Origin of the sequence: Pantoea piersonii (assembly GCF_003612015.1) — a bacterium.
Taxonomy (GTDB): domain Bacteria; phylum Pseudomonadota; class Gammaproteobacteria; order Enterobacterales; family Enterobacteriaceae; genus Pantoea; species Pantoea piersonii.
This window is the reverse complement of sequence record NZ_RARB01000009.1, coordinates 57,672-114,884: the sequence shown is the minus strand read 5'-3', so window position 1 is coordinate 114,884 and position 57,213 is coordinate 57,672. Positions and strand designations below refer to the sequence as shown.

The window sequence follows — 57,213 nt, the reverse complement described above, 5'->3', positions numbered from 1 at the left end:
CAGCGTTGAAGTGCAGCCCGTGCCAGGCACGCGCCATAAATTCAATATGCTGGCGCGCACCGGCAGCGGCGCGGGTGGCCTGCTGCTGGCGGGACATACCGACACGGTGCCTTTCGACGACGGGCGCTGGACGCGCGATCCCTTTACCCTGACGGAGCACGACAACAAGCTCTACGGGCTGGGCACCGCCGATATGAAAGGCTTCTTCGCCTTTATTCTCGACACGCTGCGCGATGTCGACGTCAGCAAACTCAGCAAGCCGCTCTATATTCTTGCCACTGCTGATGAAGAAACCACTATGGCGGGTGCGAAATATTTTTCTGAAACGGCGAACATTCGCCCCGACTGCGCGATTATCGGCGAGCCGACCTCGCTGAAGCCGGTGCGCGCGCACAAAGGCCATCTGTCGCACGTTATCCGCGTACAGGGCCAGTCGGGCCACTCCAGCGATCCGGCGCGCGGCGTCAACGCCATCGAGCTGATGCACGATGCTATCGGTCATCTGATGCAGCTGCGCAATACCCTGAAAGAGCGCTATCACCACGACGGTTTCGCGATCCCTTATCCCACCATGAACTTCGGCCATATTCACGGCGGCGACGCGGCGAACCGCATCTGCGCATGCTGCGAGCTGCACATGGATATTCGTCCGCTGCCGGGCCTGACGCTAAGCGATCTGGAAGGGCTGCTGAACGAGTCACTGGCACCGGTTAGCGCACGCTGGCCAGGACGCCTCACCGTCGGCGAGCTGCACCCGCCGATTCCGGGCTACGAATGTCCGGCCAATCACGAACTGGTCGCCGTGGTGGAAAAACTGCTCGGCACGCCGACCGAGGTCGTCAACTACTGCACCGAAGCGCCTTTTATCCAGGAGCTGTGTCCGACGCTGGTTCTGGGACCGGGATCGATCAACCAGGCGCACCAGCCTGATGAATTTATCGATACCGCATTTATTAAGCCGACTCGATCGCTGATCGCGCAGGTTGTACAGCATTTTTGCCACTGATACGCAATAAACAGGGCAATTCACTGTTAAGAAAGTAAATTTCCTGGTCTAAACGCGGGATTTGTTGATAAGAATAACTTATCCCGCTCCCGTCAAATTAAAATCTTTGAATTTCCGCTAGTTAGATGCATGTTACCGGGCGTTCAAGCGCATTGACGCAGCCAGGTTTACGTGGCTAGATAAAAGCCGATGTTATGCCCGGTGGGTGATTACTCATGCAGTTCCGGCTTTGCCGCGCGCTGTGGGTGTAGAAGTTTAAAAAGACGATAAGGGTGTCAGGGTCACATGAACGAACAATATTCCGCAATGCGAAGTAATGTCAGTATGCTCGGCAAACTGCTCGGGGATACGATCAAGGATGCACTAGGAGAGAACATCCTCGACCGGGTGGAAACTATCCGCAAACTCTCAAAGTCATCCCGTGCGGGAAATGACACTCATCGCAAGGAACTGCTTAACACGCTGCAAAATCTGTCGAACGACGAACTGCTGCCTGTCGCGCGCGCTTTTAGCCAGTTTCTTAACCTGACCAACGTCGCCGAACAGTATCAGACCATTTCACGCAGCGGCGATGGCGCGAACCATCCCGAACTGCTGAAAACCACCTTCGATCGCCTTAAGCAGCAGCCTGACGTTAGCGAGAGCGATATTCGCGCAGCGATCGAGTCGCTGTCGCTGGAGCTGGTGCTGACTGCGCACCCGACAGAGATCACTCGCCGCACGCTGATCCATAAACTGGTCGAGGTAAACAGCTGCCTGAAGCAGCTCGATCACAGCGATATCTCAGACTATGAACGCAACCAGATTATGCGCCGCCTGCGTCAACTGGTGGCGCAGGCGTGGCACACCGATGAGATCCGTAAATACCGTCCGACGCCGATCGACGAAGCTAAATGGGGCTTCGCCGTGGTGGAGAACAGCCTGTGGGAAGGCGTGCCTGCTTTTCTGCGCGAGCTGAACGAACAGGTTGAAGAGGCGTTCGGCGTCAAACTGCCGGTAGATTTCGTGCCGGTAAAATTCACCTCCTGGATGGGTGGCGACCGCGACGGCAACCCGAACGTTACCGCCACAGTGACGCGCCACGCCATGCAGCTCAGCCGCTGGAAAGCCGCCGATCTCTTTTTACGCGATATCGGCGTGCTGATTTCTGAGCTTTCAATGTCTGAATGCAGCGAAGAGGTGCGCGAGCTGTGCGGCGATCCAGAGGCGATTGAGCCTTACCGCGTCATTCTGAAGCGTATGCGTAGCCAGCTGCTTACAACGCAATCCTGGCTTGAACGCCGCCTGAAAGGCGAGCGTCTGCCGCGCCCGGCCGATCTGCTGGTTTCCAACGATCAGCTGTGGGAGCCGCTTTATGCCATTTACCAGTCGCTGCAGCAGTGCGACATGGGCATTATCGCCAACGGTCAGCTGCTGGATACGCTGCGCCGCGTGAAGTGCTTCGGCGTGCCGCTGGTGCGCATCGATCTGCGTCAGGAGAGTACGCGTCATACCGAAGCGATTGCTGAAGTGACCCGCTATCTCGGCCTCGGCGACTATGAAAGCTGGTCGGAAGCGGATAAACAGGCTTTCCTGGTGCGCGAGCTGAATTCCAAACGGCCGCTGCTGCCACGTCACTGGGAGCCGAGCGACGAAACGCGCGAAGTGCTGGAGACCTGCCGCGTCGCTGCCGAGGCGCCGCAAGGCTCTATCGCGGCCTACGTAATTTCCATGGCGAAAACCCCGTCCGACGTGCTGGCTGTGCATCTGCTGCTGAAAGAAGCGGGCATCACCTTCGCCATGCCGGTCGCGCCGCTGTTTGAAACCCTCGACGACCTCAACAACGCCAACGACGTGATGAGCCAGCTGCTGAGCATCGACTGGTATCGCGGTTTTATCCAGGGCAAACAGATGGTGATGATTGGCTATTCCGACTCGGCGAAAGACGCCGGCGTAATGGCCGCCAGCTGGGCGCAGTATCAGGCGCAGGACGCGCTTATCAAAACCTGCGAGAAAGCCGGCATCGCGCTGACGCTGTTCCACGGACGCGGCGGCAGTATTGGTCGCGGCGGCGCGCCTGCCCATGCGGCGCTGCTGTCGCAGCCGCCAGGCAGCCTGAAAGGCGGCCTGCGCGTGACCGAACAGGGCGAAATGATCCGCTTTAAATATGGCCTGCCGGAAGTCACGATCGCCAGCCTGTCGCTCTACACCGCCGCGATTCTGGAAGCTAACCTGCTGCCACCGCCGGAGCCGAAGAAAGAGTGGCACAGCATTATGGACCAGCTTTCGGCGCACTCCTGCGCTATGTATCGCGGCTACGTACGCGAAAATCCCGACTTCGTGCCCTATTTCCGCTCTGCCACGCCGGAGCAGGAGCTGGGCAAACTGCCGCTCGGTTCACGTCCGGCCAAGCGTCGCCCGACCGGCGGCGTCGAGTCGCTGCGCGCCATTCCCTGGATCTTCGCCTGGACACAGAACCGCCTGATGCTACCCGCCTGGCTCGGCGCGGGCGCAGCGTTGCAAAAAGCGATGGAGGAGGGCCATCAGGATCAGCTGGAAGCGATGTGCCGCGACTGGCCATTTTTCTCTACGCGTCTGGGAATGCTGGAAATGGTGTTCGCCAAAGCTGACCTGTGGCTGGCGGAATATTACGATCAGCGTCTGGTGGACAAAACATTGTGGCCGCTGGGCAAACAGCTACGCGACCAGCTTGACGCCGACATTAAAGCAGTGCTGACCATCGCCAACGACGCGCATCTGATGGCGGATCAGCCGTGGATAGCCGAGTCGATCGCGCTGCGCAACGTCTACACCGATCCGCTCAACGTGTTGCAGGCGGAGCTGCTGCAGCGTTCACGCGCCCAGGAAGCGCGCGGCGAAGAGGTCGATCCGCGCGTCGAGCAGGCGCTGATGGTGACCATCGCGGGCGTAGCGGCGGGTATGCGCAACACCGGTTAATCTTCCTGACCACTCCCGGGCAGGCCCCCTGCCCGGAAACCTCTGTTCTGCTGCCTGTTTCGCGCTTGCGAGCGTTGTGCCTGGGCGCTACTTTGCTCTATTCTTTAGGACCATTCCTCAGTTATCCACATTCTCATTTACAGGAGTTGCCTTATGGCATCAGGAATTTCTCGCATCTGGATGCGTACCGGCATGTTGCTCGGCGCCGCGTTGCTGGTGCTTAACCTCACCGCGTGCGGCGACAAAGAGGGCGATCAGCGCAAAGCCTTTATCGACTTCCTGCAAAATACCGTCATGCGCAGCGGCGAACACCTGCCAAGCCTGAGCGAAAGTCAGAAGCAGAATTTTGGTAAATATGCAGGCGACTACGCCATTCTTTATGGTTTTTCCCAGCAGGTGAATAAAGCGATAGATCAGGGCATGCGCCCGGTCGTCGATGAGCTGTCGGCGATCCACGTTCCGCAGGATTACCTGACGCGCCGTGACGCGCTCCGCCAGGCGAACGGCGCGCTGGTCATTGTAACGCAGCAGCTGGAGAGCGCCAAAATGCAGGCGGACAGCAGCAAAGCCGCCCTTAAGCAGGAAGAGGATCTGAAAAAAGTTTACGACACCGTTTACGATAAAGTCGTGACGCAGCCAGCCAGTCAGCTGGTGCCGCTGCTGCCGAAGCTGCAGGCGCTGAGCCAGGGCGCGGCGCAGGCGGGCGACTTCCTGCAGCAGCAGGGACCGCGCGTGAGCTTCAACAACAATGCCGTGCAGTTCCCGACGCCGGATCAGGTAACGCAATATAACGCCCTGATGAGCACCATCTCCGCCAATGCGCAGGCATTAACGCAGGCACAGACCGCCGTTCAGAGCGGTTTGCAGTAACACCTCTTCCGGGGCGAGCCTCAGGCTTGCCCCGGCTTCTTCCGCGTCGCTTCCTTTCAGATTTTCGCCAGCCCGATAAGCACCTCGTCAGGAGTGTGATCTGGCGCATTTTCGACCAAAAATAGTTTGTGATCATAGTCACATAAATGAAACAAACCAACCACCCATAAACGTGATGTTCTTCACATTTAGGCCGGTTTTGCGGCGAAAAAACAGCCATTGTGTTTTTTTTACACGTTTATTCTGTGATCTGACTCACTAAAATGCCCCCTGCCCCCACCCAAATTAGGTGATCTGCATCACACTTAGGCCGACCGCTACGCAGCGTCATATTCACGTGATAGAGTCCGCGTGCATACAGTAATAGCGACGGCTTGCCGCCGTGCTGGCTTAACAAAAACAAACGCGCTCTCTTATTGCAGCGCGTCTCGATAAGGGGTGGCTTTATGTCCTCATCAGTCAAGGTCAAGGTTCAGAGCTTTGGTCGCTTTCTGAGTAATATGGTGATGCCTAACATCGGTGCGTTTATCGCATGGGGTATCATCACTGCGCTGTTCATCCCAACCGGATGGATTCCTAACGCGACGCTGGCGAAGCTGGTCGGCCCGATGATCACCTATCTGCTGCCGCTGCTGATCGGTTTCACCGGTGGTCGTCTGGTTGGTGGCGATCGCGGCGGCGTGGTCGGCGCGATCACGACGATGGGTGTGATCGTCGGCGCCGATATGCCGATGTTTCTTGGCTCAATGATTGCCGGTCCGCTGGGCGGCTGGGCGATCAAATCCTTCGACCGCGCCGTTGACGGTAAAATCAAAAGCGGCTTCGAAATGCTGGTCAACAACTTCTCTGCCGGCATTATCGGCATGTTGCTGGCGCTGCTGGCGTTTCTGGCTATCGGTCCGCTGGTAGAAGGCCTGTCGCATATTCTCGCCGCAGGCGTCAACCTGATGGTGCAGCACAACCTGCTGCCGCTGACCTCGATTTTTGTTGAGCCGGCGAAAATCCTGTTCCTCAATAACGCCATTAACCACGGCATCTTCTCGCCGCTGGGCATCCAGCAGGCAAGTGAAGCGGGCAAATCAATCTTCTTCCTGATTGAAGCAAACCCAGGCCCGGGTATGGGCGTGCTGGTCGCTTATATGCTCTTTGGCCGCGGCAGCGCTAAACAGTCTGCGGGCGGCGCGGCGATCATCCACTTCCTCGGCGGTATTCACGAAATCTACTTCCCGTACGTGCTGATGGCACCGCGTTTGCTGCTGGCGGTAATTCTGGGCGGCATGACCGGCGTCTTCACCCTGACGCTGCTTAATGGCGGTCTGGTCTCTCCGGCTTCTCCAGGCTCAATCCTGGCCGTGCTGGCGATGACGCCGAAAGGTGCCTACTTCGCCAACATCGCGGCGATTATCGCGGCCTTTGCCGTCTCCTTCGTCGTCTCCTCTATTCTGCTGAAAACCAGCAAAGTTAAAGAAGAAGACGATATCGAAGCGGCGACTAAACGCATGCAGGAGATGAAAGCGCAGTCTAAAGGCCAGGCTGTAGCGGGCGCGCCGGTCGTAGCTGACGCCAACAGTGTTGATGTCAGCCATGTGCGTAAAATCATCGTCGCCTGTGACGCCGGCATGGGTTCCAGCGCGATGGGCGCCGGCGTGCTGCGTAAGAAAGTGCAGGATGCGGGACTGACGAATGTCTCTGTCACCAACAGCGCGATTAACTCGCTGCCGGGCGATGTCGATCTGGTGATTACCCACCGCGACCTCACCGAACGCGCAATGCGTCAGGCACCGCAGGCGCAGCATATCTCGCTGAATAACTTCCTCGACAGTGCGCTCTACACCAACCTGACCGATCGCCTGATTGCGGCGAACCGTAGCGTAGCGCACCGCGAAACCGTACAGACCGCGCTGGCGGACAGCTACGACTCCAGCAACGCCCATCTGTTCAAACTGGGCGCGGACAACGTCTTCCTCGGCCTGAGCGCCAGCAATAAAGAGCAGGCGATCCGCTTCGCCGGCGAGCAGCTGGTAAAAGGCGGCTACGTTCAGCCGGAATATGTGGAGGCGATGCTGGCGCGTGAACAGCTCACCCCAACCTACCTGGGCGAGTCAATTGCGGTGCCGCACGGCACGGTGGAAGCGAAAGATCGCGTATTGAAAACGGGCGTGGTGTTCTGTCAGTATCCGCAGGGCGTGCTGTTCGGCGAGGATGCGGATGACGTGGCGCGTCTGGTCATTGGCATCGCGGCGCGTAACAATGAGCACATCCAGGTCATCACCAGCCTGACGAATGCGCTGGACGACGAAAGCGTCATCGAGAAGCTGGCGCACACCAACAGCGTGCAGGAAGTGCTGGATCTGCTGTCGGGCAGCCCGGCGACCGCCTAAACGTCCTGCGTGATTTTCCCTGGGGCGGGTAAGCCCGTCCCGATTTCCGGGGCGGGCATGCCCGCCCCATCGTCATTTGATATGGGTCAATATTATGAAAGCGTTACATTTTGGAGCAGGTAATATCGGTCGTGGTTTCATCGGCAAACTGCTGGCGGATGCAGGCATTGAGCTGGTGTTTGCCGATGTCAACCAGGTGGTGCTGGATGCACTGAACGCGCGTCATGAATATCCAGTACATGTGGTTGGCGAGCAGGCAAAAGTGGAAATCGTGAAGGGCGTCAGCGCCGTCAACAGTACCAGCGACGATATTATCGCACTGGTGGCGGACGTTGATCTGGTGACTACCGCAGTCGGCCCGCAGATCCTTGAGCGCATCGCGGGCAGCGTGGCGAAAGGCCTGGCGAAACGTCAGGAAGCAGGCAACGACCGGCCGCTCAATATTATCGCCTGTGAAAACATGGTGCGCGGCACCAGCCAGCTAAAACAGCATGTGCTGAAAGCGTTGCCGGAGCAGCACCACGCTTGGGTCGAGCAGCATGTCGGCTTCGTTGACTCTGCCGTAGACCGTATCGTGCCGCCGTCCGAAGCGGGCAGCAACGATCCGCTGGAAGTGACTGTTGAAACCTTCAGCGAGTGGATTGTCGATAAAACTCAGTTCAAAGGCGAGCTGCCCACTATCGCAGGTATGGAGCTTACCGATAACCTGATGGCTTTCGTCGAGCGCAAGCTCTTTACCCTGAACACCGGCCACGCGATTACCGCCTATCTTGGCCAGCTCGCCGGACATCAGACTATTCGCGACGCTATTCTGGATGAGAAAATCCGCGCGGTAGTCAAAGGCGCAATGGAAGAGAGCGGCGCAGTACTGATCAAGCGCTACGGCTTCGACGCCGACAAGCACGCCGCCTATATCGAGAAAATCCTTGGCCGCTTCGAAAATCCTTACCTGAAGGATGACGTGGAGCGCGTAGGCCGTCAGCCGCTGCGTAAGCTGAGCGCGGGCGATCGTCTGATTAAGCCCACGCTGGGCACGCTGGAGTATCAGCTGCCGAACGCGAATCTGGTGCAGGGTATCGCCGCTGCAATGCACTACCGCAGCGCACAGGATCCGCAGGCTCAGGAGCTGGAAGCGCTGATTAATGAGAAAGGCCCACAGGCGACGCTGGCGCAGGTATCGGGTCTGGATGCCGATAGCGACGTAGTGGCGGCGGCGGTCAGCGCGTACAACGCGATGGCATAACAGTCGCGTGTTGGTCACGCACAAGCGGTACGGGCGCAGCGACGCTGCGCCCGTTGAGGGTATCAGAATTCTGCAGGCGACAATGGAAGAGAAGCAAGCTTTTGAAAACCGGGTGCTTGAGCGCCTGAACGCCGGACGTTCGGTGAGAAGCTTCCTGATCGCTGCCGTCGAACTGTTGGCTGAAGCAGTCAATCTGCTGGTGCTGCAGGTATTTCGCAAGGACGACTACGCGGTGAAATATGCGGTTGAGCCGCTGCTGCTGGGCGATGGTCCGCTCGGCGAGCTGCCGGTGCGCCTCAAGCTTATCTACGGTCTGGGCGTTATCAACCGCCATGAGTATGAAGATTGTGAGCTGCTGCTGGCGCTGCGCGAAGAGCTGAATCACGATCAGGGCGACTACCGTTTTACTGACGATGAGATACTCGGCCCGTTCGGCGAACTGCACTGTGTGGTTGCGTGGCCGCCGAAACCGGACTTTCATCCCGACGACGCCGAGCTGCGTGCCATGCAGCAACAGCGCTATCTGCAGATGGTGCGCTCGACCATGGTGCTCTCTCTGACTGAACTCATCTCGCGCATCAGCCTGAAACAGGCGTTCAAACGTCCCGGCGCCTGAGATTCAGGCGCCCCGCTCCATCGACGCGCGCGAATCTGTGCCGCTTTTCGTGTATCCTTTGCCTGTTTTCCACAACGAGTTTTCGCCATGAAAGAGCAAGAAAAAGCCGAGATTAAACGTCTGAGCGATCAGCTGGACGCCCTGAACCGCAAAGAGCCGCAGCTGCTGGAGTCAGGCGACGCCGAGAAGCTGGGCGCGCTGCTGAAAGAGAAAGAGACGCTGGTTACGGAGATCGAGCGTCTGCGCGACAAGCGCGACGATAAGCTGAGCCAGGAGGCGCAGAAGCTGCAAAATCTGCCGTTCAGCCGCGAGATTACCAAAAAAGAGCAGGCCGACATGGGCACGCTGAAGAAGAGCGTACGCGGCCTGGTGGTCGTGCATCCGATGACCGCGCTGGGCCGCGAAATGGGTCTGAAGGTGATGACAGGCTTCGCGAAGAAGCCGTTCTGAGCCCGGGATCAGGCGGCCGCCTGATCCTCTCCGCGCTGGCCGACGGCAGCTGATACCTGCTGCGCCAGCGCATCAAGCAATTCGTAACGTCGACGATACTCTGCCCGTTTCTTGCTGGCGATCTCCTCCAGCCCTTTGCGCGGCATACTGAGTGGCAGCTTATAGAGCGCATCTTTGCGCGCTTCGCCGCCGAGCGATGTCCAGAACTCGCTGTAGCTGGCAAAGAAATAATCGCTCTTGCTGTGGCGATAGCGCAGGCTGCGGAACACATGCGTGGTATCGCCAACGGCGGCAATGTTCTCCGCCGCGCAGTGCTGCGCCAGCATACACACCACTTCCATAACGATGCGTTTGGGGAACAGCCCGTGCGCTGCTTTCGTCGCCTCGCGGATCACCTCGTTAGAGATATGTTTGCGCGGCCCCTGTAAACCGCCGATCAGCAAGGTGCGCTGGCCCGCTTCATTAATCAGCGAAAAAGAGAGCGAGGCGAGCGCCTCATGCTGGTAGCGCAGCACCAGCGTAATTTCGCCTTCGCGATCGAAACGTCCCGGGCAGGAGAAAAGCTCGAAGGTTTCATCATTTTTGCCGCGCAGCGTCGCCAGCAAATTATCACCGGGACTTTGCAACAGCTGCCGCAGCCGGGGATTCTGCAAAGCCGCGACCAGCTGATAGTGGTCAAGGATCGCCTGCGCACGTGCCGCCACGCTGATCCCGGCGCGTAGATAGGGACGATGCAGTTTAGCGGGCAGTAATCCCTGCACGCTCATGACCTGGTGCAAATCGGGCAGCTGCGACAGCTGATTCAGATAACGCAGCGTCGTCGCGGGAAACGCCAGGGTTCTCAGGGCGAACTTCAGGCGAAAACGTTTACTCAACCACAGTTTATTCGGAGTAAATTTTCCGCTGATTAACCGAAAAAACAGCGAAGCCGACGACTCAAGGGCCGGCGCAGGAGTAGTTATAATAGACATGATGTAACATTCTCTTGTGGAATGTTATTTAGCCTACCTGTGTGAAATTCAACGGAAGGTTAATATCGTGAAAGGTTAAAAAACAACTGCGCGCATGTTTAGCTTCGGTTTAATTATCGCTATTACAACCATAAAAAAACCGGCGAATCGCTTCACCGGTTTTTGCTGTTAAACGGACAAACTTATTTTGCAGAGGCGAAACGCGCAGCGGCTTCGTCCCAGTTCACCACGTTCCAGAACGCCTTGATGTAGTCAGGACGTTTGTTCTGATACTTCAGGTAGTAGGCGTGCTCCCACACGTCCAGGCCCAGAATCGGGTAGCCAGACGCGCCAGAAATTGCTTCGCCCATCAGCGGGTTGTCCTGGTTAGCGGTAGAAACCACAGCCAGTTTGTCGCCTTTTTTCACCAGCCACGCCCAGCCTGAACCAAAGCGGGTAGCAGCGGCTTTCTCAAACTCTTCCTGGAATTTCTCAAAGCTGCCGAAATCTTTTTCGATAGCCGCTTTCAGGTCGCCCTGCAGCGTGGTGCCGATTTTCAGGCCTTTCCAGAACAGGCTGTGGTTAGCGTGACCGCCGGCATTGTTGCGCAGCACGGTTTTTTTGTCTGCCGGAACCTGATCCAGTTTGGTGATCAGCTCGTCAACCGGCAGGTCAGCGAATTCAGTACCTTCCAGCGCGGCGTTAGCGTTGTTAACGTAGGTCTGGTGGTGTTTGGTGTGATGGATTTCCATCGTCTGCTTGTCGAAGTGCGGTTCCAGTGCGTCGTAGGCGTAAGGCAATGATGGCAGTGAATAACTCATGTTCTTCCTCTCCATTTCATATTTGGGCGGCGGCGCCCGATGGCGTGCCGCGTAAGCAGTCGAACCATTATAGTTAAATTCATGATCCGGAAAAGGGTAATCAATGCCCTATTAAACATAAGGTTTTGATAAATCTGTTATAAACAACCTGTTGTTTTTACAGACCGCCGGTACTGCTGCGCGGCTTCAGCGTCACCGGCAATGCATGGAAGAGCAGCGGTTCATCGCCGTAAAGCGCGGTCAGCAACCGCTTTCTCGCCAGCGTCCCCCTCTCCTCACAGGGCAGCGACACGGGCCGCTTTGTCCCGCTAACGCAGGCGCTGCGGATGGGTATAAACCGTGGCGCGCCCCGGCTTGCTAAAGCCCACCAGCGTAAGGTTGCAGCGTTCCGCTACTTCGACAGCAAGACGCGTCGCCGCCGAGACGGCGAACAGGATCTCGACGCCGCACATGGCGGACTTCTGCACCATCTCATAGCTGGCGCGGCTGGAAACCAGCACCGCGCCGTCGCCCCACTCCGCGCGGCTGCGATAGCCAAGCAGCTTATCCAGCGCGACGTGGCGGCCCACATCTTCGCAGCCACCCGCCAGTTCCCCGTCAGGGCGTAACCAGGCCGCCGCATGGGTGCAGCCGGTTTGCTGGCCCACCGGTTGATAATTTTTCAGCTGGCTCAGACCGCGGTCCAGCTGCGCCAGATCATACGTCTGGGTAAAAGACAGCGGCTGCACTGGCTTGCCAATCTGCTCCAGCTGCTCAACGCCGCATACGCCGCAGCCCGTCCGTCCCGCCAGCGCACGACGCTGCTCTTTCAGTGCCATAAAGCGACGACTGGAAAGCTCGATCTGCACCTCGATACCGTTACAGCCCGGCACCACGTCCAGGCCAAAAATATCGCCCGGTGCGTCAATAATGCCTTCCGAGAGGGAAAAGCCGATAGCGAACGCCTCTAAATCTTTCGGCGTGGTCATCATCACTACGTGGGAGATGCCGTTATAAACCAGGGCAACGGGCACTTCGTCTGCCAGCCAGTCGGGCTGCGCGACGGTGAGATCGGCGCGCTGCCACACCAGCCTTTCGCTGGCACCGGTCTGAGTTGTTAAATTTTCGCCGGTGGATTGCGGGATAACGTTCAAGGATTACGACCTGTTATTAACAATAAATTAAAGTGCGCACTGCCGCACTGGCAGCAGCCACGCGGCTAATTTTGCCCTGTTGTCTCCTGTAGCGCAAAAAAACCGCTATACAAATTATGCGGTGAAAAGATAGCCGATGCCGATGCGGCGCACCTTAGCTGCAGAAATGAGAATGATTTTCCGTTGCGCTTTAACAACCGTTTTAATTAAGGAACATATTTTTATCGCCGCCCGGAAAACAGGCGGATAAAGCGACTCATCCCTGAAAGTCTTTAAACAGAATTTAAAAAAAGCATTACTAAAGCCTAACTTATTGACCTCAGTCAAATAAGGCGCAGTCAGGATTGTTATTTTGCATAGCTTCGCAATGGAGCCAATAAAAGTAGAAAGATAAATGCAAATTACCAGACGGAGTTTTTTCAAAATCTGCGCTGGCGGCATGGCGGGAACCAGCGCGGCGTTGCTGGGTTTTGCCCCGGAAACCGCATTAGCCAGCGTCAGGGAATATAAGCTCATTCGCGCCAGAGAGACGCGTAATAACTGCACTTACTGTTCCGTCGGCTGCGGCATGCTGATCTACAGCCTCGGCGACGGCGCTAAAAATGCCAGCGCCGCTATCTACCATATTGAAGGCGATCCCGATCATCCGGTCAGCCGCGGCTCGCTCTGCCCAAAAGGCGCAGGCGTGCTCGACTACATTCACAGCGACCAGCGGCTGAAATATCCGGCGTATCGCGCGCCAGGCAGCGACAAATGGCAGCGCATCAGCTGGCAGGAGGCCTTTGAGCGCATCGCCCGCCTGATGAAGCAGGATCGTGACGCTCACTTCCAGCAGGCCAACGCCGCGGGCGTCACGGTCAACCGCTGGCCGACCACCGCCATGTTCTGCTCGTCGGCCGCCAGTAATGAAACTGGCCTGCTCGACCATAAGTTCGCCCGCGCGCTCGGCATCGTCGCGCTGGAGAACCAGGCCCGGCTGTGCCACGGCCCGACGGTCGCCGCGCTGGCGCCCAGCTTCGGCCGAGGCGCGATGACCAATAACTGGAACGACATCAAAAACGCCGACGTGGTGCTGATCATGGGCGGCAATCCAGCGGAAGCACACCCGGTCGGCTTTAAATGGGTAATCGAGGCGAAGAAAAGCAATAACGCGCAGGTGATTGTCGTGGATCCGCGCTTCAACCGCTCAGCGTCGGTGGCGGACCTCTATGCGCCGGTACGCGCAGGCAGCGACGTGGTGTTCCTGATGGGGGTCATCAACTATCTGTTGCAGCACAATCAGATCCAGCAGCAGTACGTGCGCGCCTTTACCAACGCCGCGTTGATCGTCAGCGACGGCTACAGCTTCGAAGAGGGCCTGTTCAGCGGTTATGACGCGGCGACGCGCCAGTACGATCGCGCTGGCTGGCACTATGAGCTGGATGAGAACGGCCACGCGCGCCGTGACGACAGCTTTAGCCACCCGCGCTGCGTGCTGAATCTGCTAAAGGCGCACGCCAGCCGCTACACCCCGGAGATGGTAACGCGCCTGTGCGGCACGCCGCATGAGACCTTCCTCGCCATATGTCGGCAGCTTGCTACCACCAGCGCGCCCAACCGCACCGCCACTATCCTCTATGCGCTGGGATGGACGCACCATACGAACGGCTCACAGATTATCCGCACCGCCGCGATGATCCAGCTGCTGCTGGGCAATATCGGCATGCCGGGCGGCGGCATTAACGCGCTGCGCGGCCACTCTAATGTGCAGGGCTATACCGATCTCGGCCTGCTGTCGCAAAGTCTGCCGGGCTATTTACCGCTGCCGTCGGAGAAGATGGCGACGCTGGCGGATTATCTGCAAAAAGCGACGCCCGTCGCGTCGCTGCCGGGCCAGGTTAACTACTGGCAGAACACCGATAAGTTCTTTATCAGCCTGATGAAGAGCTTTTACGGCGATAACGCCACGGCGGAGAATCAGTGGGGCTACGACTGGCTACCCAAGTGGGACAAGAGCTACGACTGCATGGCCCAGGCGGAGATGATGGAACAGGGCGCAATGAACGGCGCCCTTATTCAGGGCTTTAACCTGCTGGCCGCTTTCCCTGACAAAAATAAAGCGTGCCGCGCCCTCTCGCGCCTGAAGTATATGGTCGTGATCGATCCGCTCAGCACCGAAACCGCCAGCTTCTGGCAGCCACACGGTGAATTCAACGACGTCGATCCCGCGCAGATAGCGACGGAGGTGTTCCGCCTGCCCTCCTCCTGCTTCGCCGAAGAGGATGGCTCGGTCGCCAACTCGTCGCGCTGGCTGCAGTGGCACTGGGCCGCCGCCGAGCCACCGGGCGAAGCGCTGCACGACGGCAAAATTCTCGGCAATCTCTTTTTACGCCTGCGCGAACTCTATCGTCAGGAAGGCGGCGTCGCGCCGGAACCGCTGATGGCGATGCGCTGGGACTACAGCAATCCCGCCAATCCCTCGCCGGAAGAGGTGGCACAGGAGAGCAACGGCCGCGCCCTACAGGATGTTTACGACGCCAGCGGCAAGCTGCTGCTGAAAAAGGGTCAGCAGCTTAGCTCGTTCGCCGAACTGCGCAACGACGGCAGCACCGCCAGCGGCTGCTGGATCTATGCGGGCAGCTGGACACCGCAGGGCAACCAGATGGCGCGCCGCGATAACGCCGATCCCTCCGGCCTGGGCGCGGTTTCCGGCTGGGCCTGGGCCTGGCCGGCGAACCGCCGCATTCTCTACAACCGCGCCTCCGCCGACGAACAGGGCAAAGCCTGGGACCCGAATCGCCGTCTGATCGAGTGGGACGGCCAGCGCTGGCAGGGCATCGACGTGCCGGACTATCCGCTGACGATGGCGCCGCAGCAGCAGGCCGGGCCTTTTATCATGCAGCCGGACGGTCTGGGCCATCTCTTCGCGCTCGATAAAATGGCCGACGGGCCGTTTCCTGAGCACTATGAGCCGATGGAGAGCCCGCTGGCCGCCAATCCGCTCCATCCGCAGCAGAGCCATAGCCCGGTAGCGCGCCTCTTTACGCGCGATGCCGCACAGCTGGGCGAGGCGGCCGATTATCCCTGCGTCGCGACCACCTACTCCATCACCGAACTGTTCCGTCACTGGACGAAACATGCGTTGCTGAACGCCATCGCGCAGCCGGAGCAGTTTGTGGAGATTGGTACAGAACTGGCGGCGGAGAAAGGCATCAAGGCGGGCGACAGCGTTAAGGTCACCTCCCGCCGCGGCTATATCAAAGCCAAAGCGGTGGTAACGCGACGTCTCCAGCGTCTGCACATTGACGGCAAACCGGTCGATACCATCGGTATCCCCTGTCACTGGGGTTTTGAAGGCACGACGCGCAAAGGCTTCCTCGCCAATACGCTGACGCCGTCAGTGGGCGACGCTAACTCGCAAACGCCGGAATATAAAGGTTTTTTAGTGAAAGTGGAAAAGGCGTAACGGAGAACGAACATGGATTACTCCACACAGGACATTATTCGTCGCTCCGCGACCAGTTCCCTCACGCCAGCGCCGCAGGCGCGCGATCACAGGCAGCAGGTCGCCAAGCTGATCGACGTCACCACCTGTATCGGCTGTAAGGGCTGTCAGGTCGCCTGCTCGGAGTGGAACGATATCCGCGCCGAGGTTGGACACAATATCGGCATTTACGACAACCCGACCGATCTTGATGCCAAAGCCTGGACGGTTATGCGCTTCTCGGAAGTGGAAGAGAATGGCCGCCTGGAATGGCTGATCCGCAAAGATGGCTGTATGCACTGCGCCGATCCCGGCTGTCTGAAAGCCTGCCCGTCGGCCGGCGCCATCGTGCAGTACGCCAACGGCATCGTCGATTTTCAGTCCGATCACTGCATCGGCTGCGGCTACTGCATTGCGGGATGCCCGTTTAACGTCCCGCGCATCAGCCAGCAGGATAACCGCGCTTATAAGTGCACGCTCTGCGTCGATCGGGTCAACGTGGGTCAGGAACCGGCCTGCGTCAAAACCTGTCCGACCGGCGCGATCCACTTCGGCAGTAAAGAGGAGATGCAGCAGCTGGCAACGGAGCGCGTCGCCGACCTCAGGTCGCGCGGCTTTGAAAACGCCGGTCTGTACGATCCGGCAGGCGTTGGCGGCACCCACGTCATGTATGTGCTGCACCATGCCGACAAGCCGCAGCTCTATCATGGGCTGCCGGAGAACCCCGGCATCAGCCCGACCGTAACCTTCTGGAAAGGGATCTGGAAACCGCTGGCGGCGATAGGTTTTGCCGCCACCTTCGCCGCCTCGGTGTTTCACTATGTCGGTGTAGGTCCGAATCGGGTCGAAGAGGAGCAGCATAAGGAAGAGGAAGAATGAAAAAAAGCGATCGCATCATACGTTACCGCGCGCCGGAGCGTATCAACCACTGGATTGTCGCCTTCTGTTTTGTGCTTTTGGCCCTGAGCGGACTGGGTTTCCTCTTTCCCTCCTTCAACTGGCTGCTGAACGTGCTGGGCACGCCGCAACTGGCGCGTATCTTGCACCCCTTTATCGGCGTAACCATGTTCTTCGCCTTTATCCTGATGTTTTTCCGCTACTGGCATCACAATTTGCTGGATAAAGAGGATCTGCTGTGGGCGCGCAATATCCACAAAATTGCCCTTAATGAAGAGGTCGGCGACACTGGCCGCTATAATTTTGGCCAGAAGTGTGTGTTCTGGGCTGCTATCATCAGCTTAGTGCTGCTTCTGCTCAGCGGCGTAGCGATCTGGCGCCCCTGGTTTGCTGGCGCCTTCAGCATCCCGCTGATCCGCGCGGCGCTGCTGGTACATTCTCTCTCCGCCGTGGGCCTGATTCTTGTGATCATGGTGCACATTTATGCGGCGCTGTGGGTTAAAGGCACCATTACGGCGATGGTCGAAGGCTGGGTAAGCTCCGCATGGGCGAAGAAGCACCATCCCCGCTGGTACCGCGAGCAGCGTAACCGCTCACTACAACAGGAAAAACGCCCCTGATGAGTATTCGCATCATCCCCCAAGACCAGCTGGAGAAGAGCGAAAAAAACACGGCGGATACCATTCCGCCGTTACTTTTTCCACGGCTGAAGAATCTCTATAGCCGCCGCGCCGCGCGACTGCGCGAGCTGGCGGCGAAAAATCCCCTTGGCGACTATCTGCGTTTCGCCGCCAAGATCGCGCAGGCGCAGGAGATCGTGCTGTATGACCATCCGCTGCACCAGGATCTCTACGATCGTCTGGTGCAGAGCGCCGCCGAAGGCAAACCGCCGCTGGATATCCACACGCTGCCGCGCGATGGGCACTGGCAGCGCCTGCTGCACTCACTTATCGCCGAGCTGAAGCCGGAGATGACCGGCCAGGCGCTGGCGGTACTGGAGAATCTGGAAAAAACCGCCGCGGGCGAACTGGAAATCCTGGCCAGCGCGCTGCTGGCGGGCGAGTTCGCACTGGTCAGCAGCGATAAAGCGCCCTTTATCTGGGCCGCGCTGTCGGTTTACTGGGCGCAGATGGCGGCGCTGATCCCGGGCAAAGCGCGCGCCGAATATGGCGAACAGCGGCAGTTCTGCCCGGTATGCGCCAGCATGCCGGTCGCAAGCGTCGTGCATCTCGGCACGCAGCAAGGGCTACGCTATCTGCACTGCAACCTGTGCGAAAGCGAATGGTACGTGGCGCGCAGCAAGTGCAGCAACTGCGAACAGACGCGCGATCTGCACTACTGGTCGCTGGACAGCGAGAAGGCGTCGGTTAAAGCAGAGAGCTGCGGCGACTGCGGCACCTATCTGAAGATGCTCTATCAGGAAAAAGATCCGGCGCTGGAGCCGGTAGCGGACGATCTCGCCTCGCTGGTGCTGGATGCGCGCATGGAGCAGGAGGGGTTCTCCCGCAGTAGCCTGAACCCCTTTCTTTTTCCCGATGAGAGCTGACTAACCTTTGATGGCGGAGAAGAGTGATGAAACTGATCGGCAGCTATACCAGCCCATTTGTACGAAAAATATCGGTCATTCTGCTGGAAAAAGGCATTGTATTTGAATTCGTTAACGATGCGCCTTACAGCCCCGATAGCCACGTCTCGCGCCATAATCCGCTGGGCAAGGTGCCGACGTTGATTGACGATCAGCAGCACGCCTGGTTCGACTCCTCTGTCATCGCACAGTATCTGGAACTGCGCGGCGATGCGCCCGCGCTGCTGCCGGACGACGCCTGGCTGGCGCTGCATATTCACCAGATAGAGCGGCTGGCGGACGGCGTCAGCGACTGCGCCAGCATTATCGTGCGCGAAAAGCTGCGCGCGCCGGAGCAGCAGTCCACTGAGGTGCTGACGCGCCACCGGGAAAAGATCCTGCGCGGGCTGGATAAGCTGGAAACGCTTGCGGCGGAAGGGCGCTTGCTGAACAGCGGCACGCTTAATCTGGCCGATATCGCAACGGGCTGCATGATCGGTTACATCAACTTCCGTCATGTGGTGCCGAACTGGTGCGTGGATCGCCCGGCGCTGGTGAAGCTGGCGGAGAATCTGTTCCAGCGCGAGAGCTTTGCGCGCACCGCGCCGCCGGCTGCCTAGCGGTCTGTGGCGATGATGTTCGCCTAAAAACAAAAGGGACGATTTCTCGTCCCTTTTTTCATTACATAAATCGCTTACTGCAACAGCGAAATATCCGCCACCTGCAGGAACAGCTCGCGCAGCTTCGCCAGCAGCGTCAGGCGATTCACCCGCACCGCCTGATCGTCGGCGTTCACCATCACTTTGTCGAAGAAGTTATCGACGGCTTCGCGCAGCTGCGCCAGTTCGATCAGCGCATCCTGATAGCGGCCTTCAGCGAAGTACGGCTGCAGTTTATCGCCCAGCGCGGTAACAAAGGTCGCCAGCTGGATCTCTTCGTTCTCCTTCAGCAGCGACGCCTGCACGCTCTCATTCAGCGTTTCGGTCGATTTCGCCAGAATATTGGAGACGCGCTTGTTCGCCGCCGCCAGCGCCGCCGCTTCATCGAGCGTGCGGAAGTGCGACACCGCCTTCATACGCGCATCGAAATCAGCCGGGCGAGTCGGACGACGCGCCAGCACTGCCTGCAGCGTATCGACGCTGTGGCCCTCTTCCTGATACCAGGTGCGGAAACGGCCCAGCATAAAGTCGATGACGTCATCTACAACGTTGGCGTTGCTCAGCTTGCTGCCGTACAGACGCACCGCTTCTTCCGTCAGGGTTTGCAGATCGAGCGGCAGGTTCTTCTCTACGATGATGCGCAGCACGCCCAGCGCGGCGCGGCGCAGCGCAAACGGATCTTTGTCGCCTTTCGGATGCTGACCGATGCCGAAGATGCCCGCCAGGGTATCCATTTTGTCGGCGATCGCCAGCGCGCAGGCTACCGGATTAGAGGGCAGATCGTCGCCGGCGTAGCGCGGCTGATACTGCTCATTGAGCGCTACCGCCACATCTTCAGCTTCGCCGTCGTGACGCGCGTAGTGCATCCCCATCACGCCCTGGGTGTCGGTAAACTCAAACACCATATTGGTCATCAGGTCGCATTTGGAGAGCAGACCGGCGCGCGTCGCATGATTTACGTCCGCGCCGATTTGCGCGGCGATCCAGCCCGCCAGCGCCTGAATACGGTCGGTCTTGTCGCGCAGCGTACCCAGCTCTTTCTGGAACAGCACGGTTTCAAGACGCGGCAGATGATCTTCCAGACGCTTTTTACGGTCGGTATTAAAGAAGAATTCGGCATCCGCCAGACGCGGGCGTACGACCTTCTCGTTACCGGCGATAATCTGCTGCGGATCGCTCGATTCGATATTGGTGACGAAGATAAAGTTCGGCAGCAGCTTGCCCGCGTCGTCATAGACCGGGAAATATTTCTGATCGCCCTTCATGGTGTAGACCAGCGCTTCCGCCGGCACCTTGAGGAATTTCTCCTCAAAGGTAGCCGTCAGCACGACCGGCCACTCGACCAGCGAGGTCACCTCTTCCAGCAGGCTGTCGCTCAGGTCGGCATTGCCGCCCAGCTGACGCGCTGCCGCTTCCGCATCGGCTTTGATCTGCGCCTTGCGCACCGCGTAATCGGCGATGACTTTGCCGCGCGTTTCCAGAATCTCAGGATACTGGTCAGCGTGGTCGATGGTGAACTCAGGCTCGCCCATAAAGCGGTGGCCGCGAATAGTGCGTCCAGCTTCAATGCCGAGAATCGTGGCCGGGATCAGCTCGTCGCCCAGCAGCAGCGTCACGGTGTGCACCGGGCGCACAAACTGCACGTCGCTCGCGCCCCAGCGCATCAGTTTCGGGATCGGCAGCTTGCCGAGCGCGGTAGCAATCATGCCGGGCAGCAGCGACTGGGCGGATTCACCTTTTACCTGCGCGCGGTAAACCAGCCATTCGCCTTTGTCGGTGCTCAGGCGCTCAGCCTGCTCGACAGTGATGCCGTTGCCGCGCGCCCAGCCTTCCGCCGCTTTGGTCGGATTGCCGTCGGCGTCAAAGGCGGCAGACACGGCCGGGCCGCGTTTTTCGACTTCGCGATCGGGCTGCGCGGCGCTCAGCTTAGCCACTTTTAGCGCCAGACGGCGCGGCGCGGCATACCAGCGCACTTCACCGTGCGCCAGACCGGCGCTATCCAGCTCGGCGGTGACCTGTGCAGCAAAGGCTTCGGCCAGGCTGCGCAAAGCTTTCGGCGGCAGCTCTTCGGTGCCGATTTCCACCAGAAACGTTTTTTCAGTCATGGCTGCCTCTTACTTGTTGTTATTGCACATCGGGAAGCCCAGCGCCTCGCGAGAGGCGTAGTAGGCTTCAGCCACGGCTTTGGTCAGGGTGCGGATGCGCAGAATATAGCGCTGGCGCTCGGTCACGGAGATCGCCTTGCGCGCGTCCAGCAGGTTAAAACTGTGCGCGGCTTTCAGGATGCGCTCATAGGCCGGCAGCGGCAGCGGTTTTTCCAGCGCCAGCAGATGCTGCGCCTCTTTCTCGTACTGCTCGAAGCAGGTAAAGAGGAAATCGACGTCGGCATATTCGAAGTTGTAGGTGGACTGCTCCACTTCGTTCTGATGGAACACGTCGCCATAGGTGGTTTTACCCAGCGGGCCATCGCTCCAGACCAGATCGTAAACGCTGTCGACGCTCTGGATATACATCGCCAGACGCTCGAGGCCGTAGGTGATCTCGCCGGTCACCGGCTTACACTCCAGGCCGCCCACCTGCTGGAAGTAGGTGAACTGCGTCACTTCCATGCCGTTGAGCCACACTTCCCAGCCGAGGCCCCAGGCGCCCAGCGTTGGGTTTTCCCAGTTATCTTCCACGAAGCGAATATCATGCACGGTGGGATCGATGCCTAACTCTTTCAGCGATCCGAGATACAGCTCCTGAATGTTGTCCGGCGATGGCTTGATGATCACCTGGAACTGGTAGTAGTGCTGTAAGCGGTTCGGGTTTTCGCCGTAGCGGCCGTCGGTAGGTCGACGCGACGGTTGCACGTAGGCTGCGGCAATCGGCTCTGGTCCGAGTGCGCGCAGGCAGGTCATAGGGTGTGAAGTGCCAGCGCCCACTTCCATGTCCAGCGGCTGAACGATGGTGCAGCCCTGACGCGCCCAGTAATCCTGCAATGTCAGGATCAGGCCCTGAAAGGTTTTGGTATCAAACTTTTGCATGATGATTTCGCACGCGAGTCGGGTAGATGAAAAAAGAGTGCGACAGTATACCCTTTGACCGCGCGATGTGCAGCCGGAAATCCTGCCGGGCGTCGCGTCGCCAGACGGCTCCGAATCCTGACGCGAAAAGTTGTCGCGCGCATCGCGACTGTCTACCCTTCTTCGCATTAATGTGATGCGCAAGAGGACCCGATGTCGCAAAAGATTTGCTGGATCGACAATTTACGCGCGGTCGCCTGTTTGATGGTGATCGTGATCCATACCACCACCTGGTATATCACCGGCCCGATGGCGGTGACCGGACACTGGTGGGATATCGCCAACCTGCTTAATTCTGCGTCGCGCGTCTGCGTGCCGCTCTTTTTTATGATCTCCGGCTACCTGTTCTTCGGCGAACGCAGCGCGCAGCCACGCCATCTGCTGCGGCTGGTGCTCTGTCTGCTGTTCTACAGCGCGGTCGCGCTGGCCTATATCACCTGGCTGACGCCCATCAGCGAGGGGCGCTCGCTGCTGAAAATGCTGCAAAAGCCGGTGTTTTATCATTTGTGGTTTTTCTTTGCGCTGATTGGCATCTATCTGCTGTCGCCGCTGATTCAGGTGAAAGCGGTGCAGGCGCGCTATGTGACGCTGCTGGTTTTGGTGCTGGCGGTGCTGGCGAACCCGAACACGGTGGATCAGGCGGTCGGCCCCTTTCACTGGCTGCCGGTGAATCTCTACGTCAGTGGCGACAGTATCTATTATCTGCTCTACGCCCTGCTGGGACGCGCTATCGGCACCATGGAAACCGGAAAACGCGGCGTGACGCCGCTGGCGGCGGGGCTGTTCATCGCCTGCGTCATCGGCATTACGTTAGGAACAAAACAGGCGCTGATTGCCAACGGCGCGTTCAACGATCGCTGGTATCTCTACTGCGGCCCGCTGGTGTTTATTGCCGCTATCAGCCTGCTGGTGCTGTTCAAGAATGCGCTGAACGCCCGGACGCTGCCGGTGCTCGGCACGCTTTCTCGCTATTCGCTACCGATCTACGGCTTTCACGCGCTCTTTATCCACTTCCTGCGCACCCGCCACTATGACGATATGTCGCGGCCGCTGCTCGATCTCCCCTGGGTGTTCGGCGTGACGCTGGCGGGCAGTCTGCTGCTGGCGATGGGGCTTCAGCGTCTCGATAAGCGTCACTGGGTAAGCTGATCGCGCCAGCGGTCACGGGCGCGTCGCAACTGGCGCGCCGAAGAGAAACCCGCCGCCAGCGCCGCTTTTTCCGCGCCTTCGCCCTGCTGCTGGCGCTGGCGCGCGATGCCCAGCCGCAGCTGCTCGTGGTATTCACGCACGCTGATGCCCAGATGCTGCCGGAACAGGCGCGCCAGATGGCGGCCGCTGACGTGAACCCGCGCGGCGAGATCCTCCAGCGACCAGCCGCGCTCGGGATGCGCGATCATCACGTCCTGCGCCCGGTGTATCGCCGGATGCAGATGATTGCGATAGCGCAGCCAGGGCGACAGCTGCGGATCGTCGCCGGAGCGGCGGAACCACACCACCATGTCACGCGCGACCTCCAGCGCGATCTGCGCGCCGCACAGCCGGTTAATCAGGTGTAGGGAGAGGTCGATCCCGGCGGTGATACCTGCGCTGGTCCAGATATTGCCGTCATCGACAAAGACGCGATTCTCCTTTACCAGCGCGGCGGGCGCGGCAGATTTCAGGCGCGACAGCACATCGTGATGGGTCGTGCACTGCACGCCGTCGAGCAAACCGGCCTCTGCTGCCAGCAGCGCGCCGGAACAGACGCAGATAAGGGAAAACTGCTGCGCGCGCAGCAGCGGTTGCTGTCGTTGCAGCCAGCGCCGCGCCATCTCCGCCTGCGGCGTAGCGAACCAAATCGCAGAATCATAAACCCCCGGCACCACCAGCAGGCTGTCGGGCGGCAGGCTTTCCGGCAGCGGCTCGATGCCGGCGATGGTCATCTGCGTGGAGCTTAAAACGGCTTCCTGCGGACCGATATAGCGCAGCGTGAAGCGATCTCCCGCCAGCCGCAGCGTCTCCGCCGGTCCGGTCAGGTCGAGCGCCATCACGCCGGGCAGGGTAAGAAACAGGACGGTTTGCGGCATTACGGCATTCCTTGTTGTCAGACGCGCGCCAGGCACGCTTCCACACTCACGATCTCGGCAAAGCGGTTGACCAGCACGGTTTCGGTACGGTGAATAAGCTCGGCGCTGCTGAGCGTAATACCGTTATGCGTCATCGGGAAAGTCAGGGTCGCTTCGCTAACAAACAGTACCTTAAAACCGAGATCGGACGCCACGCGCGCGGTGGTTTCGCAGCACTGTTCGCTGCGAATGCCGCTGATAATCAACGTATCGATCGCCTGCTCGTTCAGCCAGGGCAGCAGACCCGATTCGGTCAGGGCGTTGTGAACCCGTTTCTGGACGCTCAGCGTCGCCTTGTGCTGCAAAAATTCCATTCGCTTCACCCAGCCGGACGCCAGCGAGAAGGGGCCTTCCGGCGCGACGTGAAACACGTCCACCACCGGGATCCCTTTCGCCTGGCAGCCTGCGATCAGCGTGCTGATATGGCGCCGAAACGCCGGAAAGTCATCTTCCTGCCAGAAATCACGGTGTAGAAAAGAGTGTTGAACATCAATCACCAACAGAGCTGCCTGCGCCATTTTGCGCCTCCTGAGATATGAACCCAGGCCCATCATGACGGGCCTGGAGCGCAGCAGGAAGGCCAAATCGGGACAGGATAGCGACAGCGCGGGACAGGCTTACTGCATCAGCGGCGCAAGCTGCGTATAGAGACGAGCAAAGGTGTCGCGCAGCGGCTGGTAGCGCTGATGGCTCGCCGCATCAGGCTGGTGGCGCTGCACCCGCGTTAAGGCGGGCAGCGTCGCCCGCGGTTCGATCGCCAGCTGCGCCAGACGCGCCGCGCCCAGCGCCGGACCGACTTCGCCGCCCTGACAGTAATCGAGCGTCTGACCACTGATATCGGCCAGCATCTGCCGCCACAGCGCGCTGCGTGCGCCGCCGCCAATCAACATAATGCTGGAGGGCGTGACGCCGCACTCGTGCACCGCATCCATGCCCTGCGCCAGCGCATAGCCGACCCCTTCCAGCACCGCCCGCGCCAGCTCCGGCCGACGGTGCTGATGCGTCAGGCCGAAAAAGACGCCTGTCGCCTGCGGGTTGTTGTGCGGCGTGCGCTCGCCGGAAAGATAGGGCAGAAACCACAGCGGCGGTGCGCTTTCATCGGCGCGCGCCGCTTCCGCCAGCAGCTGCGGCACGTCTGCGCAGCCGGTCAGCGCTGCGGCCCAGTCGAGGCAGGCGGCGGCGCTGAGTATGACCGACATCAGATGCCAGCGCTGCGGCAGCGCATGACAGAAGCTGTGCACCGCACGCTGCGGGTTGCTCAGGTAGCCGTCGCTTACCACGAAATAGACGCCGGAGGTGCCGAGCGACAGCATGCCCTGCCCAGGCTCGGTCATCCCGACGCCTACCGCACCCGCGGCGTTATCGCCGCCGCCCGCCACCAGCGGCACCGGCGGCAAGCCCCAGCGCGCCGCGATCTCGCGGCTTAGCGAACCGGTTACGGCGTTGCCTTCGAACAGCTGCGGCATCTGGTCGCGCGTCAGGCCGCAGGCGTCGAGCATAACGTCGCTCCAGTCGCGTCGCGCCACGTCCAGCCACATCGTGCCTGCCGCATCGGACATGTCGCTGGCGAAATCGCCGCTCAGCCGCCAGCGCAGATAATCTTTCGGCAGCAGCACCTTCGCCACCCGTTGAAAAATCTCCGGTTCATGCTGCCGCACCCACAGCAATTTGGGCGCGGTAAAGCCAGGCATCATCAGGTTGCCGGTGATCTGGCGCGATTCCGGCACGCGATGCTCCAGCTCGCGGCACTGTTCGCCGCTGCGTCCGTCATTCCATAAAATGGCCGGGCGCAGTACCTGATGCCCGGCGTCCAGCAGCGTCGCGCCGTGCATCTGACCGCTCAGGCCGATGGCTCTGACCTCGCTCAGGCTGTGCTGCTGCGCCAGCGCCTGCATCGCCCGATCGGTCGCCAGCCACCAGCTTTCGGGATCCTGCTCGCTCCAGAGCGCGTGCGGACGCGACACCTGCAGCGGCGCGCTGCTTACCGCCGCCACCTGCCCCTGCGCGTCCAGCAGCGCTACCTTGACCCCGGACGTGCCTAAATCGATCCCGATATACATGCCTTACTCCCGGTTATCTCAGAAATCATAAAGATAGTGGTTTACCAGGTTTTCCAGCTGCTCCTGGCGACCGCTGCGATGCTGCGGATTAAACTGCTGCTGTTGAGCATGCGCCGCCAGCGAAGCAAGCGAAAACTCCCCTTTCAGGATTTGCTGGCCGAACTCACCATTCCAGCCGCTGTAACGCTGCGCCACGCGCTTGTCCAGCTCGCCCGCTTCTACCATGCGCGCCGCTGCCTTCAGCGCCAGCGCCATCGTATCCATCGCGCCGATATGGCCGTAGAAGAGATCGTATTTGTCGGTGCTCTGGCGACGCACTTTGGCGTCGAAGTTCAGCCCGCCGGTAGTGAAGCCACCCGCTTTAATAATTTCGTACAGCACCAGCGCATTCTCTTCGACGCTGATCGGGAACTGGTCGGTATCCCAGCCGCACTGTATGTCGCCGCGGTTGGCATCCACCGAGCCGAAAATACCCAGCGCGATGGCGGTAGCGATCTCATGATGAAACGAGTGGCCCGCCAGCGTGGCGTGGTTCGCCTCGACGTTCACCTTGATCTCTTTTTCCAGGCCAAACTGCTTCAGAAAGCCGTAAACCGTCGCTACGTCATAATCATACTGATGTTTGGTCGGCTCCTGGGGTTTCGGCTCGATGAGCAGCGTGCCCTGGAAGCCGATTTTATGTTTGTGCTCCACCACCATCTGCATAAAGCGGCCAATCTGTTCGCGCTCCTGGCGCAGATCGGTATTGAGCAGGGTTTCATAGCCTTCGCGTCCGCCCCACAGCACGTAGTTTTCGCCGCCCAGCGTCTGCGTCGCCTGCATGGCGCTGCAAACCTGGCTCGCCGCCCAGGCGAAGATTTCCGGATCGGGACTGGTCGCCGCGCCTGCGCCGTAGCGCGGATGGGTAAAGCAGTTGGCGGTACCCCACAGCAGCTTCACGCCGCTCTCCTGCTGTTTTTCCAGCAGCTTGTCGGTCATCACCGCAAAATTTTCCTGATAGCTGCGCAGCGAGTCCCCTTCAGGCGCGACGTCGACGTCGTGAAAGCAGTAGTAAGGCACGTTCAGCTTGTGAAAGAACTCAAACGCCACGTCCGCCTTCAGCTTCGCCAGCTGCAGCGCGTCGCCGCTCTTTTGCCACGGGCGGTCAAAGGCGCCGACGCCGAACATATCCGCGCCGTTCCAGCAGAAGGTATGCCAGTAGCAGGCGGCGAAACGCAGGTGCTCGGCCATGGTTTTGCCAAGAATAACTTCGTCAGGATTGTAATGACGAAAAGCCAGTGGATTGGTGCTTTTTACCCCTTCAAAACGAACGCGTTCGATCTGGTCGAAATAGGCGTGCATGTTTCGCTCCTCAGCGTGAAAATCCGGACAGTCGGCCGTGAGCCTTTATATTGCTTGCGCCTTTTCCGCTGGCTCAATTACGATATTTCACACCCAGATTGAGATAATTATTATTTGTGCGTCTGCTCGCAAATTAATAACAACTTCCGCTAAATCTGCTCTCCGTTCCTCTTAAAAACGTTAAATCTCGATCCCGCTCATAAAAATGGAAATAAACCAAAAAACGTAATCGCCGGATAAAAATCAGTAATTGAAGTTGGCGGAAGCTCAGGTCAACAATTCATTCGCCTGGACCAATGCGATAACGACAACAGCCTCTACCTACAGGATAAAAATCATGAAAATGAAACTTACGCTGTTAGCCGCCTGCGCCGCGCTGGCGCTCTTCACTCATGCCGGCATAGCGAAAGAAGTAAAGATCGGTATGGCGATTGACGACCTGCGCCTTGAGCGCTGGCAAAAAGACCGCGACATCTTCGTCAGGCAGGCGGAGACGCAGGGCGCGAAAGTGTTCGTGCAGTCGGCCAACGGCAATGAAGAGACGCAAATGTCGCAAATTGAAAATATGATCAACCGCGGCGTCGATGTGCTGGTGATCATTCCTTATAACGGCCAGGTATTAAGCAACGTCGTCGCCGAGGCGAAACGCGAAGGGATTAAAGTGCTGGCCTATGACCGCATGATAAATAACGCGGATATCGATTTTTATATATCGTTTGATAATGAGAAAGTCGGCGAACTTCAGGCGGAAAGTATTGTTAAGCAGGTGCCGAAAGGAAACTATTTCCTGATGGGCGGCTCGCCGGTGGATAATAACGCGCACCTGTTCCGCGCCGGTCAGATGAAGGTGTTAAAACCCTACATCGACAACGGCAGCATTAAAATAGTGGGCGATCAGTGGGTCGACGCCTGGCTGCCGGAAAACGCGCTGAAAATAATGGAAAACGCCCTGACCGCCAACAGCAACCATATCGACGCCGTGGTCGCCTCCAACGACGCCACCGCAGGCGGCGCGATTCAGGCGCTGAGCGCTCAGGGACTGGCGGGCAAAGTCGCCATCTCCGGCCAGGACGCCGATCTCGCCGCCATCAAGCGCATTATTAACGGCACGCAAACCATGACCGTCTATAAACCCATCACCCAGCTCGCCACCGAAGCCGCCAATATCGCTATTGAGCTGGGCAACGGCAAAACGCCCGCCAGCAACGGCAAGCTGAACAACGGCCTGAAAGAGGTGCCCTCTCGCCTGCTGACGCCGATTCAGGTCAATAAAGAGAATATCGAAAGCACCGTGGTGAAAGACGGTTTCCATAAACAGAGCGAGCTCTGAGCGCGCGCGCCGCGAAGAGGAGAGATCGATGCTGCTGGAAATGAACAATATCACCAAGCGTTTCGGCGCGGTGAAGGCGCTGGATAACGTCAGCCTGCGGCTGGAGAGCGGCGAAGTGATGTCGCTGTGTGGCGAAAACGGCTCGGGTAAATCCACGCTGATGAAAATCCTGTGCGGGCTTTACCCACACGGCGAGTTCGATGGAGAGATCCAGTTCGCCGGGGAGAAGATTCAGGCGCAGACCATTCGCGATACCGAACGCAAGGGCATTGTGATTATCCATCAGGAGCTGGCGCTGGTGCGCCAGCTGACGGTGATGGAGAACATCTTTCTCGGCGCGGAGCTGGGCCGCTTCGGCATTGTCGATGACGAAACCATGACGCTGCGCTGCCAGCAGCTGCTGGCGCGGGTGAAGCTCGACGTCTCGCCCGACGCCCGGGTCGGCGACCTGGGGCTGGGACAGCAGCAGCTGGTCGAGATCGCCCGCGCGCTGAACAAGCAGGTGCGGCTGCTGATCCTTGATGAGCCGACCTCTTCGCTTACCGAGCGTGAAACCGAAGTGCTGCTGAGCATTATTCACAACCTGCGCGATCACGGCATCGCCTGCATCTATATCTCGCACAAGCTGAACGAGGTCAAAGCGATCTCCGATACCATCTGCGTGATCCGCGACGGCAAGCATATTGCCACCCGGCCAGCCGCCGGACTCAGCGAGGATGACATCATCACCATGATGGTGGGACGCGAGCTGACCGCGCTCTATCCGCATCAGCGACACACTATCGGCGAAACGGTGCTGCGCGTCGAACATCTGACCGCCTGGCATCCGGTTAACCGTCAGGTGCGCCGCGTCAACGATGTCTCCTTCAGCCTGAAGCGTGGCGAAATCCTCGGCATTGCCGGGCTGGTCGGCGCGGGCCGCACCGAAACAGTCCAGTGCCTGTTTGGCGTCTGGCCCGGCCGCTGGCAGGGCGATATCTGGATAAACGAAAAAAAGGTGCAGATCCGCGACTGCCAGCAGGCGATTGCGCAGGGCATCGCGATGGTGCCGGAGGACCGCAAAAAAGATGGCATCGTGCCGCTGATGGGCGTCGGGAAAAATATTACCCTGGCGGCGCTGGACCAGTTCAGCCACCGCTTTGCGCCGCTTGATGAGACGCGCGAGCAGCACGTTATTAACGCGTCGATCGCGCGACTGCGGGTCAAAACCTCTTCGCCGGAGCTGGCGATCGGCCGACTGAGCGGCGGCAACCAGCAAAAAGCGATTATCGCCAAATGTCTGCTGCTGAACCCGCAAATTCTTATCCTCGACGAACCGACGCGCGGCATCGACGTGGGCGCGCGTCAGGAGATCTATCTGCTGATCAACAGTCTGGTGCAGCAGGGGATCGCCGTGATCGTTATCTCATCTGAACTCCCTGAAGTGCTGGGCCTGAGCGATCGTGTTCTGGTGATGCATGAAGGGCGGATCAAAGCCGATCTGATTAATAACAACCTGACTCAGGAGCAAGTTATGGAAGCGGCCCTGCGGAGTGAACATTATGCTTAAAACCGAAAGTCGTCAGGGCACGCTGCCGGGCGCGCCGTCGCCGGGTAAATTCTCGCTGCCTAATCTACAGGTGCTGGTAATGCTGGGCGCAATTGTGGTTATCGCCCTGTTTTTTACCTGGACCACCGACGGCGCCTGGCTCAGCCCGCGCAATGTCTCTAACCTGCTGCGTCAGACCGCGATCACCGGAATTCTGGCGGTCGGCATGGTGTTCGTGATTATTTCAGCGGAGATCGATCTGTCGGTTGGATCGATGATGGGCCTGCTGGGCGGCGCGGCGGCGATTTTCGACGTCTGGCTCGGCTGGCCGCTGCCGCTGACGATAGCGGTGACGCTGCTGATGGGGCTGCTGCTGGGCACCTGGAACGGCTGGTGGGTCGCCTACCGCAAAGTGCCGTCGTTTATCGTCACGCTGGCCGGAATGCTGGCGTTCCGCGGCATTCTGGTGGGGATCACCAACGGCACAACGGTTGCGCCGACCACGCCTGCGATGTCACAGATCGGGCAGAGCTATCTCTCCGACGGCGTCGGCTTCGGTTTCGGCATCGCCGGGCTGGCGCTCTTTATGCTGTGGCAGTGGCGGCTGCGGCTGCGCCGTCAGCAGCTCGGTCTGACTCAGTCCGCTGCCGGCAGTACGGTGGCGCGTCAGGCGCTGACCGCCGTCCTGGTGCTGGGCGCGATCTGGCTGTTGAATGATTATCGCGGCGTGCCGACGCCGGTACTGCTGCTGGCTTTGCTGCTGCTGGGCGGTATGTTTATGGCGACGCGCACCGCTTTTGGCCGTCGTATCTATGCTATCGGCGGCAACCTGGACGCCGCGCGGCTGTCGGGCATTAACGTGGCGCGCACCAAGCTGGCGGTATTCGCCATCAACGGCGTGATGGTGGCGATCGCCGGCTTGATCCTGAGTTCGCGCCTCGGCGCTGGCTCGCCATCGGCGGGCAATATCGCCGAACTGGATGCGATTGCCGCCTGCGTGATCGGTGGCACCAGTCTGGCGGGCGGCGTGGGTTCGGTCGCGGGCGCGGTGATGGGCGCCTTTATTATGGCCTCGCTGGATAACGGCATGAGCATGATGGATGTGCCCACCTTCTGGCAGTACATCGTTAAAGGAGCAATTTTGCTGCTGGCGGTGTGGATGGACACCGCCACACGCCGCCGGGTGTAATCGCGTCGACGATCACAACCTGGCGCAAACAATTTCTGCTGTTCATCCGGCCATGCTATGCATTGCGCTGGGATTCAGGAGAGCGCGCCACTATGCATGAAAAACGCTATCGCATTACGTTGCTGTTCAATGCCAATAAAGTCTATGACCGCCAGGTGGTGGAGGGGGTCGGCGAATATTTACAGGCGTCGCAGACCGACTGGGATATTTTTATCGAAGAGGATTTTCGCTGCCGCATCGATAATATCCGGGAATGGCTGGGCGATGGCGTAATCGCCGACTATGACGACAGCTCTATCGAGCGGCTGCTGGCGAACGTCGAGGTGCCGATTGTCGGCGTCGGCGGCTCTTACCATCGCCAGCAGGATTATCCGCCGGTGCACTATATCGCCACCGACAACGCGGCGCTGGTAGAGAGCGCCTTTCTTCACCTTAAAGAGAAGGGCATTAACCGTTTCGCCTTTTACGGGCTGCCCGCCTCCAGCGGCAAGCGCTGGGCGCAGGAGCGCGAACACGCATTTCGTCAGCTGGTGCAGCGCGAGCGCTATCAGGGCGTGGTTTATCAGGGCATGAATACCGCGCCGGAAAACTGGCAGCACGCGCAGAACCGACTGGCCGACTGGCTGCAAACCCTGCCCCAGCAGACGGGCATTATCGCCGTCACCGACGCGCGCGCGCGCCATCTGCTGCAGGCCTGCGAATATCTCAAAATCCCGGTGCCGGAAAAGCTAAGCGTTATCGGCATCGATAACGAAGAGCTGACGCGCTATCTGTCGCGCGTGGCGCTCTCGTCGGTGGCGCAGGGCACGCGGCAGATGGGCTATCAGGCCGCCAAATTGCTTCATCGCCTGCTGGACAAGCAGCCGCTGCCGCTCCAGCGCATTCTGGTGCCGCCGATTAAGGTGATTGCACGCCGCTCCACCGACTTCCGCTCGCTGCGCGATCCGGCCGTGATTCAGGCCATGCACTATATTCGCTTCAACGCCTGTAAAGGCATCAAGGTGGAGCAGGTGCTGGACGCCATCGGCCTGTCGCGTTCTAACCTGGAGAAACGTTTCCGCGATGAAACCGGCGATACTATTCACGCCATGATCCACCGCGAGAAGCTGGAAAAAGCGCGCGAGCTGCTGGCCTCCTCCTCTCTGAACATCAACGAAATTTCTCAGATGTGCGGCTACCCTTCACTGCAGTATTTTTATTCGGTATTTAAGAAAAGCTATGCCACCACGCCGAAGGAGTATCGACAGCATCATGGTGAAAGCGTGATGTAAAATGACCGCTGATTTATCAAGGCTAAGCCGCGCGCTGACATAAAATAAACCGCTATTTATTGCAGCCGGGCGGTTTAGCCTTGTGGTTAATATTGTTTTTTCTCTCTTACCCTGCCTGTTAAATAAGCCCGTTTGCTTCTCCGCTTTTTTCCGCTTTCAAAAGTTACAATAGTTACAATATTTGTAATTCTTTTTAAAACATGTGTTGCGAATGTTATATTCCGCCGCGCTTTTAACTGTAACTTAACACACTACCGCTCGTGCTGGATGTGAGTTGAAATTTGAATGGAGATCGCAGCGCCTCCGCAGAAGGCGCGCGGTGTCACTTGCCGGTTATCGACAGATAGCCGTTGGAGAAGTTTTTCATGCGTAAAATTGTACAACTTCTGGCTCTCTGCGCGCCGCTGCTGGTCGCGCAACACGCGGCCTGGGCCGACGAGCAGAAAAATGTCGACGTCATGCTGATTGGCGGCGGCGTAATGAGTGCCACACTGGGAACCTATTTGCAGGAACTGGAGCCACAGTGGAATATTGAGATGGTTGAGCGTCTCGATAAAGTCGCTGAAGAGAGCTCCAACGGCTGGAATAACGCAGGCACCGGCCATTCCGCGCTGGCGGAAATGAACTACACCCCGGAAAAAGATGACGGCAGCATCGATATCAGCAAGGCTGTCGAAATTAATGAATCTTTTCAGATTTCCCGCCAGTTCTGGACTTACCAGGTAAACCGCGGCGTATTGACCAACCCGAAAAGCTTTATTAACAGCACGCCGCATATGAGCTTTGTATGGGGAGACGATAACGTCAACTTCCTGCATAAGCGTTATGAAGCGCTGCAGAAAAGCACGCTGTTCCGCGGCATGGAATATTCAGAAGACCACGCGCAGATTGAGAAGTGGATCCCGCTGGTAATGGAAGGCCGCGATCCTAAGCAAAAAGTCGCGGCAACGCGTATTCCTATCGGCACCGACGTTAATTTCGGCGAAATCACGCGTCAGCTGGTGGCTTCGCTTCAGAAAAGCGATCGCTTCTCGCTGGAGACCGGCCACGAAGTGCGCGATATCAAACGCGCCGATAATGGCGGCTGGAACGTGACCATCGCCGATCTGCACAACAACAACGCCGAGCATGTGGTGCACGCGAAGTTCGTGTTTATCGGCGCAGGCGGTGCGGCGCTGCCGCTGCTGCAAAAGTCAGGCATTCCGGAAGCGGATAACTACGCTGGCTTCCCGGTAGGCGGCGAGTTCCTTGTCACCGATAACCCGGCCGTGGTGCAGCGTCACCTGGCGAAAGTGTACGGTAAGGCCTCTGTTGGCGCGCCGCCGATGTCGGTGCCGCACCTTGATACCCGTATGCTCGACGGCAAGCGCGTGCTGCTGTTTGGACCTTTCGCGACCTTCTCTACCAAGTACCTGAAAAATGGTTCGCTGTGGGATATGTTCAGCGCGACCACTACCTCCAACTTCATGCCGATGGTGCATGTCGGCCTGGATAACTTCGATCTGGTGAAATACCTGATTGGCCAGCTGATGCTGTCGGACGACGATCGCTTCGCGGCGCTGAAAGAGTACTTCCCTGAGGCGAAGAAAGAGGACTGGCGTCTGGCGATTGCAGGCCAGCGCGTGCAGATCATCAAGAAAGATGCGGAGAAAGGCGGCGTGCTGCGTCTCGGCACTGAAGTGGTCGCATCGAAAGACGGCTCTATCGCCGCGCTGCTGGGCGCTTCGCCGGGCGCATCAACCGCTGCGCCTATCATGCTGACGCTGATGGAAAAAGTCTTTAAAGACAAAGTGGCGTCTGACGCCTGGCAGAGCAAGCTGAAGGAGATCATCCCTTCTTACGGTCAGAAGCTGAACGGCAACGTGGCGGCGACAGAGAAAGAGCTGTCGGAAACCAGCCGCGTACTGCAGCTCGACTACACGCCGATGACGCCAGCGGCGAACAGCGCCCTGGCAGCGACGCCGGTAGCCGCCGCGCAGTAACCGCAGCAAACGGCTGACAAAGCCGATACGCAGGCGACGGGGAGCGAAGAGCAAAGCGTCCCGCGACAGGAGCGTCGCGGGACGAGCGGGCAAGGAAGCCCTGAGTAACATTGCGATCGCTCCCCGCCACCTACATCCAAACCTGCAGTCAGCCTCTTCCGCCCTCTAATCCTGCCTCTGTTCAAACTGTTCAATCACCGCCAGCGACAGCCCCACAGCCGGATCGAGACGCGTCTGCAAAAAATGCAGCGCCGTGTTCTGGAAGGTGAAGGCGGGCGTACTGGTTTCGATACGTTTGCGCACCGTGTCGCAAAACAGCGTGTGCGTATTCCAGGGCGCGTCGATAATGACGCTGGCCGGGTTCAGCAGCAAAATAATCTGGCCGATCGCTCTGGCGAGGAAGCTGCCCGCCTGCTGCATCACCTCATCCACAACCTTTGGCGCCTCATTGCGCGTCTGCCAGCTTAAACCGGGACGACGCTGCGCCAGCTGCTGCTCTATTGCCGGCTTGCTAATCAGCGCCTCAACGCATCCCTGACGTCCACAGCGACAGCGCGGGCCGTCCGGCTGCACATTAAGATGCCCCGCCTCGCCCGCGGTCCAGCTGTGGCCGGTCACTACCTCGCCCTGCTGCACCAGCGCGCCGCCTGTTCCTTCGGCAATACGCAAATAGAAGTGGCTGCTTTCTGTTTTCAACCCAAGCTGCTGAACCGCCAGCAGCGCCGACGCCTTGACGTTATTCATCACGCGCAGCGGCAAACCCACCTTTTGTCTGACCGGCGTCAGCAGATCGACATCCTGCCAGCCGAGCTGGCTTGAAAGATGCATCCAGCCGCGCTCTGGATCAACAATGCCGGGAAAGCCCAGCCCGATGCCCAGCAGTTGCGGATGCTTCTCCGCCAGGTCGCTGCACAGGTTCGCCACCTCATCCAGCAGCTTTTTAGGGTTCGTGGTATCGACGCGACGCGTCTGTTCCACCATTACCTGCGAAAAGTAGTCGCAGACGCGCCAGTAAATCGCGTTGCGCTCCACCATAATGCCTGCGCTTTTTAACTTTTCCGGACAGAGAGCGATCTCAATCTTCGGCCGTCCGGCGGCAGCCACGCTGATCGGCCCTATCTCCCGAAGCAGCGACTTTTCCAGCAGTTCATCCACGATCAGCGAAACCGTATTTTTGCTGAGCGACAATATATGGGCTAAATCCTGACGCGAGGTAACGCGCAACCGGCGGAGCTGCGTCATCACGCGCTTCTGATTGTTAAGTCTGAGTAGTGCTGGGCCTTTACTCATGTTCTTTATAGCGCTCATCTGACAGGCAACGTATCTTTCAGTGTAACAGCCCATTGTCATGCCTTATCTGGCACTTTTGCGCGCTGTTTCACACAAGTCGCAGCACAATGCGAAAGGCGTAAAAAAACCGGGTCGCGCCCGGTTTTCTACAAAAAAGAGAAGATTAATATTCGTCGCCGCGCACGCGGCTGCGATAACTTTCCCAGTCGAAGCGCACCCACATGCTGTTGCCGAGACGCATGCGGTCCATTACGCGTTCGCCCAGCAGGGTATTCATGCCTGCGGGATCGAGGTTAGAGAGCATACCGGTCGGGCGTTTCGAGGATGAGCGGCGATCGACGATCTGGTTGATAATCACCTTTTCATAGCGCGATTCGCTCTGCATGCCGATCTCGTCAATCACCAGCAGATCGACGGTGCTGAGATCCTGCAGCAGTCGCTCTTCGGTAATGTCGCTGCCGCCGCTAAAGGTCCCTTTCATGCTGGACATCAGGTCCGCGACGGTCACGATCAGCACGCTTTTACCGCGCAGGATAAGATCGTTGCCGATAGCCGCCGCCAGGTGGTTTTTGCCGGTGCCCGGACGGCCAGAAAAAACGAAGCTGGCGATGCTGCCCTCAAAATCGTCCGCATACTGACGCGCCATTGTCAGCGCTCTGCGCTGGCCTTCGTTCTCGACGCGATAGTTATCGAACGAGCAGTTCATATGCAGCTCGCGAATGCCGGATCGCCCCATTACGCGCTGCATTTTCATCGCGCGGTTTTCACGCACGATAGATTCCGAACGCAGGCGCCCCTGCTCCTGGTTCCAGGCCAGCAGCTCTTCACCGCTGGTGAACTTCGGCTGTACGTTGGCGGGCATCATCTTTTTCAAACGGCTGAACAGATCGGTCGGCGTTTTCATTACTCACCTCGGAACCCATCGGGAATGTTGTAATCAGTATTGCTGATTTGCGTAATGTCGCGTTTTGGCTGGCCGCCGCTGGCGGCGCGGTTCATCTGCACGCTGCGCGCCAGCTTCTGCTGCCACTGCACATGGTGAAACAGGCGGCCTTCCGCCTGCCAGTAGGCAATAAAGGCGGCCAGCTCGGCAGGCGTGACCGGCTCGCTCAGCGCCACGCCCCAGATAGCGGCCTGGCGCTGAAAGTCGGCGTCGGGCTGCCAGCCTGAATACATGGCAAACTTGCCGACCGGCGTCGGCAAGGCGGCTGGCAGGTCGTCATATAAACTGTCATCCAGCGTCACATCGCTGGGCTGCTGCGTCGCCGCCTCCAGCGCCAGCAGATGCGCCAGCCGCTCGGGCGCCACGGCGTAAAATGCCGGAACGTAATTATCCAGCACCGCCAGCGTGCCGTTTTCCGCCTGCTGCAGCGCCTGGCGTGGATCCTGACGAAAGGCATCCAGGCCAATAAGCGTAGAAGTAAGTATTTTGACTGACATGATGAAACCTGACGTTGACCTGCACGTTGCGCCGGCAGAGCACCGGCGCACAAGTCTCTATTGTACCTTTTTTAGCGCCCTGGATCGCCAAAAAAGGCGCATGTTACGAGGAGGATGAAGCGGTCCTGGTGGAAAGCGGCGTCTGCAGCCGCTCAGCAGCCGCTGCCCTGATGCGCGCCGGACGCGTTTGCCACAGATAGCGCGTAGAGGCGAGCCAGCAGAGGCTGTAGCCCAGCAGCTCGGTGCCCTCTTCCGCGATGTTTTTCACCACGCGGTTGTAACCATCCAGCATCAGGTGCTGCCAGAGCTGATGCATGCCGAACAGGCGGGAGAACACCAGTACGATTAGCATGCCGCTGACGGTCATCAGCCAACAGCGATCCGTCATGAAAGCGACCAGCCCGTCCAGCGTGCCGCGCGGCGAACGCAGCGCCAGCGCCAGACAGGCGGCAGTGGTCGCCAGCGCGAACCATACCCAGCTGCCGTGCTTAATCACGTCGAACACAAAGTCCAGCTCGCGGATCAACATACAGCTGTAGAAGCCACCGATCAGGATAAGCGCACCGCGCAGGTCGGGACGCCTGTACGCCGACCAGAAGAACATCACCGCGATGGAGGCGAGCATGATCTCCTGTAGCGTCTCCGTCAGCGAGGTCTCGTGCACGGCATTGTTCATCCAGTTAACGTCGATATAGATAGCCGACATCATCAGCACAATGAAGAGTGTTGCAAATAAAAAAGCCGCGCATTCACGGCCAAGTATTGAGAGATTTTCGCGCATTTTATCACCACTTTTTTGATTAGCGCGCTTATTATATGGCGCTGCCTGCTCGCCCTTTCTCATTTTATGCCCCGGACTAAAAGCTGGCGCTGACGCCAAGGCTGTAAATCAACTCCTCCCCATTGTTAATGGCGCTGCTTTGCGAAAAGGCTGCAAAGGCTGCAACATTCTGATTTAACGGTATATTTGCGCCGACACTGACGTCCAGCCGGCTCTCTTCGCGTGCGGCCGCGTCATCCGGCAGGCGATCGCGCGCCTCGCCTGTAAAGCTTTCGCCCGGCTGGTAGCTATAGCTAAGCTGCGCGTAGGGCGCGATCCAGCCCAGCCGGGAATCAACGCGCCAGCCCAGCGTCGCTACGGCGTCGCGGCTAAAATCGCACTGCGGACAGCTGAGCGGCGCAAGCGCTGTCGCATACTGTGCCACCGGTCCGGTGGTCAGCGAAGCGCCCAGCGGCATATCCCAGCCCGCGCTGTAGCGCTTGCCGGTCGGCACAGGCTCGACGCGCAGCGTGAACGCCCCCTGAGTCGGGTTCAGCGCCGCGTCCAGGAAATTCATATCGGCATCGTTACCGACAATCAGGTGATTTCGGGAAATTTTTTCAGCAAGGATAGTGTTGTAATCGGGACGCGTGCGCGCGCCGTCATCCGTTGATGACAACGTCTCGCTGCTCCAGGCAAACAGGGGCGTTGCAGAACAAAAAAGCAACGCACTACTCAGCCCCAACGCCGCAAGGCGCTGGCTGGCACACTGACTTTTCTGCAACATGAAAAACTCCAGACGACGCTGAAGAGAACACTCGGCGCTATTAAGGGGCTGTTTTATCGCGCCTGCTGTATAACTATTAACCGGCTGAACGTAAGATCAAGCGTCGCCATAAAATTTTCTCTTCTTCGGGATACTGAACATGCAACGATGCGGCTGGGTCACTCAGGACCCGCTTTACCTGGCCTACCACGATCGGGAGTGGGGCATTGCGCAAACCAATAAGCAGGCGCTGTTTGAAATGCTCTGTCTGGAAGGTCAGCAGGCCGGCCTTTCCTGGATTACCGTGCTGAAAAAACGCGAAAACTATCGTCGCGCTTTTCACGCCTTCGATCCTCAGACGGTGGGTTTAATGGATGAAGACGATCTGGCGTGCCTGATGATGGACAGCGGCCTGATACGCCATCGCGGCAAACTCGCCGCTGTTATCACTAACGCGCGCGCTTACCTGGCAATGGAGGCGAAAGGAGAGGATTTTGCGCGTTTCGTGTGGGGGTTTGTCGATAACCAAACGATTGTGCACCACTTCGCACATTATAAAGAAGCGCCTACGACGTCAGACCAGGCCATAGCGCTGTCGAAGGCGTTAAAGCAGCGTGGGTTTAAATTCGTCGGCCCGACAATCTGTTATTCGTTTATGCAGGCCTGCGGGCTGATTAGCGATCATCAGACAGACTGTTTTTGCCATCCTGACAATCTTTAACGCTTAACCTCAGCAAAATAAGAGTTTCCCTCACCCTTTCTCTGATTATAAGCGGCATAATCTCGCCGCTTAAAAGACGTTATGTCTTTATTTGATTTAGGGAATGAGCATGTATAAAAAATCACTTACGCTTTGCCTGTTACTGAGCGGCAGCCTTGCGCTGTCAGGTTGTACCGTTAATCCATACACCAACGAATCGCAGGCCGGTAAATCGGGCATCGGCGCGGGAATCGGCGCGTTAATGGGCGCCGGCGTCGGCGTTCTCTCCTCATCGAAAAAAGATCGCGGCAAGGGCGCCCTGATTGGCGCAGCGTCCGGCGCGGCGCTGGGCGGCGGCATCGGCTACTACATGGATGTGCAGGAAGCCAAGCTGCGTGAAAAAATGCGCGGCACCGGCGTCAGCGTGACGCGCCAGGGCGATAATATTGTGCTCAATATGCCCAATAACGTCACCTTCGACTCCAGCAGCAGCAGCCTGAAAGCGGCGGGCGCCAATACGCTGACCGGCGTCGCCATGGTACTAAAAGAGTATCCGAAAACCGCGGTAAACGTGGTGGGCTATACCGACAGCACCGGCTCGCGCGCGCTGAATATGCGTCTCTCTCAGCAGCGTGCGGAGAGCGTCGCCAGCGCGTTGATTACGCAGGGCGTCGCGGCGGGCCGTCTGCGCACGCAGGGGCTGGGACCTGATAACCCGGTTGCCACCAACAGCACCGAGGCAGGCAAGGCGCAAAACCGCCGCGTGGAAATCACCCTCAGCCCCACTGGCTGATGCGAAAGCGCCCCGCAATGGGGCGCCTTTTATCACTCTGCTATTTTTCTGGCATTTTTACGCGCTTATTTCGACAAAAGCGCTCAGCCGACATGCATTCTGTAGTGCCAAAACAGACTTTATGTTAGCGTGAAAATAAACGTGTTCAGCGAGTCGTCCAGCATGTCACTAAAGGCCATCGCCAGCGAATTAGGGTTGTCCGTCACCACGGTTAGCCGGGCATTAAACGGCTATGAGGATGTGGCGGAGGAGACCCGCAAACGTGTCGAAGCAGAAGCGCAGCGGCGCGGCTATCGTCCCAATTCTGCCGCACGCCGTCTGAAAACCGGCCGCGCCAATGCGGTGGGTTTAGTCTTTCCCGCGAGTACGTCGCCTGTCAGCGACTGCCGTTTCAGCGAAATGCTGCTGACGTTCGATCAGCGCCTTGCGCAGCTGGAGATCGACCTGCTGCTGCTCGTCGATAAGCCCCAGGACGGGCCGCGCACCCTGACCCGACTGCTGCGTAGCCGGGTGCTGGATGCGCTGATCGTCACCCACACCCTTCCGCAGGATGAACGCCTGCTGAGCCTGCAGCAAAAAAACTTTCGCTTTCTGGCGCTCGGTCGCAGCGACCTGCCGCAGCCCTACGCCTGGCTTGACGTCGATAATCACCTCGGCTCGCGCCTGGCGGTGGAAGCCTGCCTGCAACAGGGACTGACGCGTATCGCCTGGCTGGGCAGCGATGAGGCGACGACCTTCGTCCGCGACCGCCGCCAGGGCTTTCTCGACGCCATGGGCACCGTCACGCCTGTCGATATGGTGGCTGTGCCGCCGTCGCGCCGCGCCGGCTATCAGCAGTGCGCCGCCTGGCTGGCGCAGGGGAAGCCGCTTCAGGCGATTATCGCCGACAGCAGCGCGCTGGCGGAAGGCGCGGCGCTGGCGGTACAGCAGGCGAACCGGCTTTACGGTAGTGAGGCGGTTCGCCTGTATGCCTGGGAGGGCTTGCCGCGCGAAGCGATCGTCGAGGCGCCGGTCATCGCAATCCGCCAGGCCTCGGACCGCGAAACCGGCGAGCAGCTCGCCGATATGGTAGTGCAGATGCTTAATGGCGCGCCGCTGGACCAGCTGCAGCTGCTGCGTCAGCCCTGGCTGGACAGCGCGGCGCGCTGATCGCCCTTTTTGCGACGGCCAGCGGCTGTGCTAGTCTCTGCCTGTTTCTCTTTTTACAGGTATCGACATGAAGAACAGACCGCCTCGCGCCACCATCAGCGATGTCGCTCGCAGCGCGCGAACCGGTAAAACCAGCGTCTCTCGCTATCTCAATGGTGAGCAGCATCTTCTTTCCGCTGATTTAAAAGCCCGTATTGAGCAGGCGATAGCCGAGCTCGACTACCGTCCCAGCCAGATGGCGCGCGGGCTGAAGCGCGGCCGCACGCGTCTGATCGGGCTGATTATCGCGGATATCACCAATCCCTATTCGGTCGACGTCATGTGCGGTATCGAGGCCGCCTGCCGCGAACGCGGCTTTACGCTGCTGATGTGCAACACCAACAATGAAGTGGATCTGGAGCAGCACTATCTTCAGCTGCTGAGCAGCTATCAGGTCGAGGGCGTGGTGGTAAATGCCGTCGGCATGCGCGAAGAAGCACTGAGCCGTCTGCAGCAGTCGCTGCTGCCAATGGTGCTGATCGATCGAAAAATCCCCGACTTCGCCTGCGATGTGGTCGGCCTGAATAACGCCGAAGCTGCCGAGATCGCCACGCAGCATCTGCTCGACAACGGCTATGAGGCGCTGCTGTTTTTGAGCGAGCCGCTGGGCAGCGTCAACACGCGCCGCGAACGCCTGCAGGCTTTCCGCCAGCGGCTCGCCGCCTGGCCGCAGATTGCGCATGAAAACGCGGAGGTGCCGCAGCATCAGCCCGCGGCGCTGGATGCGCTGCTGCTCGACTACGCACAGCGTCAGCGCGGAAAACGCGCGGCGGTGATGGTGGCGAACGGCGCGATGACGCTGCAGGTTGCGCGCGCTATGCAGCGCGTCGGCCTGCGCTGGGGCGAAAATATCGGGCTGCTCGGCTTCGACGAGCTGGAGTGGGCCGCGCTGGCGGGCGTCGGCATTACCACGCTCAGACAGCCTACCTGGCAAATTGGCTATGCGGCGCTGGAGCGACTGATCGCCCGCATTGAAGGCAATGCCGGGCCTGCCGGAGAGCAGGTTTTTTCCGGTGAACTGGTGGTGCGCGGCTCCAGCCAGCCGCTTCCCTGATCCCCCTTTTTTCCTCCTTTCTCGTGCTCGCTTCGTGAGCACGATCATAGTTTCAGCCTCTGCTCCTTTGCTTTGGAACCGGTTCCAATTAACGTTTTCTCTGTGAATTTTGCTTAATGCGCTTTTGAGGAGTGACGATGAACGCTGAAATTGTTGTGGTGACCGCAGCTTACGGACAACAACAGGTCGCCGCGCTGGGCGGTCAGCAAGCGTTGCTGCCGCTGATCCAGCAGGCAGGCGCCGACGGCGTCGAAATCCGCCGCGAACTCTTCGACGCCGCTACGCTCGCGAACCTGCCCGCGCTGGCCCATGCTATTCAGCAACATCAGCTGCGCGCCAGCTACTCGGTACCCGACACGCTGTTTTGTGACGACGGCGCGTTAAATCCCCAGCTGGAGAACTACCTTAAAGAAGCTCAGCAGCTGAATGCGCAGCGCCTTAAGCTGGCGCTGGGCGGATTTAACGGTGACCTGCACGGTGCGGATTTGCGCGCGCTCAGTGAACGCTATCCGCTTGAGCTGGCGGTAGAAAACGATCAAACCACTAACGGCAAGCTCGCGCCTACGCTGCATTTTTTCCAGGCGGCGGAGCGAGAGAGCCTGCCGGTGGTGATGACCTTCGATATGGGCAACTGGCTCTGGACGCAGGAGAACGCGCAGGAGGCGGCGGCGCAGCTTGGTCGTTTTGTGCGCTATATTCACGTCAAAGCCGCCGAACCGCACGGTGACAGCTATCGCGCGGTGGCGCTGGACGAAGCGAAAGATGACTGGCGTCAGCTGCTGCGACAGCTGCCGGACGACGCGCCGCGCGGCATCGAATTCCCGCTGGAAGGCGAGGATCTGCTGGCGGTAACTCGCCACTATGTATCCCTGCTGCGCACTCGGTAAGGAGAGAAGATGACTACTCTGAATAACGGCACGCTGGACGTCGTCACCATCGGCGAAGCGATGGCGATGTTCGTGGCACGTGAAACCGGCGATCTCGCCGCCGCCGAAACCTTTATCAAGCGCGCGGCGGGCGCGGAGCTTAACGTCGCCATCGGGCTGGCGCGTCTCGGCCTGAAAGTGGGCTGGGTAAGCCGTGTCGGCGACGACAGCTTTGGCCGCTTTATTTGCCAGGTGCTGGAAAGCGAAGGCGTCGACCACCGTCAGGTCACGAAGGACGCGCGCTATCCCACCGGTTTTCAGCTGAAATCCAAAGTCGACGACGGCTCCGATCCGCTGGTGGAGTATTTTCGTAAAGGCTCCGCCGCCAGCCACCTTTCCGTTGACGATTTTAACAGCGACTACTTCGGCGCCGCGCGCCATCTGCATCTGAGCGGCGTCGCCGCGGCGCTCTCCGACAGCTCGCTGGCGCTGCTGAAGCACAGCGCGAAAGAGATGCGCGCGCGCGGCAAAACCATCTCTTTCGATCCCAATTTGCGGCCGGTACTGTGGCGCAGCGAAGAGGAGATGCGTCAGCAGCTCAATCATCTGGCGGAATACGCCGACTGGGTGCTGCCGGGCGAAAAAGAGGGCTATATCCTGACCGGCTATCGTCAGCCGGAAGCCATCGCCGATTTCTACCTGGATAAAGGGGTAAAAGCGGTGGTGATTAAAACCGGCTGCGACGGCGCCTGGTATAAAACCGCGCAGGGCGAGCAGGGCCAGGTCGAGGCGATCCGCGTTGAAAACGTGGTGGACACCGTTGGCGCGGGCGACGGCTTCGCCGTCGGCGTGATCAGCGCGCTGCTGGAAGGTAAAACGCTGCCGCAGGCGATTACGCGCGGCAACAGAATTGGTTCGCTGGCGATTCAGGTGATCGGCGACAGCGAAGGGCTGCCGACACGCAGCGAGTTAGGCGATTATTAGCCTGCATCCGGAACCGCAATATCAGAGGAGAACATCATGAAAACGCAGACAATCGCGCCGAAACGCTGGTGGTATATCATGCCCATCGTGTTTATCACCTACAGTCTGGCGTATCTGGATCGCGCAAACTTTAGCTTCGCCTCTGCCGCCGGCATAAACGACGACCTGGGCATTACCAAAGGCATGTCCTCGCTGCTGGGCGCGCTCTTTTTTCTCGGCTACTTCTTTTTCCAGATCCCCGGCGCGGTTTATGCCGAACGCCGCAGCGTGAAAAAACTGATTTTCTGGTGTCTGGTGCTGTGGGGCGTCTGCGCTTCGCTGACCGGCATAGTGAGCAATATCCCGATGCTGGCGGCGATCCGCTTCGTACTCGGCGTGGTGGAAGCGGCGGTTATGCCTGCCATGCTGATTTATATCAGTAACTGGTTCACCAAATCGGAACGCTCGCGCGCAAATACCTTCCTGATCCTGGGTAACCCGGTCACGGTGCTCTGGATGTCGGTGGTATCCGGCTATCTGATTAACGCGTTCGGCTGGCGCGAGATGTTTATCTTCGAAGGGATCCCGGCCGTAATCTGGGCTGTCGCCTGGTGGTTTATGGTGCAGGATAAGCCGGAGCAGTCGCGCTGGATGAGCGATGAAGAGAAAGCCGCGCTGGCCGCCCAGCTGAAAAAAGAGCAGGAGAATATCAAGGCGGTACGCAACTACGGCGAGGCCTTCCGCAACCGCAACGTTATTCTGCTCTGCATGCAATATTTCGCCTGGAGCATCGGCGTTTATGGCTTCGTGCTGTGGCTGCCGTCAATTCTGCGCAACGGCACGCAGATGGGCATGGTGGAAGCGGGCTGGCTGTCAGCCGTGCCTTATCTGGCGGCGACCATTGCGATGATCGTCGTCTCCTGGGCGTCGGACAAAATGCAGAACCGCAAACTCTTCGTCTGGCCGCTGCTGCTGATCGGCGCGCTGGCATTCCTCGGCTCATATCTGGTGGGTAGCGGCAATTTCTGGCTCTCTTACGCGCTGCTGGTGATTGCAGGCGGAGCCATGTATGCGCCTTACGGACCTTTCTTCGCCATCATCCCGGAAATGCTGCCGCGCAACGTCTCCGGCGGCGCGATGGCGTTGATCAACAGCATGGGTGCGCTGGGATCGTTCGTCGGTTCCTGGATTGTCGGCTATCTTAATGGAGCGACGGGCAGTCCGGCAGCCTCCTATATCTTTATGGGCGCAGCGCTGCTGGTATCGGTGTGGCTGACGTTAATCGTCAAGCCGACCGAAAATAAAACGCCGCCGCTGCACGGTGCGAAACACGCCTGAAAGCGTAAGCGCTGACCCTCTTCTCCGGGCGACCTGTGTGTCGCCCGTCACACGTTTTACAGGGAGCGAACGATGAAACCATCCGTGATTCTGTATAAAAGCCTGCCGGACGACCTGCGCGCCCGGCTTGACGCCCACTTCAGCGTAACCGAAATCCGCGATCTGTCGCCGGAGAGTCAGCAGCAGCACGCTGACGCGCTGGCGCAGGCCGAAGGGCTGATCGGCTCTGGCGGCAAGGTCGACGGCGAACTGCTGGCGAAGATGCCGAAGCTGCGCGCCTGCTCAACCGTATCTGTGGGGTACGACAACTTCGACGTCGACGCGCTCAATCAACGCCATGTGCTGCTGATGCATACGCCGACGGTGCTGACCGAAACGGTGGCCGACACCATGATGGCGCTGGTGCTGAGCAGCGCACGCCGCGTGACCGAACTGGACGCATGGGTAAAAGCGGGCCAGTGGGACAAAAGCATCGGGCCAGACAGATTCGGCGTCGACGTGCACCATAAAACCCTCGGCATTCTCGGCATGGGCCGCATCGGCATGGCGCTGGCGCAGCGTGCGCACTTTGGCTTCGGGATGAAAGTGCTTTATAACGCGCGTCGCGAACATGAAGAGGCGCAGTCTCGCTTCAGCGCGCAGCGCTGCGATCTGGAGACGCTGCTGAAAGAGAGCGATTTTGTCTGCATCAGCCTGCCGCTGACCGAGCAGACACACCATATGATCAGCGCGGCGCAGCTTAAGCTCATGAAGCCGAGCGCCATCCTGATCAACGCCGGACGCGGTCCGGTGGTGGACGAAGAGGCGCTGATCGCCGCGCTGAAAGAGGGCACGATCCACGCGGCGGGCCTGGACGTATTCGAGAAGGAACCCTTGACCTCATCGCCGCTCTTCTCTTTGCCTAACGTGGTAACGCTGCCGCACATCGGCTCCGCTACCCATGAAACGCGTTACGGTATGGCGCAGGATGCGGTAGAGAACCTGATCGCCGCGCTGACCGGCAAGGTGGAAAAGAACTGCGTCAATCCTGACGTGCTTAAGTAATCCGCCCTTTCCATTGCGCCCGCCGCTGGCGGGCGTTATCGTTGGTTTCCCATTCGTCACACGTTTTTAACTTCTATATGGCTTTTTCTCAGTTCGGCGACAAGTTTACCCAGCACACCGGCATCTCACGTCTGATGGAAGATATGGGCGCAGGCCTGCGCACGCCCGGCACCATTATGCTCGGCGGCGGCAATCCGGCGCAGATCCCGGCGATGAATGCCTATTTTCAGCAGCTGCTGCAGCAGATGCATGACGAGGGCAAGCTGAGCGAAGCGCTCTGCAACTATGACGGCCCGCGCGGCAAAGCCACGCTGCTGAATGCGTTGGCGACGCTGCTCAGCAGCGAATTAGGCTGGCCGGTAACCGCACAGAACATCGCCCTGACCAACGGCAGCCAGAGCGCCTTTTTCTATCTGTTTAATCTGTTCGCCGGTCGCCGCGCCGACGGCAGCAAAAAGCGCGTGCTCTTTCCGCTGGCGCCTGAATATCTGGGTTACGCCGATGCCGGCCTGGATGAAGGGTTGTTCGTTTCCGCGAAACCCAATATTGAGCTGCTGCCGGAAGGACAGTTTAAATATCACGTCGATTTCGAACATCTGCCGATGCATGACGACATCGGCCTGATCTGCGTGTCGCGCCCGACCAATCCGACCGGCAACGTAGTGACCGACGACGAGCTGATGCAGCTTGACGCGCTGGCGCAGCAGCATGATGTGCCGCTGCTGATCGACAACGCCTACGGCGTGCCTTTCCCCGGCATTATCTTCAGCGAAGCGCGCCCGCTGTGGAATCCCAATATTATTCTCTGCATGAGCCTGTCGAAGCTCGGTCTGCCCGGCGCACGCTGCGGCATTATCGTCGCCGACGAAAAGACTATCGGTGCCATCAGCAATATGAACGGCATTATCAGCCTGGCACCCGGCAGCATTGGCCCCGCTATCGCCGCCGAGATGATCCAGCGCGGCGACCTGCTGCGATTGTCGGAAGAGGTGATTAAGCCCTTCTATCAGGCGAAAGTGACGCAGACGATCGCGATTCTTCGCCGCTATCTGTCGGAAGAACGCTGCCTGATCCATAAACCGGAAGGCGCGATTTTCCTCTGGCTCTGGTTCCGCGATCTGCCGATCAGCACCGAGGCGCTCTACCAGCGGCTGAAGGCGCGCGGCGTATTAATGGTGCCGGGCCACTTTTTCTTCCCCGGCCTGGAGCAGGCGTGGCCGCACACGCACCAGTGCATGCGCATGAACTATGTGCCGGACGCCGAGACCATCGAGCGCGCGGTGCAGATTCTGGCGGAAGAGGTAGAAAAGGCGTTTGCGGAGCAGGTGTGATCGGCTGCCCTGAATAAGCTCCGGCCTGACCGGAGCTTACTACTCTTCCGTTTCCACCAGCGACTCCCGACACCACTGCGCCAGCTGGCGGATCGCCTGCTCGACTTCTTTATTCCAGCCAAACCCGGCGTTAAGCCGGAAACAGTGGTCGTAGCGGTGATCGGTAGCGAAAATATGGCCCGGCGCGATACCGATGCCGGCGTTACGCGCCTTGAGAAACAGCGCGCGCACGTTCAGCGCCCGATGCGGCATCTCTACCCACAACACATAGCCCCCTTCCGGTTCTGAGACGCGCGTGCCCGCCGGGAATTCGCTCAGCAGCGACTGCCGCATCTTCTGGATCTGTCCGGCCAGCTCGCGCCGCAACTTGCGCAGATGGGCATCATAGCCGCCGCTGCGCAGCAGTTCGGCGATCGCCGCCTGCGACAGCGTCGAGGTGCCCATGGTCGAGGTATATTTCAGCGAAGCGATCTTGCGCATGTAGTTGACGCTGTGTACCCAGCCAATGCGAATGCCGGGCGCGATGGTTTTAGAAAAGCCGCTGCACAGGATGGCGTTGGGGCTAAACGCGCGCATCGGAAAGGGACGCCGTTCGCCGAAGGCGGTGTCGCCGAAAATATCATCTTCAACGATAACCACATCATTCTCATCGGCCTGACGAGCGATATAGGCTTTCTGCTCGTTGGGAATCGATTTACCGAGCGGATTGTTGACGTTGCTGATGGTGAGAAAGGCCTGTACCGCTTTACGACGAAACAGCGCAGTAAGCTTTTCGACGTCGACATAACCTTCTGGCCCGGCCTCTACTTCGATGACGCGCAGGTTGAGATTATGCAGCATCTGCAGCAGCACGAAGTAGCAGGGTGACTCCACCGCCACTACGTCGCCAGGCTTGAGCGTTGCCCGCAGCGACAGCGATACCGCCTCAATACAGCCGTTGGTGATCAGAATATCGTCAGCGCTGATATTACAGCCGTACTCCACCGCGCGGCGCGCGATCTCATGCTTCAGCGGCAGGTAACCGGTGCCTTTAACCGTCGTGCCCAGCAGCGCCGGTTTGCTGTATCCCATCTGGCGCATCAGCAGCCCGATTTTTTTTACCGGATAGAGCGAGCTGTCGCCGTTCGCCAGATCGAGACGAACGCGGCACTCCGAGCCGAGGATCGCCAGATGCATCTCCGTCTGTTCATCCAGCGGCGCGACCAGGCGCGGCTGCGCTAACTGCGACGGCTGCGCCTCTTTATGCGTCAGGCGCGCCGCAACGAAAAAGCCCGATTTCGGTTTCGCCACCGCAAAGCGCTCATCCTCCAGCGTGCGTAACGTTTTTAGCGCGGTCGTCAGGCTGACGCTGTACTGCGTAGCCAGCGTGCGCACTGAGGGCAACCGGCTGTCGGGCAGCAGCGAGCCGCTGCGAATAGCCTGCTTGATCTGCTCGGCTATCTGGCGGTAACGACTGCTCTGACTCTCCTGCTCGTCCGTTTCACCGGGCATCTGTTCCACCCCATATCGTACTGATCTGTGCGTATTCAAGAGAGTACATTCAAAGTACTTTAGGCTGCATCTCTTAATTATTTATGACGCAAAACCATTCCGTTCTCTGCGCCAGGTTCCCTGACGACCGTCTCAGTTCAGGCATTCATTGCTACACCGCTTAATGGCCTGTTTTTCATGAAATCACCGGGTTACGTGCATTTAACCGAGTTTATCAGCCAAAGGAAAACGCGAGAAATGAATAATCTGTCCACCATGATGAGAGAAATTGAAGGCTATCTGACGCCCGCAATCATCGATTCCGCTAAACGGTGCTCTCATCGCCTGCTTGCCGCGCTGCCTGATAGCGAGCATCTCTCGCGCAACCGCATTCTGCTCGCCTACGGCGGCGGTAAAGACAGCAGCTATATGGTGGCCTATGTGCGCTATATTCAGGGATTAATCTGGCAGCAGCGCGGCGACACCTTTCGCCTGCGCATCAGCACCAACCGCCACGCCGCCATGAGCGACAGCGTGATGGAGAATATCGACCGCGTTTACCACGCGCTGGCTATTCACCATGACGCCTTCGTAGAGAGTCTGATCGTCGATGGCCAGCAGATCCGCCCTTTTGAACGTCATCTTCCCCTGCCTGAGGCAGTGCGCCAGCAAAACCGCAGCGATGTGCTGATGAACGGCCACCGCTTTCGCGCCGACGCGCGCTCGACCTTCTGCAACGCCTGCAACCTCAGCATGGTGAATTCGTTCGGCCTGGCGGCGCACTATAACGGCGGCGTGGACCTGATTATCACCGGCGACTCGCCGCAGGAGCAGACCGCCTATGTCGCTTGGGCGCGCCACCTTTCCCGCCTGTTTAACGCGCCGACGGCGGAAAAAGATCAGGGCTTTCGCGGCTTTCTACAGACGCTCGACGGCGTGGCCGATCGCTACTCGGCTGCCATTCACGGCGAAGAGGGCGTCACGCCCGCGCGCCGCATCATGCATCAGCTGACGCGTAACCCGCTGTTCTTCAATATCTATCAGGACACCGCTTACGAAGCTGGCGCGCACTGGGCGTTGCTCAATGACTTTATGCGCTTTCGCTTCGACGCGCTGATGTTCAGCTTTTCCGAATCGGACTGCGGCAACCCGACGCTGATGGCGCATATTCGCGGTCTGCGCGCGGAAACGCTGCTGCAGCGCAGCTATGCTGAAGGCATCCGCGAATATGTGCGCTTTGCGCTGGGGCTGATGGCGCAGAAAGATTTTCCGCAGCCGCTGATCGCCGAGATGGCGGCGCGCTATCAGGATGACGAGGCTATCGAACAGCAGCGCCAGCGCGCGGCGCGCTTTGCCGCTGAGGCGTTCGGCCTCGATGAGACCCAACTGATTTGCATGATCTACTCCCCCTTTATCGCCCAGGGCAACCAGCTGCACAACTGGCTGACGCAGCAGCGGATCGCGCTGGATGAAACGGCGATTCGCCAGCTACTCTCCGGCGAGCGCGACGACGCGGCGCTGACGCAGCAGCTGAACCAGCTCTCCGGCCTGGATCTCGCCCAGATGCGCCACTGCTGGCGCAGCAGCCAGGTGAGTTCGCTGCTGGAGGGCAAAAGCGCCGATCCGCTGTCGCGCGTTCTGCGCTTCGATCCGCACAAGGCGGTGATTCAGGTTAACCACGGCGTCCTGCAGGATACCGTGACCGAAGTGATTTCCGGGCGCTGATCCCGGTAAGGCGAAGCGATGAGAAAGGTCTTCCTGCAAATAGGCGCCACGCGCGACGGCCAGAATCCCTACTGCGAAGTGGCGAAGCGCGACGGCTACTTTACCGTGCTGGCGGAGATGAGCGATTTTATCGACTACCAGTCGCTCAGCCTGACGCTGCCGTTTGATCTAATTCTTCGCCTCGATCGTCCGGAAAATGCCTGGGAAGTGCTGCAGGCCTGTCTGCACGCCGGTCTGCTGGAGCATCCGCGCGTGGTGCTGGCCGGGTTCGAGGCTTACAACGCCAGCGCCGGTCGGGTGCGGGAAATTCTGGCCGGGCCCGATGCGCCGCGCACCTTTATCCCGCTGGATAAATATGCCCAGCGGATGGCGCTGAAAAAAGCCTGGCCGCGCTTTCCGCAGCCGGAGTTTCGCTTTTTCGCCTCGCCGCTCAGCATTCTCGATGCCCACCAGGCCTTGATCTATCCCTGTGTTATCAAGCCGGTGGACAGCGGCGGCGGGCTGGGGATCTGGCTGGTGGAAGCGCCCGAGCGGCTTGCCGGCATCGTGCAGAATCTGGAAGAGACGATGAATTACGGCGGCCGCAGCTTTAGCGGGTTTATCGTTGAGAGCTGGCTGGACGGCGACGAATATTCGCTGCAGGGCGTGGTGCATGAAGGTCATCCGTACGCCCTGACCTGCTGCCAGAAAGTGATTGAGCGGCATCGCGACGCGCAGGGCGGGATCAGCTTTTACGAATCCGGCCACGTCGCCGTCGCCGCCGAGCCGCTGCCGCCCGCGTTCGCCAGCCTGATGAGGCTCTGCTGTGAAACCTTCGACTACCGGCTCGGCGCCTTTCATATCGATTTTATCGTGGTGGATGGCGTGCCGCATTTTCTTGAAATGGGTTTTCGCCTTTCCGGCATGGGCGTAGTGAATCTGGTTGAGGAGGCGACCGGCATCAACTGGGTAGAGATCGCGTTTCGGCTTGAAGCGGGCGGCGAGATGCCCGCGCTGCGCTTCGCCGCGCCGCCGCGCGCCGTTGGCCAGCTGCGGCTGCGCCAGCCTGCTCAGCTCCGCCAGGCGGAAAGCTGGATTGCGGAACATCATCAGGGCGCGCTGCTGCCGCCGCTGACCTTTCCCGGTTTGCAGGTCTCACGGCGCTCGTCGCTCTATGCTGATTTAACGCGCCATGCGGGCATTCTCGGCACGCTGCGCCTGGCCGCCGACGGTCGTGACGATATTCTTGCCGTCTTTAACAACCTGGTACGCGCGACATCTCTACTCTCAGAAGGAAATTTATTGTGTGCAGAATGATTCTGGCGCAGGGCGAATTCAACGTGGCGCAGGTACTGGACGCGGCACGCGCCATGAGCTGCGGGGAAACCGCCTGTCATGATGGCCCGATTAAAGAGCACCCTAACGGCTGGGGATGTTTATGGCTGGAAGAGGGCGAGATCCGTACGCTGCGCGGCAGCGGCCCTTTTGCCGACGCGCTGCCCGATATTGATGTCGATCGTATCAAAGGACGTTTTCTGGCGGTGCATGTGCGCCACGCCACGCTGAGTACAAACCAGGGGCTGGAGTTCTCCCATCCGCTGCTGCGCGACAGCGCAGGTACGCGCTGGTACATGATGCATAACGGCTTTATGCCTAAGGTTTACGCTCACCTCGGCATGGCGGCGTCCCGCTTCGACTCCGCGGAATATCTGGAATATCTGGTGGATCGCATTACCCCCGCCGACTTTACGCGCGACTACCTGCGCGACAAGCTGGCTCAGGTCGAGCCGGGCGGTAGCGCGGGCAATGCGATTTTCGTCACGCGTGAACGCGCATGGGCGTGGCAGTGGCATCCGCAGGATACACCCTACCCACACTATTTTACGCTGCACGCACTGCAGCATGAGCGCTGCACCTATATTTCATCTGAACCTGTTCCAACACTGGGCGACGCCGCCAGCTGGCGACGCATGGCTAACCATGAACTACGCGAAATTCCTTTGGGGGAGTAAACATCATGGCCATTTTTAATCAGATACGCGTGATCAATCCCAGCATGTATGTAGAGAGAACCTGGCTGGACGACATTGTCACGGCGCGCGTGCCGCTGCTGGTGCTACGCAACTTCCTGACCGATGAGGAGCGTCAGGAGGTGGTAACAGATTTGCAGCGCTGCCGCGAGAAGATCCGCGTTTCGCACTATCCCAACGGCGCGTTGACTACGCTCGGCCCTTATCTGGCGAAACATACGGCCGCACCGGAAAACTATTTTACCGAATGGCGCGACATTGAGCCTGCGCTGCCACCCTCTCTCGCCGCACTGCGCCTGCAAATCTATGAGTGGGTGCGCCACGCGCTGAAGCTGGAGAGCCTGAAAACCGCCCATGAGCCGGAGCTGGGCGACTACGCCGGATCGATTGTGCGCTTCCATGCCAACGGCGTCGCCAATCCGCTGCACAACGACAATATCGTGCGTGACGCTGCCGACACCGGTCTGGCGGTGACGCAGATCCTGCACCAGCTCAGCTGCGTGGTCTGCCTGCAGGAGTGCAACGCGGGCGGCGAGCTGCGCATTTTCAATAAAAAATGGGCACCGGAAGATGAACGTTTCAAAACGCCAGGCGAGCTGGGCTACCAGAGCGGCGTGGTGGCGCAGAGCGAAACCTGCGAATTCTCGCCGCGCAGCGGCGATATCTACCTGTTTAATCCCGCCTTTTACCATGAAATCGATCGCGTCGAGGGCGATACCCGCATAACCATGGGCTTCTTTTTCGGCCTGACCGATAAAAAAATGAAACACGCGATTGCGTGGAGCTGACGCCCGACGACGCGCAGCCTTGCAAAACGAGGAGAACAGATGACGACCTTTTCAAAAATTACCGCACTGCTGGATCGGCATAAGGCGGATTATCGCGTAGTGGAGCATGAGGCGATCGGCCAGACCGACACCATCAGCGCGCTGCGCGGCAATGCGCTTAACCAGGCGGCGAAGGCGATGGTGCTGGAAGTCACGATGCCGGAAGGCGGCGGATCGCGCTTCCTGCTGGCGATTGTGCCGGGCGACTGCAAAATCAATTTCAAAAGCGCGGCGCGCGCTATCGGCGGTAAAAAGTCGAGCTTCGCTGCGCCTGAGATGGCGCAGTCGCTGACCGAGTGCGTGATGGGCGCGGTGCCACCGTTTAGTTTTGATGACCGGCTGGCACTGCGCGTCGATACGCGTCTGCGCGACGTCGGCACGCTGTGGTTTAACGCTGGCGCGCTGGAAAAATCGATCGCCCTTAATGCAGATGACTATCGCCATATTGTAGGTGAAGACTGCTATGCCGATATCGCCACGCCGGTAGCGGTTAGCGCCTGAAGGCAGAGGAAAGGTTATGTCAGCCAAAGATATGTTGCTGGCGCTCTGCGTTGTGGTGGCGTGGGGCGTCAATTTCGTGGTGATTAAGCTCGGCTTACAAGGCATGCCGCCTTTTTTGCTGGCGGGTTTGCGCTTTACCCTGGTGGCGTTTCCGGCGATCTTTTTTGTCTCTCGCCCCGCCATTCCGCTGCGCTGGCTGGTGGTTTACGGTATGACCATCAGCTTTGGCCAGTTCGCTTTTCTGTTTCTTGCCATCAAGCTCGGCATGCCTGCCGGGCTCGCCTCGCTGGTGCTGCAGGCGCAGGCGTTTTTCACGCTTTTGCTGGGCGCGCTGCTGCTGGCGGAAAAGCTGCGCTGGAACCATATCGCAGGCGTGCTGATCGCGACGCTGGGGATGTTTATGCTGGCGACGGCGGGCATGGAGGGTCAGTCGGCTGCGGGCATCACGCTGACGACCATGATGCTGACGCTGGCGGCGGCGCTATCGTGGGGGCTGGGCAATATCACCAATAAGATCATTCTGCGCAACCGCAAGGTGCCGGTGATGTCGCTGGTGGTCTGGAGCGCGCTGGTGCCGGTGCTGCCCTTTTTCGCCTGCTCATGGTACTTCGAAGGCGAAAGCGCTATTTTCTTTAGCCTGACGCACATCTCGCTGCAAACCGTACTGGCGCTGATCTATCTTGCCTTTATCGCCACCATCGTCGGCTACGCCATCTGGGGCAACCTGCTTAGCCGCTATGAAACCTGGCGCGTGGCGCCGCTGTCGCTGCTGGTGCCGGTCGTCGGCATTCTCAGCGCCGCGCTGGTGCTGGACGAACGGCTTTCGGCGCAGCAGATGCTGGGCGCGGCGGTGATTATCTTCGGCTTGCTGGTCAATGTCTTTGGCGGCCTGATAAGCCAGCGCCTGGCGATGCGCACCCATCCATAATGGCGTGCCTGGCATCTGTCGCACTGAGTATGAAAAACAAAAACGCCGCAGAAGCGGCGTTTTTTTCTCGTTGATGCTGATTAGTTTAGGATTTCAATCCGGCGCGGTTTCGCCTCTTCAGGGACGATACGTTCCAGATCGATGCTCAACAGGCCATTTTCCAGGCGTGCGTCGCGAACCACAATGTGGTCAGCCAGCTGGAATTTGCGCTCGAAGTTGCGTTCGGCAATCCCCTGATAGAGATATTTACGCTCGGTCTGCTCTTCAGGATGGGCGCCGCGTACGATCAGTACGTTGTCGTGAGCGGTAATATCCAGTTCGTTCTGGGCAAAGCCCGCCACCGCAATAGTGATGCGATAGTGGTTTTCGCTAACCAGTTCAACGTTGTATGGAGGATAACCACCATTGCTCTGGTTCTGGTTGGATTCCAGCAGGTTAAACAAGCGATCAAAACCGATAGCAGAGCGATAAAGGGGAGCAAGATCAAAATTACGCATGGAATGACTCCTGATATTCAGCAAGTTTTGGCAACCTTCCACCATGGACAGGTTGTGCGGCGCCCCGATGTCCCTGTCGGCGACAGCGAGTGCGTCCGTAGCTTAAAAATGGGTATGCCCAATCCGCTTTCAAGAGGCGAATCGCAATTTTTTTCGCCATTCTGCTGAAGTGGCATACACTCAGGGGACCTTTCGTCTGACATAACGCACCTCGCCGTAGAGTGAGGATGTTAACGGATAAGCTAACTCAGCCGGGGCGAACGCCACAGTTGAAGGGACGATGAAGATGAAATTATTAAAAGCATTTCCTCTGGCAGGCGCGCTGGCCTGCTGCACCTTTACCCTTACCGGGTGCTCCAGCGTAATGTCACATACCGGCCCGAGTCAGGGCTACTATCCGGGCACGCGCGCCAGCGCTGATATTCTGGTTGACGATCACAGCAGCTGGGTGCTTAAACCGCTGGCGCTGATCGATCTGCCCTTCTCCGCCGTACTGGATACGCTGCTGCTGCCCTGGGATTACGCGCGCAGCGACGAAGACAAATCGATCGACTCCCCGCGAGAGCGCATCCTTCAGAGCGAAAAGCTGAACCACACGCAGGAGAATCTGGCGCAGGCCGCGCCCTATCCAGCGGTCAGGCCAGCACAGTAAAGAGCTGTCGCCAGCCATCGACCTCACGCATAAAGGCGATCTTTTCTCCGTCCGGCGACCAGACGACCGCGTCGCCGCTCGGCGGCTGTTCGCTGCGGGCGGTCAGCGGCTGGCAGGCGCCGCTGCTGATATCGCAGCGCATAATCTGGTTATCGCTGATAAAGGCGACGGCGGCGCCCTGAGGATGCCAGCTAAATGCCGACTGCACCG

General features: G+C 59.1%; 53 protein-coding genes (2 of these 53 running past the window's edge). 34 read left to right on the top strand and 19 right to left on the bottom strand.

The genetic code is table 11. The features are described from left to right. From argE to D7S44_RS19830, 7 genes are all read left to right on the top strand, one after another. Positions 1–1,006 carry the 3' portion of an acetylornithine deacetylase gene (gene argE / locus D7S44_RS19860; RefSeq protein ID WP_120457824.1) on the top strand. Its footprint begins 143 nt before the window's first position, so the window shows 1,006 of its 1,149 coding nt (coding positions 144–1,149); the start codon falls outside the window, past its left edge; its stop codon occupies positions 1,004–1,006. 285 nt (positions 1,007–1,291) lie between these two features. After that, positions 1,292–3,943, top strand: a complete 2,652-nt coding sequence (gene ppc / locus D7S44_RS19855) for a phosphoenolpyruvate carboxylase (RefSeq protein ID WP_120457822.1) — start codon at positions 1,292–1,294, stop codon at positions 3,941–3,943. 153 nt (positions 3,944–4,096) lie between these two features. Further along, positions 4,097–4,813, top strand: coding sequence for a DUF3053 domain-containing protein (locus D7S44_RS19850; protein ID WP_120457820.1), 717 nt, complete (start codon positions 4,097–4,099; stop codon positions 4,811–4,813). Positions 4,814–5,259: 446 nt separating this feature from the next. After that, positions 5,260–7,194, top strand: coding sequence for a PTS mannitol transporter subunit IICBA (locus tag D7S44_RS19845; protein ID WP_120457817.1), 1,935 nt, complete (start codon positions 5,260–5,262; stop codon positions 7,192–7,194). Between the two features lie 94 nt (positions 7,195–7,288). Beyond that, complete coding sequence (mtlD, locus tag D7S44_RS19840) at positions 7,289–8,437, top strand: mannitol-1-phosphate 5-dehydrogenase (RefSeq protein WP_120457816.1); 1,149 nt, start codon at positions 7,289–7,291, stop codon at positions 8,435–8,437. Positions 8,438–8,519: 82 nt separating this feature from the next. After that, the gene (locus tag D7S44_RS19835; RefSeq protein WP_120457814.1) at positions 8,520–9,053 is read left to right on the top strand and encodes an MltR family transcriptional regulator; all 534 of its coding nucleotides are present in this window, start codon (positions 8,520–8,522) and stop codon (positions 9,051–9,053) included. An 87-nt stretch (positions 9,054–9,140) separates the two neighbouring features. Then, positions 9,141–9,503 (top strand): YibL family ribosome-associated protein, encoded by a 363-nt coding sequence (locus tag D7S44_RS19830; RefSeq protein ID WP_120457812.1) that lies wholly within the window; start codon positions 9,141–9,143, stop codon positions 9,501–9,503. An 8-nt stretch (positions 9,504–9,511) separates the two neighbouring features. On the opposite strand, the gene D7S44_RS19825 is transcribed toward D7S44_RS19830, so the two are convergent. From D7S44_RS19825 to D7S44_RS23920, 5 genes are all read right to left on the bottom strand, one after another. Next, positions 9,512–10,474 (bottom strand): VirK/YbjX family protein, encoded by a 963-nt coding sequence (locus D7S44_RS19825; RefSeq protein WP_120457810.1) that lies wholly within the window; start codon positions 10,472–10,474, stop codon positions 9,512–9,514. Between the two features lie 182 nt (positions 10,475–10,656). Further along, complete coding sequence (gene sodA, locus D7S44_RS19820) at positions 10,657–11,274, bottom strand: superoxide dismutase [Mn] (protein ID WP_120457808.1); 618 nt, start codon at positions 11,272–11,274, stop codon at positions 10,657–10,659. Positions 11,275–11,431: 157 nt separating this feature from the next. Beyond that, positions 11,432–11,566, bottom strand: coding sequence for a hypothetical protein (locus tag D7S44_RS24035; RefSeq protein WP_257026183.1), 135 nt, complete (start codon positions 11,564–11,566; stop codon positions 11,432–11,434). 16 nt (positions 11,567–11,582) lie between these two features. After that, complete coding sequence (gene fdhD / locus D7S44_RS19815) at positions 11,583–12,398, bottom strand: formate dehydrogenase accessory sulfurtransferase FdhD (protein WP_120457856.1); 816 nt, start codon at positions 12,396–12,398, stop codon at positions 11,583–11,585. A 123-nt stretch (positions 12,399–12,521) separates the two neighbouring features. Beyond that, positions 12,522–12,953 (bottom strand): hypothetical protein, encoded by a 432-nt coding sequence (locus D7S44_RS23920; protein WP_240629504.1) that lies wholly within the window; start codon positions 12,951–12,953, stop codon positions 12,522–12,524. On the opposite strand from D7S44_RS23920, the gene fdnG reads away from it, so the two are divergent. Genes fdnG through D7S44_RS19790 form a run of 5 tightly spaced genes read left to right on the top strand, consistent with a single transcriptional unit; the run spans position 12,847 to position 18,951 of the window. Further along, the gene (gene fdnG / locus D7S44_RS19810; protein WP_240629502.1) at positions 12,847–15,852 is read left to right on the top strand and encodes a formate dehydrogenase-N subunit alpha; all 3,006 of its coding nucleotides are present in this window, start codon (positions 12,847–12,849) and stop codon (positions 15,850–15,852) included. The genes D7S44_RS23920 and fdnG overlap by 107 nt on opposite strands. A 12-nt stretch (positions 15,853–15,864) precedes the next feature. Beyond that, positions 15,865–16,749 (top strand): formate dehydrogenase subunit beta, encoded by an 885-nt coding sequence (gene fdxH, locus D7S44_RS19805; protein WP_120457804.1) that lies wholly within the window; start codon positions 15,865–15,867, stop codon positions 16,747–16,749. Continuing rightward, positions 16,746–17,387, top strand: coding sequence for a formate dehydrogenase cytochrome b556 subunit (gene fdoI / locus D7S44_RS19800; RefSeq protein WP_120457802.1), 642 nt, complete (start codon positions 16,746–16,748; stop codon positions 17,385–17,387). Before fdxH ends, fdoI begins: the two co-directional genes overlap by 4 nt. Beyond that, positions 17,387–18,313, top strand: coding sequence for a formate dehydrogenase accessory protein FdhE (gene fdhE, locus D7S44_RS19795; protein ID WP_120457800.1), 927 nt, complete (start codon positions 17,387–17,389; stop codon positions 18,311–18,313). Before fdoI ends, fdhE begins: the two co-directional genes overlap by 1 nt. Before the next feature lie 26 nt (positions 18,314–18,339). Next, positions 18,340–18,951: a glutathione S-transferase gene (locus D7S44_RS19790; protein ID WP_120457798.1), complete on the top strand. Its 612-nt coding sequence runs from the start codon at positions 18,340–18,342 to the stop codon at positions 18,949–18,951. 74 nt (positions 18,952–19,025) lie between these two features. On the opposite strand, the gene glyS is transcribed toward D7S44_RS19790, so the two are convergent. Next, the gene (gene glyS / locus D7S44_RS19785; protein WP_120457795.1) at positions 19,026–21,095 is read right to left on the bottom strand and encodes a glycine--tRNA ligase subunit beta; all 2,070 of its coding nucleotides are present in this window, start codon (positions 21,093–21,095) and stop codon (positions 19,026–19,028) included. Between the two features lie 9 nt (positions 21,096–21,104). Further along, positions 21,105–22,016 (bottom strand): glycine--tRNA ligase subunit alpha, encoded by a 912-nt coding sequence (gene glyQ / locus D7S44_RS19780; protein ID WP_120457793.1) that lies wholly within the window; start codon positions 22,014–22,016, stop codon positions 21,105–21,107. 192 nt (positions 22,017–22,208) lie between these two features. Here glyQ and D7S44_RS19775 point away from each other — a divergent pair, with 192 nt between their 5' ends. Further along, positions 22,209–23,204, top strand: a complete 996-nt coding sequence (locus D7S44_RS19775; RefSeq protein WP_120457791.1) for an acyltransferase — start codon at positions 22,209–22,211, stop codon at positions 23,202–23,204. Here the strand turns inward: D7S44_RS19775 and D7S44_RS19770 are convergent. The 4 genes from D7S44_RS19770 to xylA all read right to left on the bottom strand — a co-directional run bounded on the left by D7S44_RS19770 (position 23,189) and on the right by xylA (position 27,561). Next, the gene (locus D7S44_RS19770) at positions 23,189–24,121 is read right to left on the bottom strand and encodes a GlxA family transcriptional regulator (RefSeq protein WP_120457789.1); all 933 of its coding nucleotides are present in this window, start codon (positions 24,119–24,121) and stop codon (positions 23,189–23,191) included. The genes D7S44_RS19775 and D7S44_RS19770 overlap by 16 nt on opposite strands. A gap of 17 nt (positions 24,122–24,138) precedes the next feature. After that, entirely contained in the window at positions 24,139–24,678 is a 540-nt protein-coding gene (locus D7S44_RS19765; RefSeq protein ID WP_120457787.1) for an isochorismatase family protein, read from the bottom strand. 99 nt (positions 24,679–24,777) lie between these two features. Then, positions 24,778–26,220: a xylulokinase gene (xylB, locus tag D7S44_RS19760; protein ID WP_120457785.1), complete on the bottom strand. Its 1,443-nt coding sequence runs from the start codon at positions 26,218–26,220 to the stop codon at positions 24,778–24,780. An 18-nt stretch (positions 26,221–26,238) separates the two neighbouring features. Further along, positions 26,239–27,561, bottom strand: a complete 1,323-nt coding sequence (gene xylA, locus D7S44_RS19755) for a xylose isomerase (protein WP_120457783.1) — start codon at positions 27,559–27,561, stop codon at positions 26,239–26,241. A gap of 337 nt (positions 27,562–27,898) precedes the next feature. Here xylA and xylF point away from each other — a divergent pair, with 337 nt between their 5' ends. The 5 genes from xylF to D7S44_RS19730 all read left to right on the top strand — a co-directional run bounded on the left by xylF (position 27,899) and on the right by D7S44_RS19730 (position 34,861). Beyond that, a complete protein-coding gene (xylF, locus tag D7S44_RS19750; protein ID WP_120457782.1) occupies positions 27,899–28,891 on the top strand; it encodes a D-xylose ABC transporter substrate-binding protein in 993 nt (330 codons plus the stop codon). A gap of 28 nt (positions 28,892–28,919) precedes the next feature. After that, positions 28,920–30,440 (top strand): xylose ABC transporter ATP-binding protein, encoded by a 1,521-nt coding sequence (locus D7S44_RS19745; protein ID WP_120457780.1) that lies wholly within the window; start codon positions 28,920–28,922, stop codon positions 30,438–30,440. Continuing rightward, positions 30,433–31,608: a xylose ABC transporter permease XylH gene (xylH, locus tag D7S44_RS19740; protein WP_120457778.1), complete on the top strand. Its 1,176-nt coding sequence runs from the start codon at positions 30,433–30,435 to the stop codon at positions 31,606–31,608. The genes D7S44_RS19745 and xylH overlap by 8 nt, the downstream gene beginning before the upstream one ends. Positions 31,609–31,700: 92 nt before the next feature. Next, positions 31,701–32,879, top strand: a complete 1,179-nt coding sequence (xylR, locus tag D7S44_RS19735) for a D-xylose utilization transcriptional activator XylR (RefSeq protein WP_120457776.1) — start codon at positions 31,701–31,703, stop codon at positions 32,877–32,879. A gap of 365 nt (positions 32,880–33,244) precedes the next feature. After that, positions 33,245–34,861 (top strand): malate:quinone oxidoreductase, encoded by a 1,617-nt coding sequence (locus D7S44_RS19730; RefSeq protein WP_120457774.1) that lies wholly within the window; start codon positions 33,245–33,247, stop codon positions 34,859–34,861. 165 nt (positions 34,862–35,026) lie between these two features. Here the strand turns inward: D7S44_RS19730 and D7S44_RS19725 are convergent, their stop codons facing one another. The 5 genes from D7S44_RS19725 to D7S44_RS19705 all read right to left on the bottom strand — a co-directional run bounded on the left by D7S44_RS19725 (position 35,027) and on the right by D7S44_RS19705 (position 39,138). Beyond that, on the bottom strand, positions 35,027–36,160 hold the full coding sequence (locus D7S44_RS19725) for an ROK family protein (protein WP_120457854.1): 1,134 nt from the start codon (positions 36,158–36,160) through the stop codon (positions 35,027–35,029). A gap of 154 nt (positions 36,161–36,314) precedes the next feature. After that, positions 36,315–37,055, bottom strand: a complete 741-nt coding sequence (gene dnaC, locus D7S44_RS19720; protein ID WP_120457773.1) for a replicative helicase loader DnaC — start codon at positions 37,053–37,055, stop codon at positions 36,315–36,317. Continuing rightward, a complete protein-coding gene (dnaT, locus tag D7S44_RS19715; RefSeq protein WP_120457771.1) occupies positions 37,055–37,591 on the bottom strand; it encodes a primosomal protein DnaT in 537 nt (178 codons plus the stop codon). Before dnaT ends, dnaC begins: the two co-directional genes overlap by 1 nt. 103 nt (positions 37,592–37,694) lie before the next feature. Continuing rightward, positions 37,695–38,372 (bottom strand): hypothetical protein, encoded by a 678-nt coding sequence (locus D7S44_RS19710; RefSeq protein WP_120457852.1) that lies wholly within the window; start codon positions 38,370–38,372, stop codon positions 37,695–37,697. A 76-nt stretch (positions 38,373–38,448) separates the two neighbouring features. Then, a complete protein-coding gene (locus D7S44_RS19705) occupies positions 38,449–39,138 on the bottom strand; it encodes an autotransporter (protein WP_120457769.1) in 690 nt (229 codons plus the stop codon). A gap of 139 nt (positions 39,139–39,277) precedes the next feature. On the opposite strand from D7S44_RS19705, the gene D7S44_RS19700 reads away from it, so the two are divergent. The 9 genes from D7S44_RS19700 to D7S44_RS19660 all read left to right on the top strand — a co-directional run bounded on the left by D7S44_RS19700 (position 39,278) and on the right by D7S44_RS19660 (position 48,394). Further along, positions 39,278–39,838, top strand: coding sequence for a DNA-3-methyladenine glycosylase I (locus tag D7S44_RS19700; protein ID WP_120457767.1), 561 nt, complete (start codon positions 39,278–39,280; stop codon positions 39,836–39,838). Positions 39,839–39,947: 109 nt separating this feature from the next. Further along, positions 39,948–40,610 (top strand): OmpA family lipoprotein, encoded by a 663-nt coding sequence (locus D7S44_RS19695; protein WP_120457766.1) that lies wholly within the window; start codon positions 39,948–39,950, stop codon positions 40,608–40,610. Positions 40,611–40,772: 162 nt separating this feature from the next. Continuing rightward, the gene (locus tag D7S44_RS19690) at positions 40,773–41,759 is read left to right on the top strand and encodes a LacI family DNA-binding transcriptional regulator (RefSeq protein ID WP_120457850.1); all 987 of its coding nucleotides are present in this window, start codon (positions 40,773–40,775) and stop codon (positions 41,757–41,759) included. 67 nt (positions 41,760–41,826) lie between these two features. Beyond that, complete coding sequence (locus D7S44_RS19685; RefSeq protein ID WP_120457764.1) at positions 41,827–42,852, top strand: LacI family DNA-binding transcriptional regulator; 1,026 nt, start codon at positions 41,827–41,829, stop codon at positions 42,850–42,852. Between the two features lie 137 nt (positions 42,853–42,989). After that, positions 42,990–43,739, top strand: coding sequence for a sugar phosphate isomerase/epimerase family protein (locus D7S44_RS19680; RefSeq protein WP_120457763.1), 750 nt, complete (start codon positions 42,990–42,992; stop codon positions 43,737–43,739). Positions 43,740–43,748: 9 nt separating this feature from the next. Continuing rightward, complete coding sequence (locus D7S44_RS19675) at positions 43,749–44,702, top strand: sugar kinase (protein WP_120457761.1); 954 nt, start codon at positions 43,749–43,751, stop codon at positions 44,700–44,702. Positions 44,703–44,738: 36 nt separating this feature from the next. Further along, the gene (locus D7S44_RS19670; RefSeq protein WP_120457759.1) at positions 44,739–46,019 is read left to right on the top strand and encodes an MFS transporter; all 1,281 of its coding nucleotides are present in this window, start codon (positions 44,739–44,741) and stop codon (positions 46,017–46,019) included. 72 nt (positions 46,020–46,091) lie between these two features. Next, the gene (gene ghrB / locus D7S44_RS19665) at positions 46,092–47,063 is read left to right on the top strand and encodes a glyoxylate/hydroxypyruvate reductase GhrB (protein WP_120457757.1); all 972 of its coding nucleotides are present in this window, start codon (positions 46,092–46,094) and stop codon (positions 47,061–47,063) included. Between the two features lie 77 nt (positions 47,064–47,140). After that, positions 47,141–48,394: a valine--pyruvate transaminase gene (locus D7S44_RS19660; RefSeq protein WP_120457848.1), complete on the top strand. Its 1,254-nt coding sequence runs from the start codon at positions 47,141–47,143 to the stop codon at positions 48,392–48,394. 39 nt (positions 48,395–48,433) lie between these two features. On the opposite strand, the gene D7S44_RS19655 is transcribed toward D7S44_RS19660, so the two are convergent. Further along, positions 48,434–49,885: an aminotransferase-like domain-containing protein gene (locus D7S44_RS19655; RefSeq protein ID WP_120457755.1), complete on the bottom strand. Its 1,452-nt coding sequence runs from the start codon at positions 49,883–49,885 to the stop codon at positions 48,434–48,436. A gap of 237 nt (positions 49,886–50,122) precedes the next feature. Between D7S44_RS19655 and D7S44_RS19650 the strand changes: the two genes are divergently transcribed. The 6 genes from D7S44_RS19650 to D7S44_RS19625 are packed head-to-tail and all read left to right on the top strand — an operon-like array spanning position 50,123 to position 55,854. Then, positions 50,123–51,589, top strand: a complete 1,467-nt coding sequence (locus tag D7S44_RS19650) for a hypothetical protein (protein ID WP_120457753.1) — start codon at positions 50,123–50,125, stop codon at positions 51,587–51,589. Between the two features lie 18 nt (positions 51,590–51,607). Continuing rightward, entirely contained in the window at positions 51,608–52,885 is a 1,278-nt protein-coding gene (locus D7S44_RS19645) for an ATP-grasp domain-containing protein (RefSeq protein WP_120457751.1), read from the top strand. Continuing rightward, positions 52,882–53,580 carry a class II glutamine amidotransferase gene (locus tag D7S44_RS19640; RefSeq protein WP_120457749.1) on the top strand — a complete coding sequence of 233 codons (699 nt, stop codon included), beginning with the start codon at positions 52,882–52,884 and terminating at the stop codon, positions 53,578–53,580. The genes D7S44_RS19645 and D7S44_RS19640 overlap by 4 nt, the downstream gene beginning before the upstream one ends. A gap of 5 nt (positions 53,581–53,585) precedes the next feature. Further along, the gene (locus tag D7S44_RS19635; protein WP_120457747.1) at positions 53,586–54,386 is read left to right on the top strand and encodes a 2OG-Fe(II)-dependent halogenase WelO5 family protein; all 801 of its coding nucleotides are present in this window, start codon (positions 53,586–53,588) and stop codon (positions 54,384–54,386) included. A 39-nt stretch (positions 54,387–54,425) separates the two neighbouring features. Next, positions 54,426–54,926 carry a YbaK/EbsC family protein gene (locus tag D7S44_RS19630; protein ID WP_120457745.1) on the top strand — a complete coding sequence of 167 codons (501 nt, stop codon included), beginning with the start codon at positions 54,426–54,428 and terminating at the stop codon, positions 54,924–54,926. Between the two features lie 16 nt (positions 54,927–54,942). Further along, positions 54,943–55,854 (top strand): EamA family transporter, encoded by a 912-nt coding sequence (locus D7S44_RS19625; RefSeq protein ID WP_120457743.1) that lies wholly within the window; start codon positions 54,943–54,945, stop codon positions 55,852–55,854. 80 nt (positions 55,855–55,934) lie between these two features. Here the strand turns inward: D7S44_RS19625 and ibpA are convergent, their stop codons facing one another. Then, the gene (ibpA, locus tag D7S44_RS19620) at positions 55,935–56,351 is read right to left on the bottom strand and encodes a small heat shock chaperone IbpA (protein WP_033755460.1); all 417 of its coding nucleotides are present in this window, start codon (positions 56,349–56,351) and stop codon (positions 55,935–55,937) included. A 286-nt stretch (positions 56,352–56,637) separates the two neighbouring features. On the opposite strand from ibpA, the gene D7S44_RS19615 reads away from it, so the two are divergent. Continuing rightward, a complete protein-coding gene (locus D7S44_RS19615; protein WP_120457741.1) occupies positions 56,638–57,003 on the top strand; it encodes a YceK/YidQ family lipoprotein in 366 nt (121 codons plus the stop codon). Here the strand turns inward: D7S44_RS19615 and D7S44_RS19610 are convergent. Then, a protein-coding gene (locus D7S44_RS19610) for a YidR family protein (RefSeq protein ID WP_120457739.1) crosses the window boundary here: on the bottom strand, positions 56,987–57,213 show its end. It continues 1,024 nt past the right edge of the window; the window shows 227 of its 1,251 coding nt (coding positions 1,025–1,251); its start codon lies beyond the right edge, outside the window; the stop codon is at positions 56,987–56,989. The two genes, D7S44_RS19615 and D7S44_RS19610, sit on opposite strands and share 17 nt — an antisense overlap.

Excerpts from the sequence above, each read along its gene's own strand:
- D7S44_RS19660 (WP_120457848.1), top strand. The coding sequence starts at position 47,141 with ATGGCTTTTTCTCAGTTCGGCGACAAGTTTACCCAGCACACCGGCATC.
- xylA (WP_120457783.1), bottom strand. The coding sequence starts at position 27,561 with ATGCACGCCTATTTCGACCAGATCGAACGCGTTCGTTTTGAAGGGGTA.
- D7S44_RS19675 (WP_120457761.1), top strand. The coding sequence starts at position 43,749 with ATGACTACTCTGAATAACGGCACGCTGGACGTCGTCACCATCGGCGAA.
- D7S44_RS19790 (WP_120457798.1), top strand. The coding sequence starts at position 18,340 with ATGAAACTGATCGGCAGCTATACCAGCCCATTTGTACGAAAAATATCG.
- D7S44_RS19680 (WP_120457763.1), top strand. The coding sequence starts at position 42,990 with ATGAACGCTGAAATTGTTGTGGTGACCGCAGCTTACGGACAACAACAG.
- ppc (WP_120457822.1), top strand. The coding sequence starts at position 1,292 with ATGAACGAACAATATTCCGCAATGCGAAGTAATGTCAGTATGCTCGGC.
- ibpA (WP_033755460.1), bottom strand. The coding sequence starts at position 56,351 with ATGCGTAATTTTGATCTTGCTCCCCTTTATCGCTCTGCTATCGGTTTT.
- D7S44_RS19655 (WP_120457755.1), bottom strand. The coding sequence starts at position 49,885 with ATGCCCGGTGAAACGGACGAGCAGGAGAGTCAGAGCAGTCGTTACCGC.
- D7S44_RS19835 (WP_120457814.1), top strand. The coding sequence starts at position 8,520 with ATGGAAGAGAAGCAAGCTTTTGAAAACCGGGTGCTTGAGCGCCTGAAC.
- fdnG (WP_240629502.1), top strand. The coding sequence starts at position 12,847 with ATGGCGGGAACCAGCGCGGCGTTGCTGGGTTTTGCCCCGGAAACCGCA.
- glyS (WP_120457795.1), bottom strand. The coding sequence starts at position 21,095 with ATGACTGAAAAAACGTTTCTGGTGGAAATCGGCACCGAAGAGCTGCCG.
- D7S44_RS19775 (WP_120457791.1), top strand. The coding sequence starts at position 22,209 with ATGTCGCAAAAGATTTGCTGGATCGACAATTTACGCGCGGTCGCCTGT.
- D7S44_RS19625 (WP_120457743.1), top strand. The coding sequence starts at position 54,943 with ATGTCAGCCAAAGATATGTTGCTGGCGCTCTGCGTTGTGGTGGCGTGG.
- D7S44_RS19745 (WP_120457780.1), top strand. The coding sequence starts at position 28,920 with ATGCTGCTGGAAATGAACAATATCACCAAGCGTTTCGGCGCGGTGAAG.
- mtlD (WP_120457816.1), top strand. The coding sequence starts at position 7,289 with ATGAAAGCGTTACATTTTGGAGCAGGTAATATCGGTCGTGGTTTCATC.
- D7S44_RS19645 (WP_120457751.1), top strand. The coding sequence starts at position 51,608 with ATGAGAAAGGTCTTCCTGCAAATAGGCGCCACGCGCGACGGCCAGAAT.
- dnaC (WP_120457773.1), bottom strand. The coding sequence starts at position 37,055 with ATGAAAACGCCGACCGATCTGTTCAGCCGTTTGAAAAAGATGATGCCC.
- D7S44_RS19635 (WP_120457747.1), top strand. The coding sequence starts at position 53,586 with ATGGCCATTTTTAATCAGATACGCGTGATCAATCCCAGCATGTATGTA.
- D7S44_RS19830 (WP_120457812.1), top strand. The coding sequence starts at position 9,141 with ATGAAAGAGCAAGAAAAAGCCGAGATTAAACGTCTGAGCGATCAGCTG.
- glyQ (WP_120457793.1), bottom strand. The coding sequence starts at position 22,016 with ATGCAAAAGTTTGATACCAAAACCTTTCAGGGCCTGATCCTGACATTG.
- D7S44_RS19630 (WP_120457745.1), top strand. The coding sequence starts at position 54,426 with ATGACGACCTTTTCAAAAATTACCGCACTGCTGGATCGGCATAAGGCG.
- fdxH (WP_120457804.1), top strand. The coding sequence starts at position 15,865 with ATGGATTACTCCACACAGGACATTATTCGTCGCTCCGCGACCAGTTCC.
- D7S44_RS19650 (WP_120457753.1), top strand. The coding sequence starts at position 50,123 with ATGAATAATCTGTCCACCATGATGAGAGAAATTGAAGGCTATCTGACG.
- dnaT (WP_120457771.1), bottom strand. The coding sequence starts at position 37,591 with ATGTCAGTCAAAATACTTACTTCTACGCTTATTGGCCTGGATGCCTTT.
- xylF (WP_120457782.1), top strand. The coding sequence starts at position 27,899 with ATGAAAATGAAACTTACGCTGTTAGCCGCCTGCGCCGCGCTGGCGCTC.
- D7S44_RS19765 (WP_120457787.1), bottom strand. The coding sequence starts at position 24,678 with ATGGCGCAGGCAGCTCTGTTGGTGATTGATGTTCAACACTCTTTTCTA.
- D7S44_RS19700 (WP_120457767.1), top strand. The coding sequence starts at position 39,278 with ATGCAACGATGCGGCTGGGTCACTCAGGACCCGCTTTACCTGGCCTAC.
- xylR (WP_120457776.1), top strand. The coding sequence starts at position 31,701 with ATGCATGAAAAACGCTATCGCATTACGTTGCTGTTCAATGCCAATAAA.
- D7S44_RS19705 (WP_120457769.1), bottom strand. The coding sequence starts at position 39,138 with ATGTTGCAGAAAAGTCAGTGTGCCAGCCAGCGCCTTGCGGCGTTGGGG.
- D7S44_RS19695 (WP_120457766.1), top strand. The coding sequence starts at position 39,948 with ATGTATAAAAAATCACTTACGCTTTGCCTGTTACTGAGCGGCAGCCTT.
- D7S44_RS19825 (WP_120457810.1), bottom strand. The coding sequence starts at position 10,474 with ATGTCTATTATAACTACTCCTGCGCCGGCCCTTGAGTCGTCGGCTTCG.
- D7S44_RS19845 (WP_120457817.1), top strand. The coding sequence starts at position 5,260 with ATGTCCTCATCAGTCAAGGTCAAGGTTCAGAGCTTTGGTCGCTTTCTG.
- xylB (WP_120457785.1), bottom strand. The coding sequence starts at position 26,220 with ATGTATATCGGGATCGATTTAGGCACGTCCGGGGTCAAGGTAGCGCTG.
- D7S44_RS19850 (WP_120457820.1), top strand. The coding sequence starts at position 4,097 with ATGGCATCAGGAATTTCTCGCATCTGGATGCGTACCGGCATGTTGCTC.
- D7S44_RS19730 (WP_120457774.1), top strand. The coding sequence starts at position 33,245 with ATGCGTAAAATTGTACAACTTCTGGCTCTCTGCGCGCCGCTGCTGGTC.
- D7S44_RS19640 (WP_120457749.1), top strand. The coding sequence starts at position 52,882 with ATGATTCTGGCGCAGGGCGAATTCAACGTGGCGCAGGTACTGGACGCG.
- D7S44_RS19615 (WP_120457741.1), top strand. The coding sequence starts at position 56,638 with ATGAAATTATTAAAAGCATTTCCTCTGGCAGGCGCGCTGGCCTGCTGC.
- D7S44_RS19690 (WP_120457850.1), top strand. The coding sequence starts at position 40,773 with ATGTCACTAAAGGCCATCGCCAGCGAATTAGGGTTGTCCGTCACCACG.
- fdhE (WP_120457800.1), top strand. The coding sequence starts at position 17,387 with ATGAGTATTCGCATCATCCCCCAAGACCAGCTGGAGAAGAGCGAAAAA.
- D7S44_RS19770 (WP_120457789.1), bottom strand. The coding sequence starts at position 24,121 with ATGCCGCAAACCGTCCTGTTTCTTACCCTGCCCGGCGTGATGGCGCTC.
- fdoI (WP_120457802.1), top strand. The coding sequence starts at position 16,746 with ATGAAAAAAAGCGATCGCATCATACGTTACCGCGCGCCGGAGCGTATC.
- sodA (WP_120457808.1), bottom strand. The coding sequence starts at position 11,274 with ATGAGTTATTCACTGCCATCATTGCCTTACGCCTACGACGCACTGGAA.
- D7S44_RS19710 (WP_120457852.1), bottom strand. The coding sequence starts at position 38,372 with ATGCGCGAAAATCTCTCAATACTTGGCCGTGAATGCGCGGCTTTTTTA.
- xylH (WP_120457778.1), top strand. The coding sequence starts at position 30,433 with ATGCTTAAAACCGAAAGTCGTCAGGGCACGCTGCCGGGCGCGCCGTCG.
- D7S44_RS19670 (WP_120457759.1), top strand. The coding sequence starts at position 44,739 with ATGAAAACGCAGACAATCGCGCCGAAACGCTGGTGGTATATCATGCCC.
- D7S44_RS19685 (WP_120457764.1), top strand. The coding sequence starts at position 41,827 with ATGAAGAACAGACCGCCTCGCGCCACCATCAGCGATGTCGCTCGCAGC.
- ghrB (WP_120457757.1), top strand. The coding sequence starts at position 46,092 with ATGAAACCATCCGTGATTCTGTATAAAAGCCTGCCGGACGACCTGCGC.